Origin of the sequence: Alkalibacterium sp. AK22, assembly GCF_000585255.1 — a bacterium.
In the GTDB taxonomy this organism is placed as follows: Bacteria; Bacillota; Bacilli; order Lactobacillales; family Carnobacteriaceae_A; genus Alkalibacterium.
Map to the genome: position 1 here is coordinate 173014 of NZ_JANL01000042.1, position 57671 is coordinate 230684.

Sequence of the window (57671 nt, forward strand, 5' to 3'; positions counted from 1 at the left end):
AAGCATTATACTGAGAGAACCGGATAATAGATGTTAATTGATCTATACGGTTCTTTTAAATCATCCCTCTAATAATGCTTAAGCTAGAAGCACTGACTGGAAAAGGTTATAATAGTATAAAGAGAGAAGCGATGCTCATTTAAATTAGTGGTCGCTATGTTTTAGGTTGTTTTCCTATTTTTGATGACCTCAAACCCCGCACGCGTTTAGTTAATCTTGTTTCCCTGTCCATTATCCGCTACTAATCATCAGCAGAACAAACAATGACCGATAAAGGAGGGGGTGTCATCATGTCTAGTAAACGATACCGGGACATTAAGAGTAAAGTAGACAAGCAGGAAGAACTGTCCACTGAAGAACATCACGAGTTGTTGAAATACGAAGAACCGGAGTATTATGACAAGCTGACAAATATTTTGGACAACTGGGAAGACATGGACGAAGAAGTGTTCCAAGCTTTGTTTCGCCAGTTGAATCCCCAAGAGCAAGTATATGTCATGGACCATGTCAACACGTGGGAAGACGGGCTAGAGTAGACCACGAGAAAACAGAGAAACCCCTACAGTACACTTGATAGAGCCAGACCCCGTCAGTTCTTGAGCAGACGGGGTCTGGCTTTTTGTTTTCGGTGCGACAAAAAGTTTCTTGTAAAAAATAAAGAGAGCGCAGGGTACAAGTAAAAAAGGCCCCAAATAGCATGTAATCGTCAACTATTCCGAAAAGTAGAGTTTTTAGAATAGTTGAGAATTGGATAAATTATCTTATTTTGCGGACAAATTAAGTAAATGTGCCTCTGTTAATAAGGGGAGGTCAAATAAAAAACTTTAAAGAATAATATCAACTGCGCCTCTTTTTATGCTGCGCGAGAGGATGATTTTAAGCCTGTTTCAGGCAACTATTCCGTACAGTGGTACTTAAAACAGATTATACGATCCGTTACATTCTGTCGTGAATGGGAATGATTGCTTTTATAGCAGCGTTTAAGCGTCATTTTAGAATATTAAAACATGGCTTTTTCATGTGTGTCTATGCTTGTTCCAAAAAAAAACAGGGAAGACAGGGCTGTTTTCTTCTTCAATACACATGCTCAAGGCCTTGCGTTCCTTTTTTGAGCTTGCGGCTTTGAATGCTTTCCATTTTCAATGCTTCTGACTGCTGCATGCATCCTTGAATAAGGATACGATACACTATTCAGTCGAACGTATGTTTTATGGTATACTAAGTACCTTAAGGAGGTGTCCGCATGAGACCCGAACAGGAAAAACTGGTTCGCTTAAAACTTAGAGAGAAGCAGGCGCGCTTGCCTGAATTTACACTGGATTTCATATATGTGTCTGAAACGTCCAAGTCTTTGAGTACATGTTTTGAATATGCTAAAGACCTGACATTGTTTTATGATTATTTAGTTGCTGAGCGTATTATAAAAGTGGAACAGACACAGGACATCACCACCAAACACTTGAATGGCCTCTCTGAGCGAAATATAGTCGATTTTTTAAATTACCTGACGCATTATACCAAGACCTACAAGACGGCTACAGGCAAGGAAATCGATCAGGTCTTCACCAACCAGTCGGAAGGGAAGAACCGCAAATTGGCTACCTTACGCGTATTCTTCGATTATCTCTTTACCCGCAGCCTGATCGCGAGAGATGTGACTAAGCGAGTAGAGATGAAAATGAAAAAACGGGTTCGAATCAAGAATCGTCTAACAGATGACGAGGTCCAGCGCTTTTTCAGGACGATCAAAGAAGATATGAACGTACAAAGCGATCATGCCGGTAATTATCATCTAAAAACAAAATATAGAGATTATGTGATCGCTGTACTGTTCGCCTACTGCGGCCTGCGAGTCAGTGAAGTGTCGACGCTGGACATTCAGGATGTTTTTACTGAAGAGCATGCCCTGGTTGTCTTGCGCAAAGGCGGAAACGAGCAGATCATCCCGATTCCAGACGCCATTTATGATGTGATCATGGAGTATCTTGATCAGCGTAAGGCGATGACGCACGCTTTAAGAGAACATGAGGACGCCCTGTTTTTATCCATGCAGGGCAAGCGGATCCATCCCCGTTCTATTCGCAATATGCTGGAAAAATACCGCCAGCGGGCCGAGTTGTCCATGAAAATCACTCCCCACGTGTTTAGACGGACTTTCGGCACCAATCACTATAATACCTTTAAGGATATGTACTTAACGGCGCTTATTCTAGGGCATTCCAGTGCGGAAACGACCCGTAAATATTATGCGGATCCCAATGAAGAACGGGTCCGAAGCAGTATGGCCGGCTTCAGTTACGACTCTAAGTAGCACGCTAAAATCCGTCAGTTTTTTAGCATTTTTTTAACTTGCAGTCACTAACTGGATACTTAAGTGTACTGCTAATTATATGTGCAAAAATTAGTCTGATTCTTACTCAAAACAAAAAACAGCACCTCTTTAGTCAAGGTAGTACGGACTAAAGAGGTGCTGTTTGCATAGGCGTTACCTGTGTTCATACATAAAACGTTCCATATAGTAGACCAACATCTGACTGTAATAGCCGGGGAAGTAAAGGTCACTGACATGCTCGCCGTATGGGGCCTGGATCAGGGCAAAGTCAGTGTTTCCATTGTTTAGATAAGTTTGTTCAAACTTTCTGGACACATCCAGGCTGACAATCCGGTCGGTATCTCCGTGGTAGACTAGGGCTGGTGGGCTGTTTTCGTCAACCAGCAGGGCGGGATCGACCAATTCTTCTTCTCCCGTGATCTCCTGAAAGCCAGCCAGTCCATTGGCCGGATAGAGCGGAATAATACCGCTGATGTTTATTCTTTCATCCAGCACGTCCGTGTACGCTCCACTTGTCAAACCGAGGGCAACCGCGTTCGCCAGATGCCCGCCGGCTGATCCGCCTGAGAGGAAAACAGAATCAATATCTGCCCCATAGACGTCTTGGCTGTCTGCTAGGTGCGTCAGGAAAATACCTAGATGCCGGACCATGTCATCGATCGAAAATTCTCCAGATACTTCTTCCGCTACAGGAGAGAGATCGGATAGGCGGTTCTTATTGTTGAGCCCATACTCAACGTCAAAGACTATATAACCCTGGGAAGCGAAGTACTTATTGAACTGGGCGACGTTTTGAAAGCCACGCCCGCCGGTATTCCAGCCTCCACCATGTATACGGATCAGCACCGCCCGTTCACCCGGAAGATCCTCTGCTTCTTCAAGCGGGGTGTAGACATCATAGCGCAGTTCCAGTCCCTCGTCTACGCCCTCAGTGCCGGCATAGTAGAGCACATCCTCGTCAAGTTCATACTCTTCTGTCCGGACGCCGAAAAAGTAATCCGGCAAAGACAGCGGCTGCTGACGAAAAGCGGTCAAATCATCAAAATCTGAGCCGATATCTCCAAAAGCTGCAGTATAACTTTGTTCTGCCCCGGCCAGCATGGAAGGAATCAGAACGGTCGGAACCGCAAAGGCAACATAGAGCGCGGCTCCTAGAATAAGTACACCGTTGCGCAGAACGGACCCGCTTTTGAAGCCGGATATTTTAATGAAGAGGACCGCAGTGCTGGAGAAGATCAGCAGGTAAAACAGGCTGTACTGGGATAAAATGACTTCGGCTACTCCGATGCTTACGGGTACCAGCATGAAAAAAGCCATAATCAGACCAATCAGCAGTCCGGCTGCCAGCAGCACTGAAATAGTACGCCTGAACAGTCTGCTGATTTTCGATTTTTTCGTTTGAAAGTAGGTTCCACCACGCATCGAAAAACGCCTAGTATAAGGCGGTAAGGCCGAACGCGCAAGCAGAGCTCCCGTCAGTGTGAGCGCCAAGATAAAGAGTCCGGAGACTATACTGATAGACGTTGTATGGGTCGGAATGGAAGACGCTAGGGTGTTCAAAAGCATGACAGCAAACAGGCCTAAGCTGGACAAGGAGAGGTAGACGATATCCAGCCTTCTTTTATGGCCCTCCGGCAGACTGGCCAGGATGTTCCCGGTCAAAGTTAAAATCAGGAAAATCCCGAAGACGTTCCAGTAAAGAGTCTGTCCGGGCACAAAAGCATACACTAGGCTTAAGATAAAAGACAAAATATTGGCAGCTAGCAGGGTCTTGAGGGCAGTTTTCATAGTCTCACTCCAGTTGAGTTGATTTGGTTTACGCACGTTCTTCTCTTGATTGTACTGGATTCGAGATACAGGCGCAAAATATCCGCCGTAAGATCTGTTAAACTTGTAGGTTTCTGCTGCTAGTTCCTGCCCCTAAGAGTATATGAGTGCAGTTCCTAAGGGTGACCATGTATAATGAAGACGAACAGAGTTGCTATCCGTCATGCACTGTACAAGGGAGGAAAAAGGATGAAAATAAACTACGATGATCACGTTTTGGCTGACAGTGATCGCACAGTAATTGTGGAGAATAACCACTATTTCCCTCGAGAAGATGTGGATATGGAGCATTTGGTGAAAAGCGATACGCAGTACACGTGTCCCTGGAAAGGAGCTGCGACTTATTATTCCGTCAAGTACGGGGATAAAATTATGAAAGATGCGGCCTGGTCTTATGAGGAACCAAAAGAAAAAGCCAAACATATAGCTGGCCATTTAGCTTTCGATAGAAAGCTAATTTAGATAGAACAGCCCGCACATATAGTCACCCTGAAAACAGTCTTTATATCTGTTTTCAGGGTGACCTTTTTGGGTAAACCTTTAATCAGGCAGCTGATAGATCTGCGGCGGCTATCTGATTAAAGGTTTTAAACGTATCCGCTCACGTTCAGTCTATGGAATAAAGGCGGATAAAGGGCTGCCTGACTGCTCAAATCCGGGCGGGATGTGTTTTCTCCGGTTTATTTTACCCTAAAAATCAAGTATACTTAAGGGGTATAGGCTAAGTGAGGTGAAGATTATATGAAAAAATTATTTCAGCATGTGAAAGATACGTTTGGTGTGACGTTCACTGATGAGTCCGTACTTATCGAGGCGTTTACCCATTCATCCTATGCGAATGATCATCGTGATAAAGAGATCAGAAATTTGGAGCGACTGGAGTTTCTTGGAGATGCTGTACTGGAAGTGACGGTATCTGAATACTTGTACCATAAGTACCCTAACCACCCGGAAGGTCAACTGACCCGTATGCGGGCGTCGATCGTGCGGGCGGAAAGTCTGGCGATGCTAGCGAAAGAGTACGAGCTGAATTACTATTTGCGGCTCGGCAAGGGGGAAGAGCAGATGAACGGCCGGACACGTCCGTCACTTTTGTGTGACGTGTTTGAGGCTTTTATCGGGGCAGTATTTGTCGATCAGGGAATGGATGTCGTCAAGGAGATTTTAAAAGAGATCCTCTTTCCTAAAATTGATTCCGGTGCTTTCTCTCATGGGATGGATCACAAAACAGCGTTGCAGGAACTGCTGCAGCGTAATGGTGTGGTGACGATTGAATACAAGGTGATGGATAAAAGAGGTCCAGATCATCAGAAAGAATTTGTTGTGGAAGTTTATGTGGAAGGCGATTCTCTGGGTATGGGAATTGGCCGGTCTAAAAAGGCCGCAGAGCAGTCTGCGGCAAAAGTTGCATTGGAAAAACTGGAAGAATCGAACGAATCGTAGTGTTCGCTTGCAGCCTGAATGCTATGAAGGAGAGATAGACACGTGCAGTTAAAACGATTAGAAATCAAGGGTTTTAAGTCTTTTGCCGACAAGACGGTACTGGACTTTACAGACGGCATTACTGCAGTCGTCGGCCCGAACGGAAGCGGAAAATCGAACATCATCGAAGCGATCCGCTGGGTCATGGGTGAGCAGTCAGCCAAGACTCTACGCGGCGGCCGAATGCATGATATCATTTTTTCCGGAACCGATACGCGCAAGCCCATAAACATTGCGGAAGTCACCCTGGTTCTGGAGAATCAGGATGGCTTTCTTCCTGTGGAATTCGAAGAAGTCAGTGTGACTCGTCGCATCAACCGTAATGGTGACAGCGACTATCTGATCAACAAAGACGCCTGCCGGCTGAAAGATATCGTGGATCTGTTCATGGACTCGGGACTGGGGAAGGAATCCTTTTCCATCATCTCTCAGGGACAGGTTGAAGCGGTGTTCAACAGCAAGGCAGAAGACCGCCGGGCTATTTTTGAAGAAGCCGCTGGTGTGTTCAAGTACAAGACGCAGAAAAGCAAGGCCGAGCGTAAGTTGTTTGAAACCCAGGATAACCTGGACCGGGTACAGGATATCCTGTTTGAACTGAACGGCCAGCTGGAACCTTTGAGAGAACAGAAAGACATCGCTCAAAGTTATGTAAAGCAAAAAGAGGAACTTACTGATCTAGACGTGGCGCTCTCGGTCCAGACGATCGAAGCATATGCAAAGGAAAACAAGGCGCTGAAAGCTCAGACACAGAAGCTGTCAGAGCAGATATTGACCGTGACCACGGAGCTCGAACAGGACAGCTCGGTAGTCAAAGAAAAGAAGCAGGCTCTGCATAAGGTTGAAACCGAGCGGGACGCGATCCATGCCCGTCACATTGATTCAGTCAAGCAGATCGAACGGACCGAAGCCCGTCTGCGCCTTGTAGAGGAAAAAGAAAAGCACCAGGATGCCTTTTTAGGTGAAAAACAAGCGGGTCTAGAGAAGGAACAGGCCCAGCTGGATGCGCTCAAAGATGAACTTCAAGAAATCGAAGTGCTCTACAATGATCAGAATCAGACGGTACAAGAGCAGAAAAAAGCTTATCAGCAGAAGGAAGAGCAGCTGAACCGTCTGATGGGCAACAAGGAAGAAGCGATTGAAACACTGCGGGCACAGTATATCGAAGCCATGCAGCAAAAAACATCGCTCAACAATGAGGAAACGTATCTTTCTAGACAGTTGAGCCAGACTTCTTTGTCATCAGAAAAGCAGAAGAAACAGGTACAGGAAGTTACAGGTAAACTGGAAGAAACAAAAAGCTCTCTTAAAACCAAGAAGACGGAGCTAGATGAACTGAAAGTCGGGCTGGATCAGCTGCTGAAGCAGTTCAAGCAAACCAAAGCGGAACTCGATGCCCTCAACGGCGCCTACCAGCAAAAAGCCGACCGAATCATGCAGCTAGAGCGCCAGCTGAACCGGGCTCAGGCCAAAAGACAGAGTCTGGCTGAAATGCAGGAGAACTATGCCGGTTACTTTGCCGGCGTTAAGGCAGTTATGACTGCCAAGGATCAACTGGAAGGCATCACAGGTACTGTCGCTGACATGATGGACGTGCCCGCAGACTATACCGAAGCGATCGATGTGGTCCTGGGGGCAGCTAGCCAGTTTATAATCGTAGAAAATGAAAAAGCAGGACGCCAGGCCATCGCCTACCTGAAACAGAAAAAAGCCGGACGGGCGACCTTTCTGCCCCTGACGACTGTCAAGCCGCGCTCTTTGTCCCCGGTCAATATCGACCGGGCCAGCAGTGTTAAAGGCTATATCGGCATTGCCAGTGAACTGATTCATTATGACGATAAAGTCAAGGCGGTCATGGGCAATCTACTTGGCTCGACTATTGTCGCCCAGGATCTGCAGTCAGCCAATGCCATCGCCAAAGCCGTCAATTATTCTTCCCGCGTTGTCAGCCTTGAAGGAGACGTGATGAACGCCGGGGGATCCATGACCGGTGGAGGCGGCAAACGTTCGTCCAATGCTCATCTCTTTTCTCAGAAAAAAGAAGAAAAAGCTCTGCGCATCGAAATCGACGAACTGGAAAAAACACTTGCTCTGAGAAAAGCAGAAAGTGAGCGCGAGGACCAACGCCGAGCGGAACTAAGCACACAGCTAGAAGACTTGCGGGAGAGTGGTGAAGATCGCCGTCTGGCTGAAAAACAGCTAGAAAACGAAGTAACGCAGCTAAATGAAGCGACCGTGCGGCTTGAGCGTGAGAAAACTGGTCTGCTCTTTGAAAGTGGCGAAGCCCAGACAGAAGAAAAGAGTCTGACAACTCAACTCAAGCAAGTCCAACATGACCATCAACAGGCTGTAAGTCGCCTGGAAGAACTGAAAGCCGAAATGGATCAGCTGTCCAGTGAAAAAGAAGACAGCGAAGCTCAGAAAGACCGGCTGCAGACTGAAAAATCGGCTATCTTAGAAAAATGGAACCAGGCCCGCGAAATGCTAGCGTCCACCCGTTCCAAGAAAGATAGTGTGTCTGCACGCATAGCTCAAACTGAAGCAGCTGTCCAGTCACTCTCTGTTGAGCTGGATCAGCTCCAGCAAGGAGAAGAACTGGAGTCAAAAGAAGATTTGCAGGACCGTCTCAACCAGCTGAAACAACAGTCTGAGGCTCTAGATACAGAAGAACAGGCTTTAAAAGACCGCCATGCCCGGCTTGATGATGCTGTGTCTGAACTTGACGATACTATCAGCCTGCTCCAGGACAAGCGTTCCATGCTTTCAGAAGAAAAAAATCAGCTGGAGATTCGCCTGTCACGCTGTGATGTTTCGATCGACCACTTGCTGGAATATCTGTCGGAAGAATACTCAGTAAGCTATGAGGAAGCCCGGCTGAACCAGCCGGAAAATCTGGACAAAGAAGAAACCCAAAAGCGGGTGAAACTCCTCAAACGCGGAATAGAGGAACTGGGCCCTGTCAATCTAGCTGCAATCGAGGAATATGAGCGCGTTGCCGAGCGGCACGATTTTCTTGCCAGCCAGCAGCAGGATCTACTTGAAGCCAAGGAAAAATTATATGACACCATGGACCAGATGGATACGGAAGTCAAAAAGCGCTTCTACGAAACCTTCAGTCAGGTTAAAGAACAGTTTGCCCTGGTCTTTCCGCGGATGTTCGGGGGAGGAAAGGCGCAGCTGCGTCTGACCGATCCAGAGAACCTGCTGGAATCCGGTGTAGAGATTGAAGCTCAGCCGCCAGGAAAGAAACTGCAGTCTCTAAGCCTGCTTTCTGGGGGCGAACGAGCGCTGACTGCCCTGTCCCTGCTCTTTGCCATAATTCAAGTCCGTCCGATTCCATTCTGTATCCTGGATGAAGCCGAAGCAGCCCTGGATGAAGCCAATGTCAGGCGCTTTGGACGTTATCTGCATGAATTTGCGTCGGACACTCAGTTCATCGTTATCACGCACCGTAAAGGAACGATGGAAGAAGCGGATTCTCTGTACGGCGTGACCATGAGAGAAAAGGGTGTGTCCAATCTGGTGTCCGTACAACTGCAGGATATCGATGAAACGGTAGAACAAGCATAAAACGGAGGTCATTATGTCAATTAAATTAGTAGCCATCGATCTGGACGGCACCCTGCTGAACAGTCAGCGGCAAGTGTCGGAAGAAAACAAGCAAGCCATTCAAAAAGCTAAGGCCCAGGGAGTCAAAGTTGTCCTCGTCACCGGGCGTCCCCTTAAAGGTATGCTGTCTATTTTGGAAGACTGCGGTCTGACCGAAGAAGGTGATCTGGGCCTGACCTATAATGGCGGACTTGTGCAGTGGACTCAAACTGGCGAGACGCTCAGTCAGATCACCCACTCCAAAACCGATGTTCTGGACGTCTATAAACTGAGTCAGAAGCTGGACCTACCCTGCAATTTCATCGACTTGGATACGGTCTATGAGCCCCCCTATCCAAAAGACAAGCCGTCACAGTATTCGCGACACATGAAAGCTCTGCCTTACGAGCCAGTCGACATGACCGATCTGCCGGACCCATTTCCAATCAACAAGATCGTGATGTGCTGGGACCAGGAGGAACTGGACCAGAAAGTACAGGAGATTCCGGATACTTACCGCGAACGCTATACAATTATGAAATCCAGAGACAATCTGCTTGAGGTCCTGCCGAAAGCGGTAGACAAGGGCAAGGGCCTCAAACTGTTGAGCGAACTGCTGGATATTGCGCTTGACGAAATGATGGCCATTGGAGATCAGGAAAACGATCTCGCTATGGTCCAAGCGGCCGGCATCGGGGTGGCCATGTCCAATGCTTTGGATAGCGTCAAAGAGAATGCGCAATTTATCACCCGTTCCAATGATGAGCACGGTGTTGCTTATGCAATTGAGCGATATGTGTTAAACTGAGGGTGAAGCAGTAAAAAAAGCGAGAGAAAGAGTGAAGCCACGATGGGATTATTTGATAAAATAAAATCCGCCTTTACCGGAGCGGAGACAAAAGACCAGTCGACGGAAGAAGTTAAAGACATTAAGGCAGTCGAGGATAGTTCGGCTGTCAAGGACGTTGAGGAAGTCGTCGAGTCGCCGGTTGCCAAGGACACCACTCTTGAGCCCGAAGACACGAAAAGAGAAACAGAGCAGTACGAAAAAGGACTGAAAAAGTCACGTGTATCCTTCACACGCCGTCTGAATGAACTTTTGGCCAACTTCCGATATGAAGATGAGGAATTTTTCGAGGAACTGGAAGATTTGCTGATTGAATCCGATGTCGGCTTTGAAGCGACGATGCATATCGCCGATACGCTGCGCTATGAGTCCAAAGTCCAGAATGTCCGTTCCATGAAAGATGCTGAACGTGTCATTGTGCAGACTATGGTCGATATGTACGGAGAAAGCAATCCTGATCACCACGAATTTAACGAGAATCCAGACGGTCTGACGGTCGTTCTCTTTGTCGGGGTTAATGGTGTGGGGAAAACAACGACCATTGCCAAAATGGCTCATCAGTATATCGACAAGGGCAAGAAAGTCGTTATGGCTGCGGGAGATACTTTCCGTGCCGGAGCCATCGAACAGCTGCATGTATGGGGGGATCGTGTCGGAGCCGAAGTAGTCTCTACCAAGCAAGGCGGAGATCCGGCCGCCGTCGTTTTTGACGGCATTAAAACTGCCCGGGAATCAGGAGCGGATATCCTGCTGATCGACACCGCCGGCCGTTTACAGAATAAAAAGAATTTAATGAATGAGCTGGAGAAAATGAAACGTGTGATCTCCAGGGAGATTCCTGAAGCGCCGCATGAAACACTGCTGGTTTTAGATGCCACAACGGGGCAGAATGCTTTAAACCAGGCCAAAATCTTCCAAGAAACCACTCAAGTATCTGGAATTGTTTTAACGAAGATGGATGGAACAGCTAAAGGGGGAATCGTTTTGGCTATCGGCAAAGAACTGGGTATCCCGGTGAAATTTGTCGGCTTGGGCGAGACCATGAACGACTTGCACTCATTCGATACAGAGAAATTTGCTTATGGTCTGTTCAAGGAACTGATCGAGCAAACAGCATAATTTAGAAACCAGACAGCAAAGAAGGTGGCTTACAAGATGGAATTGGAAAAAACACTGCGTATGAACAGTCTGTTTGCCTTTTACCGGCCGCTGTTGACACCCAAGCAGCAGGAATACATGCGGCTTTATTATGGCGATGACTACTCGCTTGGGGAGATCGCAGAAGACTTTTCAGTCAGTCGCCAGGCTGTGTATGACAATATCAAACGTTCTGAAGTGATTTTGCAGAATTATGAAGACAAGCTGCACCTGGTCGAAGAATTTGACAAAAAACAAAAGCTCGTCGATAAATTGAAAGCATATGTAGAAGAAAAGTATGAAGCAGACAACGAGCTGCTGTCTTTGATCGACAGCATTAGTCTGGATTCAATGAGAGAGGATTGAAATAAGTATGGCCTTTGAAGGGTTAACAGGCCGCCTGCAGGATGCCTTTTCCGGACTGCGTAAAAAAGGAAAAGTCACTGAGGCGGATGTCAAAGATGTAATGCGTGAAGTCAGGCTTGCCTTGCTTGAAGCCGACGTCAATTATAAAGTAGTAAGAAATTTTGTTAAAACGGTTCGTGAAAAATCGCTGGGTGAGGAAGTTCTCGGCAGTTTGAACGGCGGACAACAGGTCGTCAAAATCGTTAATGATGAACTGACGGAACTAATGGGTGGCGAACAGGAAAAAATCGTTTTCGCTGAGCCCGGACAAGGACCGACCATCTACATGATGACCGGTCTCCAGGGTGCCGGTAAAACGACGACAGCCGGGAAACTAGCCAACTACTTGCGCAAGCATGAAAACAAGAAACCGATGATGGTTGCTGCCGATATTTACCGTCCAGCAGCGATTGATCAACTGCAGACGATTGGACGCGATCTGGATATCCCGGTCTTCAGCATGGGAGACCAGGTTAGTCCGGTCGAAATTGCTGAAAAAGGAATCCAGCAGGCAAAAGACGAGAATCGTGACGTTGTCATTATCGATACGGCGGGACGTCTGCATATCGACGAAAACCTGATGACTGAACTACAGGATGTCAAACAGGCAGTCGATCCGCATGAAATCTTCCTAGTCGTGGACGCCATGACTGGACAAGATGCCGTCAATGTGGCGGACTCCTTTAATGAACGTCTAAATATTAGCAGTGTGATTTTAACCAAACTGGATGGGGACACACGCGGAGGAGCCGCTCTGTCCATCCGTTCCGTGACGGAGAAGCCGATTAAGTTCACAGGTACCGGCGAGAAACTGGATGCTTTAGAGCCGTTCTATCCAGAACGTATGGCCAACCGTATCTTGGGAATGGGAGATATCCTGACCCTGATCGAGCGGGCCCAGCAGGAAGTTGATGAAGAACGGGCAGAAGAAATGGCTGCTAAGATGCGTGAAAACCGCTATGACTTCAACGACTTTATTGAACAGATGGATCAGATGACCAACATGGGACCGATGGAAGACATTTTGAAAATGATCCCGGGGATGAACAATATTCCAGGCATGGCTGATTTCCAGATGGATCCAAAAGACATTGCCCATATGAAGGCAATTGTGATGTCTATGACTCCTGAAGAGCGTGAAAATCCGGATATCTTGTCGCAAAAGCGCAGACGCAGAATCGCTAAAGGATCTGCCCGTGATATTGCTGAAGTTAACCGTATGATCAAGCAGTTCAAGCAATCCAAAGAGATGATGAGCAAGATGTCTAAAGGGAAGATGGGCAACATGCCTGGCCTCGATAAACTCATGGGCGGCGGTGTCAAAGGTAAACTAGGCAAGATGGCCATGAACGGTATGGCTAAAGCCGGTGGCGCAGGCAAAAAGAAAAAGAAGAAAAAAGTTGTCCGCAAGAAAAAATAAGGGTAACTGAGTAAGACTGCATTTGAATAAGAGAAAAGAGGAAAAGAACAGGAGGCTTCCTGTTCTTTTTTCAGTTTTTATCGCAATTTCTATAGCAACTGAGTAGTTTTTTGTCCTGAGTTGTCGCGCAAACCTCCTTTGCGAAGCAACTCAGGGATCTTTTCGATGGAGTTGTCGCGCAAACCTCTTTTACGGAGCAACTCAGGGATCTTTTCGATGGAGTTGACGCGCAAACCTCTTTTGCGGAGCGACTCAGGGATCTTTGGGATGGAGTTGACGCGCAAACCTCTTTTGCGGAGCAACTCAGGGATTTTTTCGATGGAGTTGTCGCGCAAACCTCCTTTGCGAAGCAACTCAGGGATCTTTGGGATGGAGTTGACGCGCAAACTAGCAGTCAAATAAAATAGGGAGGATCTTAATTGAGTTGCTGAAGCAGAGGATGAACCTCTACCCGAAAACTAGACACTTAAAAAAAGAGTGTTGTAGTTTTCGGAGTATTTTTTAAACAGCAAAAAACGACTGCTTCATTTATGAGCAGTCGTCCGGTCAATAATTATTTTTGTACAGATAACTAAAGTGGAGAGGACGGTTGAAAACCCTAAAGTATTCAGCAGCAGTTCAAATTCGGACCAGATAGATGTGAAGGCTGTACTGGAAATGAGGGAGACCGTTCCAAATAGAGTGACCGCAGCAGCAAAGGTCAGAAGCAGCCAGTAAATGATATATTTGATCATTGTTAACCCCTTTGATACTTATTTTTTAATTATTCATATAGAGTATAAGGGAACAGCATAAGGAAGTAAATATTCTTAGGCATATTTAAAATGGCACGCACCAGCTGTTTATGCTAAGCTGTAATTGATGATACATAATATGCAGTTAAATCACTTGACAGGAGACGATGTAAACGGTGATCTTACATACAGAGCGACTGACGCTGCTGTCTTGTACGCCTAAGGCGCTTGAAACGTATGCAGCTTCTGGATACAGCTATGGTCCGCATATCGAAAGCTTTTTAGAAGATCTGGCAATAGATCCTGAACTTCACGGCTGGGGCGTATGGCTAGTAATTCACACAGAGGAAAACAGGATGATTGGCGATATGGGCTTTAAAGACCGACCGAATACCGAAAAGGAAGTAGAAGTGGGCTACGGTATCTTTCCAGACTATCAGAACCGGGGATATGCCACGGAAGGGTTGAAAGCCCTGATTAAATGGGCCTTCCAAATTAAAGGAGTTCATGTAATCAAGGCAGACTGTCAGACTGACAATCTGCCCCCAAAGCGTGTGCTGGCGAAAGTCGGTATGCAGCTGTCTTATCAGCAAAACAGGTTAGACTACTGGATTTTAAAAAAGGACTCGTGTCAATAGTAAGTCATTTGAATATCTGTAGATAAATAAGCTTTAACAAAGGAGGAACGATCATCTTTAACAAAGTATTGCTTCGTTATGGTATACCCTATACCTTGTTAACCTTGCTGCTGCGTAATGTCTTGGATACGCGTCTGGGGCACTGGATGTATGCGCTCAGCTTCTTCGGTTTGATTGCAGGCTTGCTCAGTTTTTCCGGTATATACGTTTACTACACGATCAAGCAGCAGGTTTACAATTTTCGCTACCGCAAAAAACACCAGGAATCAGAGTAGACGGGAGTCGGCTCTGGTTCCTGATAGACGGATCTTTTACATGGACGTGCATAAAGAAAAGCCCCTGCCTGAAGTTTTAAGGGCAGGGGCTTTCTCTTCTTTTTAGCGGTCATTCGGATCGACCCAGTGCATCTTTTCGTCGACTAGTCGCATGAGCTGTTCCAGTTCCAGCTTAGTGGCCATGTCATCATGATACAGTAAGTTCTCAACCCGTTTTCTGGGCACCTCAAGTGCTTGGGCCAGCTCATCTAAGGTCAGAAGATTCCTGTCCAGGAGTTCTTCGACTCGGGCACTGTAAATCACGAACTCAATCTCCGGATCTGTCAGATTGTCGTCTGCAGAAAATTCCAGCTTCAGGAGTTCCTTCAAAGAGGAGATTTCTAGAAGCACACCGATGCCTTTGGCCATCACTTTCATCTGACGCATGATGTAGTCTCTGTCTTCAAAATCCATTCTGATCACTGCCTTCAATTTAATGGTTTAAGTATAACACAAGCCGGGAAAGACAGCTGATTGCAAGGATTTCTACTCTGTAAAGAAAAAGCACTTTACATTACCGTTTTTCCATGTTATGATTACTATCGTGAGTTTGATTGAGAAGAAAACTCAGACTTAAAGGTTCTTTATATATAAAGATTCCCTTGAAAAATTAACAGGAGGTGCAAGTCAAATGGCAGTAAAAATTCGTATGAAACGTATGGGTTCTAAAAGAAATCCTTTTTACCGTTTAGTTGTTGCTGATTCTCGTGCTCCACGTGATGGACGCATTATCGAGCAGGTTGGAACATACAACCCTGTATCAGAACCAGCTGAAGTAAAAGTTGATGAAGAGTTAGTATTGAAATGGTTGAAAGATGGCGCTAAACCGTCTGATACTGTGAAAAACTTACTATCTAAAGAAGGAATCATGAAAAAATTCCACGATGAGAAATACAGCAAGTAATTCTCTAACTGAATAAATCGTTGAAGAAGAAAAGAATGGGGCTGGTTCAGTTTGAGCGCTCCTTCTTTTCTTCCTTCTATATACTGAGACTACTTATAAAGGATGGTACGTATGACTGATACAGAAATGCGTGAATTGATTAAAACCATTGTCGAGCCATTAGTCAGTCATCCAGATGAAGTCGAGTTAGACTTGAAAGAAACAGACGACTTTCATGAGTATATGTTGTCTGTTCATCCAGATGATGTCGGACGCGTCATTGGGAAGCGCGGACGTATTGCCAAGGCGATTCGATCAATCGTTTACAGCATACAGTTCGACGGCCCGAAACGTGTACGTCTAACTATTGTTGATTAAGTCAGTACACCTGTGCGTTGCCGTTACGGTCACACATAGCAGTTAAAGATTGACGGGGTGACTCTTAGCAGTCATCCCTTTTTTCATGAATTTTTCAGGAAAGGACAAGTTTAAATGGAATTTTATGATGTAGGTAAAGTGGTGAATACCCATGGATTAAAGGGAGAAGTCCGAGTCATTTCAGTGACTACCCTCCCGGAAGCCCGCTATCAGAAAGGCGCTTCCCTGATCTGGTTCGGTAAGGACGGCAGGCAAGAAGAGCTGACTGTCCGGACGCACCGTAAGCATAAAACGTTTGACCTGCTGGCATTTGACGAGTACTTCAACATCAATCAGGTGGAACAGTTTGTCGGCGGCACGCTCAAAGTCAGTGAAGAAGATCTGCTGGAGCTGCCAGAAAATGAATTTTACGTTCACGAACTGATTGGCTTGACCGTTATCGACAACGACTCTGGAGAGACTATCGGTAAAATCAAGGAAGTCCTGTCACCGGGAGCTAATGATGTCTGGGTGGTGCAGCGTCAAGGCCAGAAGGATCTGCTGCTGCCGTATATCGAGCCGGTCATATTGGATGTCGATTTTGAAACAGGCATCGTAAAAGTACACGTAATGGAAGGGCTGGACGAATGAAGATAGATGTAGTCACACTGTTTCCAGAAATGTTTGATGGCCCGCTTGGGCATTCTATAGTAAGCCGGGCCATTGACAAAGGTCTGGTTGAAGTCAACCGGGTCAATTTCAGACAGTTCGGCAAAGGAAAGCATCAGGTCGTCGATGATACCCCTTATGGCGGGGGAGCGGGTATGCTATTGAAGCCGGATCCGCTTTTTGAAGCGATGGAATCGATCGAAACCAGAGAGCGTGAAACTAAAAAGCGGGTCATCCTCATGGACCCGGCCGGTAAGCCTTTCAATCAGGCGATGGCAGAAGACTTTTCAAAAGAAGAGCACTTGGTCTTTCTCTGCGGCCATTACGAAGGCTATGACGAGCGTATCCGAAGCCTGGTGACCGATGAAGTGTCCCTCGGTGATTATGTCCTGACCGGCGGCGAACTGGCTGCCATGGTCATGATTGATGCCTCTGTACGACTCTTGCCGAGTGCTTTGGGCAATGCTTCCTCCGCCGAGACTGATTCGCACTCAAGCGGCCTTCTGGAACATCCTCACTATACCCGTCCCGCTGAGTACAAGGGAATGAAGGTACCGGATGTGTTGATGAGCGGCAATCATGCCAAGATCGATGAGTGGCGTCATCGGGAGTCACTGAAGCGTACTTTCTTCAGACGTCCGGATATGCTCGAGAAACGCGAGCTGACCCAGCAGGAAAAGCAGTGGATCACTGAGTTTGAAACGGAAAACTCTGACGAAGAGTCTTTATTTTAAAAGAAATCAAGCAAATGACCTTTACAGTATTAAGCCAGTATGTTAAAGTTAATAATTGAGTGGGCAACCACTCTTATTACGCAATATTCCGCTGAGACAAGTACTTATGAGTGTTGCGCGAGAGGAGAAGGATAAAATGAATCCATTGATCGAGGAAATCACAAAAGAGCAACTTCGTTCTGATTTGCCAGATTTTCGTCCTGGAGATACTGTTCGTGTGCACGCGCGTATCGTCGAGGGTGAACGTGAGCGTATTCAGCTGTTTGACGGTGTAGTCATCAAGCGTCGCGGCGAAGGCATCAGCGAAATGTACACTGTTCGTAAAATTTCTAACGGTGTCGGCGTTGAGCGTACTTTCCCAGTACACTCACCACGTGTTGCTAAAATCGAAGTTCTGCGTCAAGGTCGTGTACGTCGTGCTAAATTGTACTACCTACGTAACCTGCGTGGAAAAGCTGCTCGTATTCCAGAGCGCATCCGTAAAACTAAGTAATTCAATAGTTTTTCAAAGTCATCAGGCTCATAATGAGTGTGGTGACTTTTTTTACATACAGCCGTACTGACATATATACATGCTAAAGAAACAAAAAACGGCACTTCCTCAAAGAGGAGGGACCGCCCTTATTGTTTGAACACGTCACGTCAATACCGCCTAATGAAAAGCCTGCCTTAAGCACATCGCTTTATCCAAACAGCCAAGCAAATAAATCGTCAAAGCCTGGAAGGCCCAGTTGTCGGAGTAGGGGCAGTATGATGAGAGTCACTGCTACTGCTGAAAAAAATATTAGCCAGTCTTTTTTCTTAAGTTTACGCATGGAATTCCTCCTTAAGGTATCATTTTATTCTGACTGTCGTGTACTGTTTCTCATGATAACGCAACTATTCTCATTAAACTATCACAAATCAGCCGATCACTTAAAGCTGACTCTAAATAAATGAACGTAAACAGTGTTCTAGCACCGGTTATTGTGATTATTCTAGCTGTATGGGTCGAGATAGGATGAGAAGCGTGTAATAATCTTCACCGGCCCCTGTAATTAGTAAGCGTTTTATGGTATAATCACTCTTGTGCGAAAGAGTTAGACCATACTTAATCCAATGGAGGCAATATAATGAGTACAATTACAGAAAATTTTAGCCATCTGGCACAGGAAAAAAAAATCCAGTTCAAATCCAAGGACATTGAAACCCCCGTTCGTAAAAAAGACGGCGAAGAAGTGAAGCAGAAGCAGGTCGTGTATCAGACAGCCCTGCGCGTCAACAAGGAAAAGGCTGTGGCCTGCGGTGTGATCATTCACGATGCGGATGCCGAGCGCGTCAACTATCAGATCACTTACAATAAGATCGGCTATGTCACAGACAGAAACAAGCTGCCTGAAATCGTGACCAAACTGAATGAGCTGAACGCTATGCGTACTGGCTATTACCGCTTGGTTATTTCAGGAGACGGCGAAATTATCATGCGTCACTTGGGTATTACTGGCCACGACGTGAAAGCAATGATGGATGTCTTTGTCTTTGGCGGACGTATCCTGAACGCTTTGATTCCTGAACTTGAAAAAATTGAAGGTCTGGATCTGACTCAGCGTAAAAACTAAACACGTAAAATAAAGAAGTGAGGGAAGGCATGGGAGAGCATTTATTTGAAGCAGTTATCCATAATGCTGACGGAGTTGACGGAACAGCTTATGTAGAAGGCGACGGCAAACTGTCCGTGACAGTATCCAGTCCGACGAGTGAGGAGCCAGGGACCAATCCGGAAGAACTGTTCGGACTGGCCCTGACGACTTGTTTGAATGCGACGATACAGTCTCTGCTGAAGGCTCGCAGGCTCGATAATCGCAGCAAAGTGACTACCAAAGTCAAACTGAAGCGTGAAGCAAGCGGTGTCGGTTATTTTTTTCAAGTCGATATCCTTGCGATGATCGAGGGGCTTCCCCTTGATCAGGCTGAAGCTATCGTCCGGTCGGCAGACAGGCGCTGTCCAGTAGCCAAGTTGACTCAAAACGCCCAGACAATCACCTTGACCACTGTCCCTTATACAGCCTGACTCGAGAGACACTGCAGCCTCCAACTGCGGTGTCTTTTTTGCGAGTGAAAGGCTGTACTAGGGACTGCTAGCGACTTAAAATCACCAGCGATTCAACGCCGCGATCAATCAACTTATTATGGTTGAAAATTGATTTTCACCCTTTTTTGGTTTATACTAACGTTAATGAGCTGGAGAAAGGAGATGTTTGATGGATACGCATAAGATTGCCTTAATTGCGGATATTGTGTCTTCAAAAAAACTGAATCAGCGCAGAACGACTCAGGATATCTTGAGCAGGCTGCTGACTTCAATTAATGAGCGATTCAAAAATACGATTGCTTCAAATCTGACAATCACACTGGGAGATGAATTTCAGGGAATCGTCGATTCTATGGAAACAGCCTTGCTGATTATCGACTGGCTAACACTAAAGCTGCAGCTAGAAACGAAGAAGGAAACCGGGGAAGAAGTTACCCTCCGCTGGGGGATTGGCATCGGTCGACTGAGCACACCCATTAAAAACCGGAAGATCAGCATCGGTACAGACGGACCGGCCTACTGGCATGCAAGGGAAGCGATTGATACTGTCCACCAGTACAACGATTATGGTCAGCTTAACGAACGGCTAAAGACCAGCACTCTGGAAGACGATTTTTACAACAGTGTGATCCGGCTTCAGAATGTCCTGCGCAGCGACTGGACCACCTCCCAAAAAGAGACCGCTTTTGCCATTTTAGATACTTGTGGCTATGCCGAATTTACAAACCAGACCGTCAAAGCTGCCTTGAATCAGTATTTAAATCAATCTTTTAGTGAGCAAACGGTCAGTAAGCGCATAATCTCCACGCATATCAAGCAGTATACTCAGTCTAGACGGTTGCTCGCGGAAAAGATAGAGGAGGGGAGGCGTGCTTATGATCATTGAAAGCCTGATCGCTCACATTGTCGGCTATTTCTATTTTTCAGGCTATCCACAAGAAAAGTATGACCTCGGTGCAGGGAATGAAAAGATAGATGCCCGCCGTTCTTTTTATGGATGGGGTCTATTTGCTTCAGGGATCGTCATTGCCGGTTTGAACGGAACCGGACGTTCGCTGGGCTGGCTGGCTCTCATTTTGAGCCTGGCTTTAGGGGAGAGGATTTTTTACTACTGGCTTGAACGCCCTCTCAGACACTGGCTGAAACAATTGACCCAAGACGGCCGGCCTGCTGCCCAGGTATTCCACAGACACCGTCCGGTCATTCTGCTGGCTGTTCACCAGATCCTGTTTATCTTATGGATCCTCTTATTAAATAACCTGCTGTTTAGTCATCAGACATATCTGGGTCAGGCCCTTATCCTTATGTTATCGGTACTGGCGCTTTCGGGCTTATCTATCCGGGATAACCGTTTCAATAAAGAGCAGATCAAAGAGAACCTACTGATGGCTTCAGGCTATACAGTTATAAGCGGAATCGTTCTGTTCATTAGCCTGATGCTAATTGATCATCTGCCACCCGTCCAGCTGGTCCCGGATCAGCTCCACTCCCTAAGAACAGTAGAGGCCTATGTCATCCTAATGGGGCTAGCACTGATCATCCTTATACTCATGCGGCCTGCCAACCTGCTCATACGCCTAGTCAGCACACCCTACGACCCGAAAAGAGACCGTGCCTTTTCGGAATCTGAACAGGTTCCCGTCAGTAAAGACATGACGACAGATCATCAGACCTCGGGCTTTGAAGGAGCTGGCGCGATGATTGGGAATCTGGAACGTATTCTGATCTTTCTGTCTTTTTTATATGGCAGCCTGCTATCGGTGGTCGCTATTTTGTCGATCAAGGCTTTTGCCCGCTACAAACTGATTGCGGATGATCCCTACTTCTCAGAATACTTTGTGATCGGGACCATGCTGAGTGTTCTCATCACTTTTATAACATTTGCCGGACTGACAACCGTTTAAAAATGTTTATTCTATCACAAAAATAATTCAAACCCCGATATTTCCCGCTGCTTGCGTTAAGATAATAGGAAATAAAAACAAAATACTGTACAATAAAGACGCATGAAAAAATGTGACTCAGAGGAGAATAGTATGACATTTCGTAAAATAGAAGTTCAGGATCTGCCTGACATTCAATCAAAAGGAACACTCTATGCCCATGAAGAAACAGGAGCGCAGGTTCTACACCTGTCTAATGACGATCAGAACAAGGCATTTACAATCGGTTTTAAGACGCCCCCTTATAATGACAACGGGATCGCTCATATTCTTGAGCACTCCGTCCTGAACGGCTCTAAAAAGTATCCGTCCAAGGAGCCTTTTGTTGAACTAATCAAGGGGTCACTCAACACTTTCATCAATGCGATGACCTTTTCGGACAAGACTATCTATCCCGTCGCATCAACGAACGAGAAAGACTTTATGCACCTGGTTGGGGTCTACCTTGATGCGGTCTTCAGCCCTAACCTGTATGACGACGCCCAAATACTGGAACAGGAAGGCTGGCATTATCACCTGGAAGACGAAGATGACGACCTTATTTATAAAGGGGTAGTTTACAATGAGATGAAAGGGGCTACGGCTTCGCCTGAAGGCCAGTTGTATGACCATCTGTCCAGTCAGCTCTACCCGGACACGATCTATCAGTATAATTCCGGCGGGATTCCTAAAGCCATCCCGAGTTTGACCCAGGAAGAATTTTTGAACTTCCACCAAGACTACTATCATCCAAGTAATTCCCTGACGGTCGTGTATGGGGACATCGAAGCCGAAACGGTCTTTGAGTCACTTGAGGAATACTTTACCGGCATGGGCCGCAAGCAGCCGGCCGATTTGGACCTATCTATTCCTGAGCCAAAACAGGACCGGTTTGAGGCAACGTATTCGATTACAGAAGGAGACGATCCCAAAGGGAAAGACTACCTGGCTCTGGGTTGGCATGTGCTGGAACCAAAAGATGCGCTGGATAATTACGGGATGAAAGTCCTGGACGAGATTCTCTTCGGACACAATCAGGCGCCTTTACAGAAAGCCTTGCTTGACGCTGAAATCGGTGGAGATATTGAGAGTGACGTTGCTGATATCGGTTATCCAACAGCCTTTTTGATTACAGCCAAGTATGCTGACGCTAAAAACATCGAGCGCTTCCGGGAAATCACGGAAGTTACCCTGCAAGATATCGTAAAAAATGGACTAGATCCGGCCATTGTTCAGGCTGCCTTGAACAAAATCACTTTCCAAACCAAGGAAGCAGTCATTTCAGAAGACAATCCGCGCGGAGTCATTTATGCCATCAACGCCCTGAGCACCTGGCTCTACGGGCAGACGCCTTATGACCGTCTTCAGTTCTCCACATATTTGAATGAATTGGCTAAGCGTGCAGAAGAGGGATACTTCGAAGACCTGATCGAGCGCAAGCTGCTGAATAATAAAAACCGGGTAGAGATCGTCCTGAGGGCCGAACCCGGTAAGAGCGACAAGCTGGAAGCTCAGACACTAGAGAAACTGCAGGCCTATAAGGCAGAGTTGTCTGAAGAAGAGCTGCAAGCGATTATTGAAAAGACGAAAAAACTGGTCGAGCGTCAGGAGACTCCGGATTCAGCTGAAGATCTGGCAAAAATCCCGACCCTTACCCGTGAGGACCTTACGACAGATGAGCCGGACTATCCGTTGGAAGAATCCGAACTGTTCGAGAACACGCATTTCTACTATTCCGAACAGTTTACGTCAGGGATTGATTATATCAGTCTTTATTTCGACATCAGCGACTTTGAGGCCAGGGATTATGCGGCCCTGAGTCTTCTGAGCGACTTGCTGGGTGAACTGGATACCGCCCATTACGATGCGACGTCTCTGCAAACCCAGATTGATACGCATACTGGCGGCATCAGCGGGAAAGTCACCATCTTTGAAGACCAGGACGGCAAGCTGTCTCCTTACTTTGTGCTGTCAGGGAAGGCACTAAGTGCCCAGCTGGAAGATCTCGTAGACTTGATGAAAGAAATTGTCATGACGACGACATTCAATCAACAGGGAGAAATTTTAAAACTGGTTCAGAGCTTTATTTCTGACTTTGAAAACCGCATCAACTTTAGAGCGCATGTTATTGCGGCCAACCGCGCCTTGAGTCAGGTCAAGCCGCTGTCCAAGCTAGGCGAGCACCTAAGTGGAATCGACCAGTTTAACTACCTCAAGTCTACACGGGACGAGCTGAAAGGGGAGGCACCATCGAAGCTGAGCCAGAACCTTGCAGACATGCTTGACCGCCTGCTCAACAAGACCCGTCTGCATGCTCTTTATGTCGGAGACCGACAGCAAAGTGAGAAAGTCCGTCATACTCTACAAGCGGCGTTCAGTGAACTCGAGTCTACTAGCAAAAGCGAAGATGCGGCATATGAAGCCGGCGAGAAGCAGAATGAAGCCTTTGTTACTGCACAGGATGTGAATTATGTGGCGCTGGCTTCAGATGCCCGTGAGCATCTGGACTTCAATGGCCAGTCTCAAGTACTGTCCACAGCTTTCCGCTTTGATTACCTGTGGAACAATATTCGGGTCAAAGGTGGCGCATACGGCTCGCTATACATGCACAGACGCAACGGGAACATGGCACTGGCTTCCTACCGTGACCCCAATATCAAGAAAACACTGGAAACCTATAGACAACTTCCAGCTTACGTTAAAAATGTAGAGCTGTCCGAGTCTGAACTATTGAAATACATTATTGGGACACTGAGCCCACTGGAACAGCCTAAGTCTGCTTACAATAAGGGAATGACGGCTTTCTCCCGCTTTAAGCAGGGACTGTCCAGTGATGATATCAAACAGCTTAAAAAAGAAATCTTGGCTGCTGATTCGGCTTCACTGAGCGCACTGCATACGGCGTTTGAAGAAGCAATCAGTTCCAGTACTGTTTCTGTGATCGGAAACAAAGCTCAAATCGAAAAAGAAAAAGATCTGTTTGACGCCGTTTACGATTTATACTGATAAAGAAAAAAGAAGAAAGGAGTTCTGCCTATTCAGGCAGAACTTTTTTTCATGGAGGAAAAAGTCCCGTGCGGTCACCAGACAATGACAAAGACGAACGGTTTTGGGGTCAGTCCGGTCAGTACACCGGCAGAGCATCTGTCTTTATGGATCCCGCTGGCAGGATCTGTATGCAAAATAGGGTTGTTGTGAAAGGCTGCACCTATATTCTTTTGAGAGTCACTTATTTTCTGGTAAACTTTACATATTAAAAGGATTACACGGTTCGAATCGTGCCAGGAACAGGGGGGGACGCCTCACCGTTCGGTCTTTACCGATAAAACAAATTATCCCGAGAACAGGGGGCACGCTGAGGAACCTTTTCTTCTAATCATCATAAGGGAAGAGGAGGGCAGCTGAGTGTGACTTTTGGCATGCGAACGCAGAAAGGATGGGATGATGGCTCAAATAGACGAGGTCAAAGCGCAAATCATGAAGACGGTGACAGAAGTTAAGAGGACCAATCCGATGGCGGGATCCGTGACGAATTCAGTCACGATTAATCTTGTAGCCAATACACAGATTGCCGTCGGGGGGTCGGCAGCCATGGTTTATCTCCCGGACGAAGCAGAGGCTCTCGCAAAGGCAGGAGAGGCCACCTATATCAATCTGGGAACGATGCTTCCGGTCTATGAAGAGACGCTTACAGTAGCAGTCAAGACACTACGAGAAGCCGATCGCCCCTGGGTGCTGGATCCAGTCGGAATCGGTATGGGACGCTTGAGAACCGACATGCTCGAGATGTTTAAAGACTACAAACCTGAGATCATTAAAGGGAATGCTTCAGAAATCATTGCTCTTGCGGGTCTCTGGGGTCTTGATGAAGGAAGCCAACAGGCAGGAACACGTGGCGTAGACACCACGGAATCCGTCGATGAAGCCGTGGGATCAGCTGTATCGCTGGCCAGGTGTACAGGGGGTGCGGTGATCGTTTCTGGAGAAACCGACCTGATTACGGATGGCAAGCAAGTCGCTACAAGCAGAGGGGGGTCTAAATTTTTAGGTCATATCACGGGGGGAGGCTGTGCACTAGGCGGGGCCGCAGCCGTCTACCTGACCAGAAGCTCACCCTTTATTGCCGCTTTAACTGCTGTTCAGGTCTTTAATGTGGCCGGCCGACTGGCTGAAGAACAAACAGACGCTCCGGCAAGTTTTCAGGTCGCCTTTTTGGATGAACTCTACAAGGCCTGGCCTGAAGCAGTCGCACACAATCATTTTGAAATGGAGGAGTATAGAGCATGAATACATTAGTAGCCGTATCAATCGTCCCTATCGGTGTAGGGGATGAAATCAGTGCCGAGGTCGCTGAGGTCATTAAAGTCATCCGAACATCTGGCCTGCCTAACCAGGTCACATCCATGTTCACTGAAATTGAAGGTCCCTGGGATGAGGTCATGGCCGTCATCAAGGACGCTACCCGCGTGCTAGCGGATAAAGGCATTCGAACAGAAGTCATCATCAAAGCTGACATCCGGCCCGGTTATGAAAATACAATCAAGTCCAAGACAGAAAAAATAAACTTTATCCTTGGGAATCCTGATTCCTGATTTGTCTTGTAGACGAAGCGTCCTGCTTTCCCTTGGAGGAGTGCGGGACGCTTTTTTTGTCTGCACCTGTTGATTTATGTATCATCATTCCACAGACTGATTGCAGGCAGCTGAATATAGGGTATACTGTTATAAGTGCCTGACCAGATAAGAGCGAGAACCGTTTAAGCTTTATGCTTACATAGTCCATGGTCTGATCTGAGCTGGCAACTATACTCATAAAGGAAGATTTAATGAACCCATTTAGAACACGATTGAGCGCCTACAGCTCACTCACAGTTGCTGCACTGATTCTTTACTACATAATGGTCCCGGCCATCAACCTGCATTCTCAGACTTTCCGATTCCTGCTGCTTCTCTTGTCCCTGATCATCTTGTTTGTGGAAATCAGCATCGACCAGAAAGGGGTGACCGGAAAAAAACTTAAATATGCTCTCCTGTCGCTGCCTTTAATTCTTATTGCTTTCATTTCAGTGGGGAACCTCTTTAACAGCGTACTGTTTAGGGCGACGGACCATGCTGAACTGATCCCCGTCGAAGAAAAAGACTTTGAGAGCGACTTTCCTGTTATGGATGAATCCGCTATTCCGATGATGGATCGGGATACGGCTCAGCGACTTGGTGACCGACGCATCGGTTCCATGAGTGATCTGGTCTCTCAGTTCGTACCATCGGAAACCTATACTCAAATCAATATTGATAATGCCCCTTACCGGGTGACTCCACTCCAGTATGCCAGTACTGTCCGCTGGCTCAACAACCGGCGGGAAGGGATTCCGCACTTTCTAAAAGTTGATATGGTGTCAGGAGCAGTCGTTGTCGAGGATTTAGATGACAATATCATGTACTCCGATTCAGAACTGCTGAACCGGAATGTCCACCGCCACTTGCGGTTTAGGTACCCCACTACCTTGTTCGAGGCTCCTTCTTTTGAAGTCGACGACGAGGGGCACCCCCACTATGTAGCGACAACGTACGAGAACCGCTTCTGGTTCCGGCAGCCAGAGCCCAGTGGGCTGATTGTTTTAGACGCGGTGACAGGCGAAACGGAAGCCTACGAGCTGGACGACATGCCCTCCTGGGTAGACCGGGTCTATTCTGCTCAGCTGATCATGCAGCAGCTGAATTACAGAGGACAGTATGCCGGCGGCTATTTCAACTCTATTTTCGGCAGAAGGGGCGTGACCCAGACTACAGATGGCTACAACTATATCCCAATGAATGATGATATCTATTTGTATACAGGAGTCACCTCGATTAACCGGGATGCTTCCAATATCGGTTTTTATCTGGTTAACTTAAGAACCAAGGCAGCAGAATTTTATCCGGTAACCTCTGCCGATGAGTTTTCAGCCATGCAGTCGGCTGAAGGATCCCTGCAGCAGATGCGTTTCCAGTCGACATTCCCGCTACTGATCAGTCTTAATGACCGGCCTTATTATATTTCTTCCCTGAAGGATGACTCGGGGCTTGTCCGTTCCTACGCTCTGGTCGACGCGGAAGATTACCAACGGGTTATTACCAGTGACAGCGTGGATGGCCTAATTGCTGAATTGAATGGCCGTCCAGTAAATGAAGCGACAGCTATAGGGGAGGAGACCGACCAAACAGAAGACACGGTTGATCTGGTGGATGACGAGAATCTGACAGCCGTGTCTGGTGAAGTGGAGAACATTTCCCAGGCCGTTGTCTCCGGCAATACGATTTATTATTTTATGATCGACGGCAGTATCTATAAAGCAGATATCACTTTGAGTGACACTTTACCCTTTGTTGAAGAAGGACAGGTCATCGAAGGAGAAGCTAACGAACACAATGAATTTCGTCTGATCATTCTGGATTAAGTTCAACCCCTCGCAGCCTAGTCATGGCTGCGGGGGATTTTTTTGGATATGAAACACATTGGCGGGCCTTAAAACATATGGAGAAATAAGCTCCCAACAGACTCCCTTTAATGTTAAATCCTGATAAAATATGGTAAACTGGCAGTGAAAACTCCTGTTCGATAAAGATAACTCCCCCCTCATTACACCACTCTACTAAGCTTAACTTTCCTTTACACCCTTATAACCCCCAGTCAAGTTAGACCGCGTTTGCACTGATTTTTTTTGCAGACTGGCCTTCCTAACACTATCCATTTTCAAACTGCCTATGCACGCTCAAACAGGGCCTTAACGGATGCTCTGTCTTCACCTTCAGCGAGGAGGACTTGCCATGCTGGTCGAACTGTTTATCTGGCCACTTTTTCTGCTCTTTGTCTATGTCTTTTATGTTTTTCTGTCTGCAGTCCTGCTCTACACATTTATCCGTCCAAACAAACAGCGTGATACGTATGAGACGGATCCTCAAATCTTTTATGGAAGCAGTGAAGGGGCCGACAAAGCACTGATCATTGAAAACCGTCCTTTCTCTCTTGATGCCCGCATCAATCTGATCGAGAATGCTGTATCCAGCGTCAAAGTCGCCTATTTTGCCATCACTGACGGAATCGTCAGTGATGTATTCTATGGACTGATACTGGAAGCTGCCGACAGAGGGGTCGATGTACAGATCCTATTTGACGGGATGGGCCAGAACCTTATTGGCGAAAAGGAATCGGTTTACTGGGCGCTTGTCCAGCATCCCCGTATCCGCCTCCGTTTTTATGAGAAGAACCATAAGCTCACACCGTGGCGCTGGAACAACATGATGCACGACAAGATCCTGATCGTGGATGACCGCTATGCCATGACGGGAGGGCGCAACCTCGAAGACCGTTTTCATCTGGTCGACTACGATGGAGGAACAGTGGAAGACCGGGATGTGATGATTGTCCGCAAAAAGGGAGAGCCCCTATACTGCAGCAGCATCAGTCAGTTCATTCTCTATTTCAATGTGCTATGGGACCACCCGTTCAGCAGACCCGTCAACAAGCATGTGCCGCATAAGTATAAGGCTGCTGCCCGTCAAAAACATACAGAAACAGCCGAACGCTTAAGTGAGCTGAAAGCCTCGGGTCAGTTTGGTTTTCATCAGTCAATCGACTGGGAATCCCAGGGGCATCCGGCCAATCGCATCACCCTTGTTTCCAATCCCATTACCCGGATGAAAAAATATCCATTGGTCCTGACTGTGCTGCAGAGTCTGTTTGCGCAGACGGATCAGCTGATCCTGGCCCAGAGTCCGTTCATTGTGCCAGGTAAAGAAATGCAGAAGTATTTCGATTTCAGTTCGACCAGAGCAGAAGTCCATTACCTGACAAATTCTTTGGCTACTTCGCCTAATGTCTTTGCCTTGTCCGGTCAGATGAAGTACACAGACTTTTTAAAGACCAAGGCCGATCAGATTTATGAGTATCAAGGAGAAGGATCTATTCACGGCAAAGCTTTTGTCTTTGATGACCGTCTCAGTGCCTTAGGCTCTTTCAATCTGGATCCGCGCAGCGCTTTCTTAAGTACTGAAAACTTGGTCATTATCGACAGCCTGGAACTCGCCACTGAACTCAAAGCCAATATTCAGTCGATCATCAGCGAAAGCCTGCCGACTATTCCAAACGGACCTGTCCTTGCTCCAAGTATCCTTGAGGTAAAAGATGTCCCGCTTCAAAAAAGGAGATGGACTGCTTTCACTTATGCCATGGTCTATCTATTTGAGGACATTCTATAGGAAGCTGACATTGATTTTACACACACAGATCCCGGTCGTGTACTGACCGGCTACTGGAGGTGACAGATATGCCCGATCAGCTGACACTGAGCGGTTTGTATAACTCAGCCGTCATCTACACAGCCCATGTTGATGATGCTGTCATTGCACAGGTGAAGCAGCTGCTGGATGAACCCTTTGTCCAAGACGAATATATTGCCATCATGCCTGATACCCACATCGGTAAGGGAGCCGTCATTGGTACAACCATGACCATTAAAAACAAAAAAGTCTGTCCAAATCTTGTTGGTGTAGATATTGGCTGCGGAATCATGGTCACCGAGGTGGATATTGGCCACCCGGACCGTCCTGCATTTGAAAAACTGGATCAGGTGATCCGCAAAAGCATTCCCTCCGGTTTCAGTATTCACCAGTATCCTGAAGCCTTTGCTCCCCTGAGTGATCTCACATTCACCATCGCGCACATAAATCGTATCCGACAATCGCTAGGGACTTTAGGCGGAGGGAATCATTTCATCGAACTGGGACAAAATGACCAGGGCCAGTATTTTCTAGCTGTGCACACTGGATCCAGAAACCTGGGACTCACAGTTGCCACCTACCACCAGAAAAAAGCTTTGGACCACTGCCGACCCTTCCATGGGACAGCCAAAGTAAAGACCCCGTCCTTATCCTATCTCGAGGGCGCACAGCTGAACGATTACTTGAACGATTTGGCTGTGTCCCAGCAGTATGCTCACCGGAACCGGGAGCTGATCAGTGACCGGATCCTTTCACGCATGAACTGGCAGGCAGTGGACCGTTTTGATTCGGTGCACAATTACATTGACCTGGAACAAAGAATTCTTAGAAAAGGGGCGACCGATGCCTCAAAAGGAAAAAAGCTGATCATTCCTCTGAATATGAAAGACGGTTCGCTGATGGCAACAGGTAAAGGCAATCCTGAATGGAACTATTCCGCCCCCCATGGTGCAGGACGGCTCCTGTCCCGTCGCCAGGCGAAAAAGACCTTGTCCTTTGCCCATTTCAAAGAAGTCATGCATGATGTGTATTCGACCTCAATCAGACGGGAAACACTGGATGAAGCCCCTATGGCTTATAAGAAAGCCGCTTCGATCACCGACAACATATCCGAAACCGTCACGATCACCGCGCGGGTCCGGCCCGTCTATAACTTCAAATCTAGCTGATTAAGGACACCTGTTTCATAGACGGGTGTCTTTTCTGTAAAAAAGGAGGGAAGAGCTGGTTTTCTCTCCCTGACGAGTTCTTATCGATAAAGACTTACCCTTATTCATTAAATGTTCTATTTCTGACCTTATTTTGAAAATCCAGTGAAACCTTTGGCTCCTGCTTCCTCACTTCCTGTTAAAAATGGTATAGTAGAAATGAGAGTAGCGAAGAAATAAATTATTTGCTGTTCGCATTCTGTGATATAAATGCCGGGAGGGAAGACAAGGATGAGCAAGACAGGTTTGATTCTAGAAGGTGGAGGGATGAGAGGGCTGTATACAGCCGGAGTCCTGGACCGACTGATGGAAGCTAGCATCCCCGTCGACGGCATGGTGACTGTATCGGCCGGGGCCTTATTCGGGATCAATTTTGCCTCAGCTCAGCATGGTCGGGCTCTCCGCTACAACAAGACCTACATAAAGGACAAGCGTTACATGAGTCTGCGAAGTCTGTTGACGACCGGAAATCTCATCAACAAAAATTTTGCCTACTATACCATTCCCTATAAACTGGATGCTTTTGACGAGAAAGCTTTCAAGGCTTCCAGTATTGATTTTTATGCTGCTGTCACCAACATGCACAACGGTCAGGCCGAATACAGACGGATCACTGATCCTTTTGACCAGATGGAGATCCTCAGAGCCTCCGGATCGCTGCCGATAGTTTCCAGACCGGTCGAGCTGGAGGGGAAACTCTATCTGGATGGAGGAGTAGCCGACAGCATTCCCTATAGAAAAGCAAAAGCCCTGGGTTATGCAAAGCGTATAGTCATCTTGACCCGACCTCTGACCTTTAAAAAAACCCCTTCTCCATCCTTTTTAATAGACAGGTGGTATAAAGACTATCCGCAGTTCAGACGTACGCTGAAGAATCGCTACAGAAACTACAACCAGACAGTGGAGCACATCACCGAGGATGAAGCAGAAGGAGAGGCCTTTGTTTTTCGTCCTTCCCAAGCCCTTGCCATTAAACGTCTGGAAAGGGATAAGACCAAACTTCAGTCGATGTACGACCTAGGAGTCGAAGACGCAGACCACCGGCTAGACCAGCTTAGAATGTATCTTCAAAAGACCAACTAATATACTTGAAAGGAAAAACGTAATATGTCTGACCTGAAAACACTAATCAATACAAAGCCATGGGCACGGGAGTATCTCTATTTTGACCCGGATCTGAAAGAAGATGACGTCGTTTTTGACGAAAACTTAAATAAATTCAAACTGTTTCTAGGCGCAATGGAGGATACGCGGGCAAACAGCCAGCAGATTCTTTCCCGCTATTCCTTACCAGACCATAAAGAAATCATTGAACTGCTAGCCGTTTTTCGAGTCATGACGGCTACGGGAACCGCTACTGCAGAGGAACAGGATATCTTTTTCGGCGCTTTGAGCACCTTTATCCAAGATGAAAGAGCAAAAGGGCAATCAGCCGACGATCTATTTGAAGACCGTGACGCCATTGCCTTATCCCGCTTGTATCAAGTCACGGATGAAGCCTGGGCCAAAAAGTATATGACCTGGATCTTTTTTGAACTGGGAGTGATCGACAGAGACAAGGGACCTGATCTGTTCGGCGCCAATGAGGCAGCTTTTCAGACCTATGATTTCCTTAAAAACGCCTCAGACGGCAAATGGCGTCCCCAGATGCATTACTCGACCTGAAAAACTATCAGCTTTCAAAATAGATGACCAGAAAAGAGGAATCTCTATGTGGACTTACCTGTTCATGGGTGTCGTACTTTTATTGCTTGGTTTTGCCGTTCACATTCTTAAAATGGATATGCTGATTGCCGGCTATAACACCATGTCCAAAGAAAACAAAGAAAAAGTCGATACCGAAAGCCTAAGCCGCTTTCTTGGCTTTTATTGTTATATCAGTGGGACTTTTTTTCTGATACTGGGGCTTATTGCATCAATAGGCTACACTGTTCCAGAAACGCCCGTAACGGCAGCTTTTTTGATCTGGACAGTGATCATACTGATCAGTGCTCAGCGATTTGACGGTAATACGAAAAGGGGGCAGCGCTACAATGAGCGAAATCAGCGGTCTCACAAAAAAAGTAAAAAATACCGCAGCTAGGCATGGTGTGCCCTTACTTGAAGACTCTATGTCTGTAGAAAGCATGGGGCTTGATTTTGAAGTGCTTTTTGCCAAGGACACAGCTGGGGCAGAATGGGTGTGCCGGCTGCCTAAACGGGCAGACGCCCTGGAAAAGGCATCTCTGGAAAAAAGCATGCTGGATTATATTGCTGACCGTCAGTCTGTTTTTCAGGTTCCTGTCTGGAAAGTATTTTCTGATGAACTGATCCTATACAAAAAACTCAACGGCCAGCCGGCAGTCGTCACTGACCCCTTTACTCAAGAGCCACACTGGGCATTCGATCCAACTGACGTTCCGGACAATTATCTGCACAGTCTGGCTAGAGCACTGGCTGAACTGCACCGGCTGCCTTTAAAAGATGCCGAGCAGGTAGGCTTCAAGATTACAGCGCCTAATGACCTTAGATTGAATATGCAAGAACGGATGAAAAAAATCAAAGAGGACTTCCCTGTCCATGAAGAGCTATGGGCGCGTTGGATGAACTGGGTCAATGATCCGAATTACTGGCCCCGACAAGTCAGCCTGGTTCACGGAGATCTCTTCCCTGGGCACACCCTGATCGATGATCATCAGCGCGTATGTGGACTGATCGACTGGACAGAGTCAGAAGGTAACGATGCTTCGGTCGATTTTACAGCCGTTTACATGTTGTTTGGTGAAGCGGCACTGGATCAGCTCCTGCTTGCTTACCAGGCTGCGGGAGGGTATGTCTGGACGAACATGAAAGCACATATTATTGAGCGCCTCAGCACCCAGGCTATAACTATAGCTGAATTTGCTGAACTATCCGGCTTAAAAGAATACCGCGAGATGGCCGCCAGAATGCTCGAAAAGCCGTCCTGAACAAATAAGCCTTGTCTGCATTATCTTTTTGTAATCTGAGTATACAAGAAGACTTCTAGCCATGACAGCTGAGGAACTGATTGACAGCATATTGTCTGCGCCTGATAGGTATATCCGGTTCAGGAAGATGGATCAGGATACTGTCATGATTTTCTGGAAGACGACAGTGTTGTGCCCAGTGTCTTCATGCATGATTCGACTTACAATACCCACTATCCTGCCCTTAACGGATAGGTGAATCCAGACATACCTGAGCGGCGCATTTCTAATTCTGGGAGCATTAAATTCTTCACTGAAGGGAAACAGTCAGTGGATTTACATACGTTAACGTTACCTTAACCTTATTTAACGATATTTCTTTTGACCTGAAGTCCATTTCTATGGTATGAAAGTTTAAATAGTTATAAAAGGAACGGTATGCGCTTATGTCCAAAAAAAGAATGTCTTATATAATTCATGTACAGCCTTGTTTCTGATCTGTTCAGTGTCACCAGGCGTCTTGCCGGTTGTTTTTGTTAGCGATACCCAAGCGATTGCCGAAAGCAGCGGACAGCTTCTGGGACAGACCCATGTTGAAATCAGTAAATCTAGCCAAAGTATCCAAAATCACTTGGGCAAGGCCAACGCGAGGAAACTAAATATCCCTGGCTCTCAGGCAGAAGTACTGGTCTACTTCACAGATACATCGGGTTCAATTCGGGTCCAGTTGAACCATCCTTCTCATACTGACCGAACAGCAGACCGTCAGTTCGACGGTCAAAGCAACTTTGATTTTTCAGGCTACGGCGAATACGGTAAAGGCATCTACCGGGTCACTGTCCATGCGGTCAAAGCAGCCGAAGCTGAAGAAAACAAAACGGAACAAGCGGCTGAAACAGAAAAAGAGCAACAGGAAGAAGGAAAGAAAGAGAAGACGCATGATGCCAATCCGGAAACTGATTCAAACCAAGAAAAAAACGAAGAGCAGTCTTCATCAGAGAGTGGTGGAGAAGAATACTTTTTCTAAAAAAACTGAGATTCCTTCAGGTCATTCTCCTCACTCCGTTTCGAATGTAAACAGCCAGCAGCAAGCTGAGACTCAGCCGCCTGTCTCTGTATCAAATGACTCAACCAATACTGTAGCGGATACGGACAGTTCCCAGTCTTCGGATGACGTTTCTCTGATGATTGAAGAAAATCTAGACTTGTCTGAAAGTGACCCCAGTCTGATGAAAGACGAAAGGGAGGAAGACCCAGAGGAGATTGAAGAGCAAGAAGAGGGCGGGGAGCTCTCTGAAGAAAAGCCAAATACGCCTCTCCATCGTTCGTATACTCAAGCTTTTGCCATGGAGCTGGACAAAGTAAGCGCACCGCCGGAAGAAGGGTCAGAGTCCGGCAAGACTAAAATGCAAATCCGATCCTAGTTTGAAAGAGCTGCTGTTCCTGTATGAGCTATCGTCCTGATGGGAACTAGCGGGGCTGCACTTGCAGCAAATTTGACACTTAAGTTGAAAAGATGATTAAACAGTTCGCTAGTCTAATGATTGAATATGAGTAAAAGCATCCTGAATTCTAATATGCTCCCTCTATAGTAGACAGAGAAATAAAAAAATTCTCTGACACTATAAAGGGAGTTTTTACCATGTCTAAAAGAACATCAGATCATACATTAACGGAGCGAATCGAAGTAGTGGAAAAGGTGCTATAAAATAAAGAGTCTATTCACAGTGTATCTTAGCTACACCTTTTAAATAGAACCACATTAAAAAAATGGATAAACAAGTATCAAAACGACGGAGTCGATGGGTTAAAAGAATCCACAGGTTGAAAACAGTATTCAGATGAATTGAATACTCAACAGTTTGAGTATTATTTAAGTAACCCATTGGGTTTAGTAGCTACTTGCGCCAAATTCAATATTTCTACCTTTTCAGTTTTTACGTAGCTGGATAAAGCTTTATGCTAGTGGAACGCGGAGAGAGAGTACAATGTGTCTTACCAACAAGTCTATCAGTGGGTACGCAAGTACGTAGAAGGTGGACCAGAAGCTCTGAAAGACCGACGTGGTCAATCATTGGAATCCAAGGAAAACCTCACAGGATAGGAAAAGCTACGGCTGGAAGTGAAGAAACTACAGCAGAGAAATCAATATTTAGAAGCGGAAAATGGCTTGATAAAAAAGATGAAAGATATCGAAAGTAGGAATCAACGCGGATAGGCTCATGTTTTTGTGAGTTCCAAGCTATTTTTGAATACCATCAAGAAACTAGCGTTTCTATTCAATCGTTATGCAGTGTATTAGATGTATCGCGTTCAGGTTACTATAAATGGCTGAACCATACACCGAGCGAACGAGAACCAGAGGCTCGACAATTAAAGAAGCCTGCAAAAGAAAGTTTCTATCATTACAAGGGACTATTTGGTTATCGTCGCATAACGATTACCTTGAACCGTGGCTCAAAGGAAAAACAACACGACAAGAAAGTGATTCGTCGTCTAATGGTTCAAATGGGGTTAAAATCCCATATCCGTCGTTCCAATGGCTACTCTACCAAAACTAGCTATGTCAATAAAGAAGAAAATGTGTTAAATCGAGAGTTCAAAGCGGACAAACTCAATCAGAAATGGGTCACAAATATCACTCATTTACGTTACAGAGATGGTCAGAAAGCCTATTTGATTGCTATTAAAGATCTTTACGATGGGTCTATTACTGCCTATAAAGTTCGGAAGTTTAATAACAACGGTCTTGTCATGGAAACCTTGAATGAAGCGATTGAAAGGAATTCAGGCGCAACTTCTCTTCTTCACAGCGACCGAGGGTCGCAATACACATCTAAACACTACCGCTAGGTCACTACGGAAGCCGGGATTACTCGTAGTATGTCACGCGTGTGTTTTACACTAAACAACGTGTAGGGAAATGCATCGAAAACGGCCCTATGGAAAGCTTTTTCGGGCACTTCAAATGTGAATCATATAAATTGAAATAGTTTTCTACCTGCGAAGAACTGGAGAAAGACATTCAACAGCATATGAATTTTTACAACTACGAACGGTTTCAGGAAACAAGAAACAAGCTGACACCAATGGAATATCGGTGTCAGCTTGCCGCATAGAATTTTTTTGTTTTTTCATTGTCTACTTGACATGGTGCATTTCATTTCTATTCTTTTTAGGTTTCAGTGAGCTTTTTTTGATAAAGAACTTTTTCAATTTATTGAGTAAATATATTACAAAAAATCAACGCGTCTACAAAATAATATATTGACAGCAATTATTAAATGAAGTATGATCATTTTAACAAATAAAAAAATCTGTTTACATTTTAACATTTGGTTATCAATCTTTATTATAAAGGCTTTTTTTTTGGTTAAAATATAATTTTGCATCCGATTATAACTTTAATTATAGATAAATACCTTCTAAAAGTAAGTAATTAGGATGGAGATAATACATAAAAAAGGAGAACTACAAATTGAATATTAAAATAGAAAAAATGTCAAAGGTAGAACGCAAGCACATGGTAAAAGGGAAGCAATGGATGATCGTATCAACTGTCGCACTCGCATTGGGAGTATCAGCATTTAGCACAACAGAAGCAAGTGCTGCAGAATACACACCAGAAACATGGGTTGCCCGTACACCAGAACAAATTGTCATCCAAGACCGCGCCAACTATCTCATTATTTGGGGCGACACACTTTGGGCAATTTCCGAAGCCAGTGGTGTATCTGTAGATGCATTGGTTTCAATCAACAACATCGCTAACCGTGACCTGATTTATGCAGGAAACACATTAGTGATTGACGGCCAAGTTGTGACGGTTACAGAACAAAATGGTCAAAAATCTTCATTCGTAGTAGAAGGCGATAACGTTACACCGACTGATAATCATGTTGAAGGCGTACAAGCCACTCAGCCTGCCCAGTCAGTTACAGCCCCTCAAGCGAGTGAAAAAGGTGGAGTAGCAAATGATGAGTTGGTTAACGGTGGCGTTAAAGAAGGTCACTCTTCTAAAGCGGATCGTGCTGACGCAACACCTGCTAAGCCGGCAACACCTTCTAAAGAGGCAGACAAGGTAGAAGATGGTGGCAATTTTGCTCCAGCTCAGCCTGAAACGCCTGCTGAAGAAGTGAACGCTAACGTTCCAGCAGACAAACCATCTGACAAAGCGGACACGGATTCTAAAGACGATGCACCAGCAGACGTTAAAGATGAAGGTTCCATTGACAAAGAAGATGGAGGAAACTTTGCTCCTGCTGTACCAGAAGACGATAAAACCGAAACACCTGTAGATCGTGTTCCTGATGAACAAGTCATGAGCAAAGAAACAGCACGTACAACGGTTAACTTCGACTTAGGCGGAGGGTACACAAGACAAAATCCTTATGCTTTCTCTATCCCAACACACTCTGCTCAATATGGTTTATACGTAGAGGGCGGCGAAGTGTTTATGTTGGTGACAGATGACGAGGGCACACACTCTCGTGGAGTAAATGTAAACGGCGAAGAATACAGATTTGCAGATGAAACAGACGCTACCGGCGAAGGCTACGTTACACTAACTATTGTAATCAGTGGTTCCTTGCCTGTGGTAGAAGATAATTCTGACGCAATCGCAGCATTCAAAGCATTTCTGAACGCAAACTTGGAAGGTGAATTTGAAGTGACGTCATCCGACGAAGCAGGATTTGACCTGTTGGTTGGTTCCGATGACGGTATTACACCTGACTGGGAAGTGTTGCAAGCCGACTTTGAGCGCGTGATGGCTGAAGCTAACGCAAGAGGATACGAAACCTTTGAACACAATGGTGGAGACTTTTGGGTAGTGAACGTTGCCATCCGATAACATCTTTAAAAGACTTCCTTAACCGGGAGTCTTTTTTTTTACGCAAAAAACCCCTCTATTTAAAGAGAGGTTTTATTCTAGTAACGTAAAGCCAGCATTATGACCATGAACATTATTAGGATAGCGAAAATAACTGATTTTAATACTTCGTGGACACTCCAAGGTGAAGACTCAACAAATGCACTAAGGGTCGCATGCAGTTCTTTGTAGAATGACAGACGGACTTTCGAGCAAGCCTCCAGTTGTTTGTAAAAGTCACGGGATACAACCTGGGGGTGCCTGCCCACAGTTTCCATGATCATCATGATTGTACACTGGCGGATTACATTCTTCATTAACCTGGTTGTTTCTGAATCATCTGCTGATGCTTCGTTGACCGTGTAGATATAAACGATCAGGCTGATGATTTCAGGATCAGCCAGTTCCTGTTTTGAAATACTGGAAAACAGGGTCTGGCATGCAATCTCTTCATCTGCTTCCTTGTCCTGCAGATCATCCAGTAGCTGTAGAAAAGCACCGTACTGATAGGCAAAGAGCATTTGTTCATAGTCCAGGTCACTCTTGATCAGAAAGGCATCAGCTAAAACAGAAGTTCCGCCTTTAAAGAAGCTGACCGACAGGCATTCTTCTTTGGAAAGAATCCGGTCACCGGTCTGCTTCAAGCTTTGAATCTGGGCTTTTTGAATAAGCTGAATACTTTCCGTCACTTGCGGGACTGTTTTCAGCGGATAGGTCTGATGAATCTGAGAAACCAGCTGAAAAATACGGCATTCTCTGGCTGTTTTACAGCGGGTTTTTCTTCCGGCCAGAGACTGACTGAGCCGGTAGTTGAACTGTTCCTTCTCCTGATAGCTTGTGGTTGGGTCATCCAGAATGTTGTCAGTATAAGGGTAGAGCATGCTGTAGGCATATATCGGATCTGTCAGTTCCAGAGGCAGATCCCACATCAGCTGAAGGCTGTTCATGATCCAGACATTTCTGAGCGCCTGAAAAAGTTCGTCCTTGTTTAAACCGCTGTCTTCCAGACGGGCACGGGAAATAAACTCTTCCGCGACGTCCAAGTATCCTTGAGCAATGAAGTAGCCAAGAAAAGACTCGTCAAACAAAAGCTTTTTATCATCGATTTCGATCAGTGTATTCGAAATCAGGTCCTTGACCTGTTGCTTTAAGTACAGATCAGACGGATCATCAGAAAGAGGAAGGGTGTCCCGTGCCTTCATCTCATTCATTAGAGGTTGCATCTCGTCCATAAGCTTAGTCAATAACTTTTTAATTTTTTTCTCGTTTCGAATTTTCTGCCACATGGCAATGGAGGGCTTATTTTTTTTAGGGAAGGGGGGCTGCCTCAGAAATTCAGTCAAGGCGTCACGCTGAAGCTTGTCGCAGGGGATAGACTCTACGGCCGGGCGCATAATTCAACCACCTTTCTACTTGGTATTAATGTGAATTATATAACAATTTCTTTGGATAAACCAGTCTAATGACATTATTTCATTATTTTCCCGGGCCTAAGCAAGACTGAGTTAATTTAACTGATAAGCATTAAAATTTATTTTAATCCGTTTATTATATATATAAAATCCCTAGAATCATCTAATTGTCATTCATAAGTGCCAACTGCATATCTATTGTTAACACTTGATCATTATGATAAAAAAGTAAAGATAGATGGTATTGCCAGAATTGTGGCCATACTTTCCAAAAGAAAAAATGAGTGCTGTTTTTGACCGATATAGCCAAAACCAATGATTTAAAGAATAGCAAGCCTGAATTATTCCTCTAAAGATACTTTTAGCACGCGTTCAATTCATCATCTATTTTCATTTTTCTCATTGTCTGCGCTTTCCCCTCTTCTGGGAGGTAGGAGGGGGGAGTAGAGAAGTCCCTCAGTCGGGCAATCAAACGACTACATCAGTTATATTTAAAGAGTTCAGGATCATTGTGCAGTGTAGCGTCAAATTATTGTTTTTTTCTGTTGAGTTCTTGTAAAGGCTTGTTTAATGGTATGAATCTTACTATACTCAAGTGAATTCATGGGTTTATTTGTGGAAATATGTGGAAATATGTGGAAATAGACCCAACTTAAAAGTTAAGGTTTGCCGCTAATGAGATTCAGCTTATTAACAGCAAGCCTTAACATATTGTTAGCAGGTATTCATTAAATCAGCCTTTACATTTAATTTTCATCTTAAAGGATGGCATTTTTAACCAGAACAGCAAAATCTAAAGTACAAAAAGACATGATATGCACGTAACGCTTTAAGCTAATTAAATTATGGAATAAGCGATATTTAAAGATTTCTGTTGTCCGATTTGCTGAATAGATACAGGGCAAATCTCCAAAAACATTCATGACCGGACCATATAATGCGGAAGCAGGTATATTGACTCAGCTGGATAGTCTGTAAAGTGCGCTGAAAGCAACACAGATAAAGCCAATCATTTATTTTACTGATAATCATAAGATTTTTTTAGGATCTATGATAATAATAGAAAATTGAGGCAATAAATAGGGGATTTTATTAATAGACGTATAGACCTTAGAGAAGACTGCTTTTTATTTATTTTAGTTTACATAATATATATTATACCAAGTAGATGATTAGTAAATTATAGCCCTCTCTTTAAAAATTGAATTGATTTCAATTCAAACAGGATGTTTTTCATATCATTACTGGTTTAACTGTCTTTATTGCCTGCATTTATCCTTTAAGTTAGATATTTTAGCAGCTCTTGCTTTATCTGTTGATTTCAATATGTTTAAGGACGATCTTTCATTTTTTCAGCTGGCTGTCAATTTCTATGTATTGTCTAACTGTGTATGAGTTGGCTCTGATCTGACTAAATCTCATATATAGCTTTCATCAGCTGATTCTACTGTCTATTGACTGATTAACTCTGACTGATCCATCTATAGGTTTTTACTTGCCCGTCAGTCCGTCATTTATCTATGCTTCATACTGTATGCCGTATTAATTCTTATGAATGTCTTGAATCGTTTTTGACTGTTCTCTGTTTCCTTTACTTGCAGCTTAATTTAAAATATTTAAGGCTCGCTTGTAGCCTTAAACAGAGAGTTGAGACATCCCTGTTCTTTAACTAGAACTGTCTCAACAGGCCTTATCAATGCTATGATCTCCATAAATCCTCAACGGATAATTACAAGTATGCATTAAACAAGCGGGTTTAGTATCGATAAGTTCAAACGTTAACCTGAACATGCGTTCTCTACTCGTGAATTTAGCACTCGCTATCATTTTGTAAGCGTAAAAATTTTAAAAAGACAGTATTTTACAAGAAAAACAGAACCCATCCTGTAACCTCGTAGTGTTCTCTTCCCTTACTTACGCAAATACAAAAGACCGACACTGTTTACTTTAGTGTCGGTCTATCTCATTCATTAATTTAATTGTTTTCTACGTTGCTCAATCAGCTTAAATCAGCAGCTTCTAAACCGCTGGCTTGCTGGTCAACAACCGGCTTCCACAATCCCATAATAACTGCGGTGATCAGGGAACCGATCAGCAGCGCCGCAACGAAGAACCATGGGTTGGTTCCAATCCCGACTACGAACAGACCGCCGTGAGGAGCAGGAATGGCTACATTCCAGAGCTGAGTCAGTCCGCCACCAATAGCTGAGCCAAGAACTGACGAACCGATGACTCTCAGTGGATCTGTTGCTGCAAATGGTATGGCTCCTTCAGTAATAAAAGAAATACCCATGGCCAGGTTGGAAATTCCTGACTGCTGCTCCAGTTTGGTGAACTTGTTTCTAAAGAGGAAAGTAGAGAATGCGATTGCCAATGGCGGGATCATTCCACCGACCATAACAGCAGCCATCAGACTTCCATCCCCCGTATCTCCGAAGATACCAATTGAGAAGGCATATGCTGCCTTGTTGACAGGTCCGCCCATGTCGACCGCCATCATGCCACCTAAGACTGCGCCTAGGATAACCGCGTTTCCTGTTCCCAGGTTTTCAAGGAAACTAATCATGCCGTTGTTGATGACAGCAAAGAAGGGACCGACCAGGAAGTACATTAGCAACCCAACAGCCAGCAGTCCCAGGAATGGATACAGAAGGATCGCCTTGAGTCCTTCCAGAGATTTCGGCATGTTTTTCAGCAGTTTCTTGATAAGGTTCATCACGTAACCGGCCACAAAACCGGCTACCAGTCCACCCAGAAAACCGGCGTCACTTTGTACAGCCAGGAATCCCCCTGCCATACCAGGCAGCAGACCTGGACGGTCAGCGATGCTGTAGGCTATATAACCAGCCAGGATCGGAATCAGGAACTGGAAAGCCGATCCGCCGATTGTGTTGAGAGAAGTAAACAAGACACTCTCTTCACCCAGCTGGGCTTCAAACAGGAAGGACAGAGCCAGCAGGATACCGCCGCCGACTACGAACGGCAGCATGTGAGATACACCATTCATCAGGTCCTTGTAGACTGACTGCCATAAGCTCTTCGGTTCGCTGTCTTCCGTTGAATCCGCTGCATGACCGTCTGCTTTAAATATAGAAGCCGAGCCTGAAGCAGCAAGGTTAATCAATTCTTCAGCTTTTTTGATTCCGTCAGCTACCGGTCTTTGCAGTACAGGTTTGCCGTCAAAGCGGTTCATGTCCACTTTCTTGTCTGCAGCAACAATGACCCCGTCAGCCCGTCTGATTTCGTCCTTGGTCAGAACATTTTTTGCTCCGTCCGTGCCGTTTGTTTCTACGCGAATGTCAACACCCATCTGAGCAGCTTTTTTCTTGAGGGAATCTTCAGCCATATACGTGTGGGCAATACCTGTCGGACATGCCGTAACGGCCACAACAAACTTCTTGTCTCCACTTGTACCTGCTGCCTCTTCCCTTACCTGAACTTCTTCCGGTTCTTCCTCTTCTTCAAAGATTGCCTGGACTTCTTTTGCAGACTGGACTTGCTTTAACCGGTCCACCAGCTCGTCATCCACCAGTTTTCTGGATAGAGAAGCCAGTACCTGCAGATGCAGATCGTTGCCTCCCTCAGGTGCTGCAATCATGAAGAACAGTTCGACCGGCTGGTCATCCAAAGCCTGGTAGTCTACGCCTTTATTCGATTTGGCAAACAGAACCGCCGGATTTTTTACTGCCTTGTTTTTGGAGTGAGGCATGGCTATGCCGTTTCCAAGTCCTGTTGATGTCTGTGCTTCCCTGTTCATGATGCCTGACTTAAAGGTATCTGCATCGCTGATTACGTCCTGGTGTGCCAGTTTCTGGATCATTTCATCGATTACAGCTTCCTTAGTGGTCGCCTGAAGATCCATGATCATCAAATCTTTTCTCAATATATCGTTGATACGCATGTTTATTCCTCCCATTGTTTGATTGTGATGGTTTGCAGTACTTTTTCAATGTCTTCTTTGACAGCCAGGTCTTCGCTGAAGGCTGTCGCTGATCCGCAGGCGAGGCTGTATCGGAAGGCTTCTTTGATGTCCTTGGTCTGTTCAAATGTACCGGTAAAGCCAGCCACCATGGAATCGCCAGCTCCTACCGAGTTGACGAGTCTGCCTGGCTTGGCACTGCCGTGGTAAATCCCCTCATGGGTAAACAGCATGGCCCCGTCCTTGCCCATGGAGACGATTACATGCCGGGCACCCTTGTTGAGTAGATCCCTGCCGTATTGGACAACTGCTTCTTTCGAGTCAATAACGGTCTCATAAAGTTCTTCCAGTTCATCCCTGTTGGGCTTAATCAAAAAAGGCTGGTGTTCTAATGACTGCATCAGCTCATCACCGGTGGTATCGATAATAAAGGAAGCTCCCTTTTCTGTGATGAGTCGGATCAGCTGCTGGTAAAAGTCCCCCGGCAGCCCGCTCGGCTTGCTGCCGGCCAGGACAACGATATCTCCCTGCTTCAGCTGCCGGAATTTGGAAACCAGCTCGGCTTGCTTCTCAGGGGTGATGTGAGGGCCGGCGCCGTTTATTTCGGTTTCTGACTCTCCTTTGATTTTGACGTTGATGCGCGTGTCTTCCTCAACTTCTACAAATGCCGTCGAAACGGCCCGGTCTTGGAGCTGCTGCTTTAGAAAATCTCCGGTAAAGCCCCCGACAAAGCCTAAAGCTGTCGATTCGATGGCCAGTTCACTTAAGATTCGGGAGACGTTGATGCCTTTTCCTCCAGGATACTTGTGATGTTTGCTGATCCGGTTAAGTTGACCTAGTTGGATCGGCTCATCTGGATAGACCACGTAGTCTATAGATGGATTGAGTGTTACGGTATATATCATGCTTGCACCTCTATCACTTTCGTTATGTCTGTTAATTTTCTGCTTGACTGCGGCAGATGGTCAGTAATGAGCACACAGTCTTCTACATCCGCTACTTTAACAAAATCTACTTCACCAAATTTCGAGCTATCCGCTAAAATATAAGGTTCATTGGCCTGTCTGATTGCTCTTTCCTTAACTGAAGCTTCTTCCACATCCGGTGTGGTCAATCCGTACTCTACGCTAATTCCATTCATGCCCATAAAAGCCTTGGTAAAGTACATCCGACTCAGAGACTGTTCTGTGAGAGGACCGATGATGGCTTTTGTCCGCTGCTTGATTTTTCCGCCCAATAAAATCGTTTCTATATGAAGATCGGCCAGCAGTGACGCATGCGGGACCCCATTGGTCACGACTGTTACCGGCCGGTCTTTCAAATAAGGGATCATAGCAAAAGTCGTGGATCCGGCATCTACATAAATGACATCATTGTCTTCCACTAAGGAAGCAGCAAATTGAGCGATTCTGTCTTTTGAATGACTGAATTTGACTGTTTTCTCTTCCATGGATGCTTCTTCACTCGGCCGTCTTCTTTTCTTGGCTCCCCCGTGGACCCGCACCAGCTTCTGCTGACTCTCCAGCTGTGTTAAATCACGTCTGACTGTGGATTCTGAATGGTTCAGCTTTTCCGTTATTTCCTGGACGCTCACCGTATCCTTCTCTTCCAGAAGATCAAGTATATAGCGATGTCTTTCCTCTGTAAGCATTTACATCACCTCTTATCTAGAATAATAACACTACGAACTCCAAAAATCAATCACTTTCATCCAAAAACATTCAAAATCAATCATAAAGAGTACCCTGAGCAGCAAAAAGCCACGGATGCAAGACGCATTCGTGGCTTTGATTGCAGACTGCTTAGTTTTTCTTTAAAAGATTAATACCCCCAGCGCCATAAGGACACATGAAACGATAAAGATGATCCCAATGAGTTTGGCGACATACTTCCACCAGGTCGTCAGTTCCACACCGGCAATAGCGAGAGCTCCCATGACTACACCGGACGTTGGAGTGATGAGGTTGACAATCCCGCTGGCTGACTGGAAGGCAGTGACCACGATATCCTGTGAGACACCGACAAATGTCCCTAGAGGACCCATGATCCCCATAGTGGCTGCTGCAAGTCCGGATGTTGAGGGAATGAGGAAGGACAGCGGAATATAAAAGATATACGTTAAAACGGAAAAGAATACCGGTGAAAAGTCGGACAGTCCTCTTTCACCGAAGTTGAGTATGGTTGCAGTGATCATGCCTTCATTCATGATGACCTGTATTCCTCGGGCAACCGCTACGATTAAGGCAACGCTGAGTAGATCCTTAGCGCCGTCAACAAAGCCGGTGACGATCTCTTTTTCGGGCAGACGGTAAAACATGCCAATGATCACGGCCATTGCAAAGAAGAGCATGGTGATCTCCACGAAATACCAGTCACCTAAAGGAACCATCTGCTGCCCTACCAGGGTGCCAATCACCGGCAGTCCCATTAACCCGTCATTGATCGTTTCAAACAAGGTCCAGTTTTCGTTCAGCATTGTCCAGGGAACCAGACCGATGACCATGAGCAGGAAGGTGATACCGAACAGGACAATCACGACTTTCTGCCTGCCATTCATTTTCGTATCGGTCGCTTTAGTCTTGAATTTGGCCTTATTGGTTTCGTAGTCTGCCGCAACGATTGAAGCCTGTGGATCATTCTGCACTTTTGTCGCATAGCGGTAGACGTAAAGTGTAGCAATCAGATACATGACTACGAAGAAGACTAGGCGCAGACCGATTCCTTCACCCGGACTGATCCCAACAGCCTGCGACGCTACGCCGGTAGCGAACGGATTGACTGTTGAAGCCAGTACGCCGACCCCCGCCCCCAGCATAATTACAGATACGGCGACCAGGGAGTCAAAACCGACGGCAATCATGACGGGGATAATTAAGGGATAAAACGCCAGTGTCTCTTCAGCCATTCCGTAAGTGGTACCTCCCAGGGCGAAAATGAACATCAGGATCGGAATCAGCATTTTTTCCCGACCCTTATTGGCATGGACTACCTGAGCAATCGCTGTATCTAGCGCTCCCGTTTTCCCTACGACACCTAAAAATCCGCCGACTACGAGAATGAACAAAGACACTTCAATTGCTCCGGGAGTCCCATCCGTTCCTAGCATCCCTTTGACCGGAGCCATAAAGATATCCCATAGGCCCTGAGGCTGCTGTTCAGCATAGGCGAAGGTGCCCGCAATAATATTTCCCGCCTCGTCGACTTCATAGCTGCCTGCTGGTATAAACCAGGTTAGAATAGCCATGATAATAATGATAATGAATAAGATTGTAAATGATGACGGCATGGATAAAAGTTTCTCTTTAAATTTGTTCTGAGCCAATTTAATCCCTCCTAATTGCTTTTTTTCTGATGAACTGCCTTCAGCTTTGAATCAGCTGCCGTTCACTGGTTATAATCGTCCCGCCGTTTTCTTTCAGAGCCGCTTCAATATTTTCCAAGGATGTGATGATCGCCTTACCCGACGGTCTCTGTTCGACAAATCGGATAGCCGCTTCGACTTTGGGAAGCATGCTGCCGGCTGCGAATTGCTCTTCTGTGATATAAGCCTTCATCTCTTCTACGGACACACCCTCTAGCTTGACTTCATCTTCCTGCTTGTAGTTAACCATCACATGGTCAACACCTGTCAGAATCACCAGCAGATCAGCCCCCAAAGAGGCAGCCAGGGTCTCGGAAGCAAAGTCTTTATCGATCACAGCTTCGACTCCAATGTAGTCCCCCTCCCTCTTGATGACCGGAATACCTCCACCCCCTACAGTAATCGGAATCATGTCATGGTCCATCATCAGTCGGATCACTTTTTCTTCGCGAATCGCAACGGGACGGGGCGAAGGGACCACTTTTCTCCAGCCGCGACCGGCGTCTTCAATGAATAGTGTCTCGGTCTCCTGCATCTGTCTGCGTGCTTCTTCTTCGCTCAAGAAAGGTCCGACAGGCTTAGTCGGCTCTTCAAAAGCCGGATCGTCTTCAGAGACGACTACCTGGGTAACAACCGAAGCAGTAGACTGATTGAGACCCTTTTCTTGCAAAGCTTTGGACAAGGCTGACTGCATCCAGTAGCCGATGCTGCCCTGGGTCATGGCAACGCAGGTATCCAGAGGCATAGCCGGGTTTTTTGAACTGTTGGCCGCTTCTTGCTGAAGCAGCAGATTGCCTACCTGTGGCCCGTTGCCGTGAGAAATGGCAATGGCGTCTCCGTTTTCAACAAAGCGCACAAGATAATCTGCCGTCTGCTGCAGGGCCTCTTGCTGGGCTTTTGCGGATGAATCCGTCGTCAAAATAGCATTACCGCCTAAAGCAATAACCACTTTACGTTTGCTCAATATGATCACTCTCTTTCCTGACTTGTATTAGGGAAAATAATTAAAGTGAATAAGAGAGGGGAAGGCTGACGGTCCAGCCATCCCTTCACCTTTCAGACACGCGGAATAAATAGATTACCTAGAGTAGCGGCCATAATGGCTTTGATTGAATGCATGCGGTTTTCAGCCTGGTCAAACTGACGGGCATGCTTGCTTCGGAACACTTCGTCTGTCACTTCCATCTCCACTTCACCAAAGTTTTCCTTCACCATTTTACCGTATTCTGTTTCGGTATCGTGAAAAGCTGGCAGGCAGTGAAGCAGGATGGTCTCGTCCTTGCCTGTAGCCTTCATCATCTTCATATTGATCTGGTAAGGTTTGAGAAGATTGACCCGCTCGGCGAACTTGTCTTCTTCACCCATGGATACCCAGACATCTGTATACAGCGCATCAGCTCCCTTGACGCCTTCATTTACATCAGCAGTAATCAGAATCTCAGCACCCGATCCGTTCCCAAACTCTCTTGCCAAGTCGATCAGTTCCTGGTCAGGGAACAGCGACTCAGGGGAGACGATACGGACATTCACTCCTAATATCGCTCCAGTAACTAAGAGGCTGTTCGCCACATTATTGCGCCCGTCACCAACATAAGCCAGTGTCAGGTTTTCGAGAGTGCCGAAATTCTCCTTCAGTGTCAGGTAGTCCGCAATCATCTGAGTTGGATGCCACTCATCCGTCAGACCATTCCATACCGGCACCCCCGAGTACTTGGCCAGCAGTTCCACATTTTCCTGCTTGAATCCGCGGAATTCAATCCCATCAAACATGCCTCCTAGCACTTTTGCAGTATCTTCCACCGATTCCTTTTTACCGATCTGGATGTCGTCCTTGCCCAGGTATTCCGGATGCGCGCCCAGATCGATGGCAGCCACAGTAAAGGCGGAACGCGTCCGTGTTGATGCTTTTTCAAAGAGGAGTGCAATATTTTTGCCTTCCAGATAACGGTGAGGAATACCTTTTTTCTTCATATCTTTCAGATGAGCGGAAAAATCGATAAAGTACATCAGTTCTTCCTTGGTAAAGTCCTTTTCTGCCAGTAGACTGCGTCCTTGAAATACATTTTGCATCTGATTTCCTCCTAATTTGTGTGTGTAAAACTTAGTAAGTGCATCTTACTCAGCTGAATCCTTTTTGACATCTTTTCTGATCAGTGGCATGCTCATGCAACGAGGGCCACCGCGTCCTCTTGAGAGTTCACTGGAAGCAATCTCAATCACTTTGACGCCCTGGTCTCTTAAGAGCTGATTGGATACATAGTTACGGTCGTAAGTCACAACGACACCCGGCGCAATTGCCAGTGTATTGGACCCGTCGTTCCACTGCTCACGTGGCGCAGCAATGGCGTCTCCACCTCCGCACTGGATCAGGTTCAAGTCACTGACATTTAAAGCCTCTTTCAGCACTTTCTGAATGTCTGTCTCGTGTCTGATGCTGATCTTTGAGTTTCCGGGTGCTTTTTCCAGGATATAAGTGTCGATAGAGCCATCGAGCTTCAAGATGCCCGGATGGATCGTAAACTTATTGTGGTCAATCATGGTAAAGACCGTATCCAAATGCATCATCGCCCGCACATTCGGTATCTTGATAGCCAGTACCGTATCAAAAGAACTGTGCTTTTCAAACAGCTGCTTCGCCAGAGCTTCAATCGCTTTAGGTTCGGTCCGCTGGGAAATACCGATCGCCAGTACCTTTTCGTTCAGAACCAGTTCATCCCCGCCTTCAATGCAGGTCGTTTCATTACGGTCGCGCCAGACATCCACACCGCTGTCCCTGAAACGGGGATGATGCCGGATGATCGTTTCAATAAAGAGAGATTCCCGCTTGCGGGCTTCGTACTTCATGTTGTTAATCGTTAAACCATTCCCCATCGCTGCTCCGGGGTCGCGCGTAAAGTACAGGTTCGGCATGGGATCCATATAAAAGGGGTACTGATTATTGTCGACGATATCAGCCAGATAGTCCGACTCGACTTCGATGTCTGTCTTTCTGACTCCAGCCATGATGGTCTCCACCATATCCAGTGTACTCATCGCTGAAAGGTAGGCCTTGAGTGCTTTATAGACCGTTTTCGACTGGATATCCGATTCTTTCAGCATCCGATTCAAAAAATCATCCCTAATATCTGATGCATCAATCGCTTCGGCGGTCAGCTGTTCCAGGTAAACGACTTCAACCCCGTTGTCTCTTAAGGCTGCTGCAAAGGCATCATGCTCTTTCTGAATGACCGGCAGATGAGGGATATCATCGAACAGCAACCGCTCCATGATCTCAGGAGTCAAATTTTCAATTTCCTTACCAGGCCGCTTGAGCAGAACCGTTTTCAGTTCGCCAATTTCAGAAAACACATGAATTGGTTTATTCTGTTCGTTTAGACGTCCTTCCTCGATCTTCAATTTTTCTACTGTAACCAGACTTTTCATACTTCTTCCTCCTTTGTGTGTTTTATTTGGCTTAATAATAGCACTTCACCATAAAAAATGTAAGCCTTTTCTATATTGCTGTTGAGCTTTTTTAACCGTATTTTTTGCATTAGAATCATCTTTTGCGCATAATCATCCTTACTTTTTGTGAAAAGTTGAATAATCAACAAATTTTAAACACTTTTTATTAATCATAAAAAAATGATGAGTACTATATGAGGTGTTCTCACATAATTAACATCGAGGCCCTTGTTTATCAAATAGAGCAGCCAGCTCTCAAGGGTGCTTTTTTACTCCCTGTGTGCATCATTACAAACTAGATTCCACTCGTCTCTGAACAGCCCCCTGTCAGCCAAGCTTTACTGACATTAAACTGAAGACAAAACGACTGTCTATCGTTCGGTAATCGCTTTAGTCGAGAACGGAGTTAGGCAGAGTAGTCACTGCTTTTGCTTTTACACTATTTGCGGTCATGTGATAGACGAAACTATTGAAACAAAGCACCGTCAAGCACAAGGAATTCCGTGCTTAACGGTGCTTTGGTATAGTTTAGTTTATTTTTCATTTTCTACTTCAAGCAGCGGGACCGCTCTTGACAAATATTTCACCCGATAGCCTGATCTTCATCAACAAGCAGCGGAGTCAGTTCACGTCATCCATGCTGTAGCTTTCTTGCAACTGCTCTACCTTATACACCAATTCGTTCCTGATATCTTTATCTGTTTCAAGAAGAGTTCTGTAGTGATCCTTATCTATAATGATGTCCTCCTCAACAAAGTAAAAGCGGATAGTTCCCTCTTGGCGTTCAAGGCTGATCCAGTTGAGTCTGCCTTTTTCTGCATTGTTTTGGATATAGCCTGTCGTAAAATGAACAGCACGCTGCATTTTTTCGAAACACTCAAGACCAGCCGCTCTCGCTTCAGCAAGCAGTCTGTATCTCAACCGACAGGCTCGCTGTTTCGTCTATCTAGACTTCAAAACTTCAGGTATGTACTTGCCGTTGCTATGCAAAATAATGCATGTCCTCGATCTGATGATTAACCCACTTGTTGCTTTTTTGCCTCCATCAGCAACCTGAATATCTCCTATTTTCAAAAAACAGCTGCTTTGACAATAAATTACTGATCCTTGCTTTACTTTTTCCTTTTTACTTGTTACTATTGAAAATGAAAAATAAATGAATAATTACTGGATGAGGCGCAAAAATCATCAGTACCTATTGCAACACGACCTGTAAGTCGGCATAGGGAAAGGGAAATTTGCCGAAATGGTTCACTTTTTACATGGGAGTGAATTGTTGGGCTGCATATGAACAATATGCAGACTGCCGTGTAGCTTTTGCTTGACGGAGTGCTTCCACTTGTTTGTGATACTTTTTAAAACAAGTCGGTGCAGCCGATTTGTTTTTTTTGTATATTCAAATAGTCGCGCACAGCCTTCTGGTAAGCTTATTGTAAAGGAGTAGCTATGAAAAGAAGTGTACTGAAATTTGGCGGTTCCAGCGTTGCTGACTTCCAGAAAATCAAAAATATTGCCCACTACCTCAAAGAACGCGTGCAAAAAAACGAACAGCTCGTCGTTGTTGTCTCTGCGATGGGAAAAACAACGGATGACCTGCTTAAGTCAGTCAATGAACTGACCAGTACACCGAATGACAAGGATTTGGCAATGCTGCTGACTACAGGAGAACAACAGACCATCTCTTTTCTGTCACTGGCTCTTAATGACTTGAAAGTCAGCGCCAAACCCCTGACCGGCTATCAGGCCGGAATTGAAACCATCGGGCGGCATTTAAAAAGCAAGATCAGCTCAATCAAGTCCGATCTGCTGCATCAGCTTTTTGAAGAGCAAGACATATTGATTGTTGCGGGATTTCAGGGATTCAACAAGGACGGAGAGCTGACTACCCTTGGACGCGGAGGATCAGATACAACAGCCGTAGCCATCGCTGCCGCCCTGGATTGTCCATGCGAAATCTATACGGATGTCACCGGAGTGTTTTCTACAGATCCTAGAGTCTATCCTGAAGCCAGACGCTGGGACACGATTTCATTTGAAGAAATGATGGAAATGTCGGCACTTGGGGCCGGGGTTCTAGAAACCCGGAGTGTCGAACTGGCAAACAATCACGGAATTCCGTTATATTTAGGTAAGACATTATCAATGGAGAAAGGAACATGGATCGTGCCAAATGATCAGATACTGGAACGCAAAGCTGTAACGGGGGTAGCTCTGGATAAGGAGATGGCCCACGTGACAATTACCTATCCACATGAAAGTTCTTCATTCTTGCATCAGCTGTTTATCAAACTGGAAGAAGCAGAAATCAATATTGACATGATTTCTCAGATACAAAATCAAGAAGGTCTGCAGCTGTCCTTTACGTTTAAAGAATCTGAGGAGCGGGAGCTAAACGACCTGTTTGCCGCTCTAAAAGCTGACTACCCCAACTTGTATGTCAAAATAAACACAACCTACTGCAAAGTGTCTGTCATCGGTGCAGGTATGCGGGACATGACCGGGATCGCATCGAAAATATTCAAGACTTTGATTGAATCAGACATCCCCTTTTATCAGGTCACGACTTCTGAAATTAGCGTGTCTTATGTCGTTGATGGGGCCAACGGCGAAAAAGCCACACGTATTCTTTGTCGGACATTCGGCTTGTAAGGCAAAGGTTCAGTCAAACAAAAGACAGTCCAAAAGCGTCTACCTCAAACAGACAACATCTAAAACAAACAGATAAAACTCTCTACCCTCAACAAGAAAGGAACGTCTACATGCTATCCATTGCTCTTGTTGGAGCTACCGGCCTCGTCGGACAGACGATGCTGCAGCTCCTTGATGAAGAAACCATACCCTTTGACTCTTTAACCCTCTACTCTTCTGCCCGTTCTGCAGGAAAAGAAGTCACTTTTCAGGGCAGTACCTATACCGTCGAAGAACTGACTGAAGAAGCGGCTTTGAGCAGCCGATTCGATTATGTCCTCATGTCTGCGGGAGGCGATATCAGTCTGACCTATGCTCCACTCTTTGAAAAAACCGGAGCCGTAGTCATCGATAATTCTAGTGCCTGGCGTATGGATCCGGCCATCGACTTGATTGTGCCGGAAGTCAACAAACCGTCTTTAAAGCGCCGCATCATCGCTAATCCGAATTGCTCAACTATTCAGTCAGTTGTACCGCTTAAGCCGCTCGCTGATCGCTTCGGTCTCAGCCGCGTAGCCTATACGACCTATCAGTCCGTGTCCGGTTCCGGCTGGAAAGGTATCGAAGACCTGGACCGCGGAGAGAAAGGCGAAGCGCCTGAAAATTATGACCAGCCGATCTACCATAATGTCATCCCTCAAATTGATGTCTTTATGGAAGACGGGTACACTAAAGAAGAACAAAAGATGATTAAGGAAACGCAGAAAATACTGAATGATCCCGAACTGGACGTGACGGCGACCTGCGTACGCGTACCGGTCCCCCATTCACATGCCGTGGCCATGAACGTCACATTAAAAACGGATGTCAGCGTGGATGCTTTAAAAGAGGCCCTGTCTGATTTTCCGTCGATCGTGCTGATGGACGATCCAGAGTCGGCTCTCTATCCGACTCCTTTGGATGCCGCGCATAAAAAAGATGTCTTTATCGGCCGCATCCGGAAGGACCCGAGTCTGCCAAAAACTTATCATATCTGGTCTGTCAGCGACAACATACTAAAAGGGGCCGCCTGGAATGCGGTGCAGATACTGATCCAACTCATTAACGGAAAGGAAGACTGACATGTCACACTTGTTTACCGGTGCAGCAGCCGCTGTCACCACTCCATTCAAAAACGGCAGTGTCGATTACGATGCACTCCGCTCTCATTTGAAATTTCTAAAAGAAAATCGTATCCAGGGTTTTGTCATTAACGGAACAACTGGAGAAGGTTCTACCCTTTCATCCGAAGAGAAAAATGGCTGCTTGCGGGTAGCTCTGGGTGTCGCTGACGGGGACATCCCGGTCATTGCCGGTACAGGGTCCAACAATACCGCCCAGGCTATCGCGGCTTCAAAAGAAGCCGAGGCGCTCGGTGTGGACGGCCTGCTTGTCATTACCCCTTACTACAATAAAACCAGTCAGAAAGGTCTGATTGCCCACTTTACAGCTATCGCGGATGCAGTCAGCATACCTGTCATGCTCTATGATGTACCTTCCCGCACAGGAATGACAATCGAGCCGGAAACTTTGAAAAAACTGGCTCAGCATGAAAATATTCAGGCTCTTAAGGATGCGACTGGTGACTTTGCCCATTTCAGCCGTCTGCAGGCGGTAGTCGATGATTCCTTCGCCTTTTACAGCGGCAATGATGACTTGGCTCTTCCTTATTTTGCCCAGGGCGGACACGGAATCATTTCAGTCCTGGCTAATGCCTTGCCTTCAGACTATCAGGAGATGTACGAAGCAGCCGGTCGTGACCCTCAAAAAGCTCAAGCTGTTCATCAGAAGCTATTTCCACTGGTCGATGCTCTAGGCGTAGACGTTAACCCGGTGCCGATCAAAGCTCTAGTCTCTCACCTGGGTTATGGCGCCTATGATCTTCGCTTGCCTCTAGTTCCGCTCGAAGCAGACTCAGTAACTCAGCTGACCGCTCTCTTCGACAGCGTCAGAAAGGACGGATAAGATGAAGTTGATCCTGACTGGCTACGGTGCCATGAACAGACGGGTAGCGGCTTTGGCGGAAGACGGAGGACATGATATTGTCGCCGTTGTTACGCCTTCCATAGATGACCGTTGTCCGTATGACCAGTATACGGTCTTTGATGACAAGCTCCCAGAGGCCGACTGCATCATTGACTTTTCCCATCCCAAGCTGACACAGGCCATGCTCGAGTCTGACGTCACCCTGCCCATGGTCATCGCGACAACTGGCGAGAAAGATCTGCTAATGGATTTAATGCACAAAAAAGCAGAACACGCCCCTGTGTTTTTCTCGGCCAACATGAGTTATGGGGTCCATATCGTCACCCAGCTCCTGGAGTATATCACTCCACTGATGGATAACTATGACATTGAAATGATCGAAAAACATCATAATCAGAAAATCGATGCCCCAAGCGGTACTCTGATCAAACTGCTCGATGCCGTCAAGTCGAGCGCCCGGCCAAATGCCAAAGAAGTTTACGACCGCAGCCAGCTTTCAGAAAAAAGAAAAGCTGAAGATATTGGCATCTCTACTATTAGAGGCGGAACTATCGTTGGAGAACACGAGGTGCTCTTCGCCGGAATTGATGAAGTGATTTCAGTGAAACACACCGCACAATCCAAAGATATCTTCGCTAGCGGTGCTTTGAACGTTGCCCGTAAACTGACCGATAAATCCAATGGTTTTTATACCTACAACAATTTAGGAGTGTAAATAATGAAAGAATTCAGCGCTAAAGAAATTATCCAATATATCAGTGATGCAGAAAAGACAACACCCCTTAAGATTTATGTCAATACCGACATCGACAAGGAAGATTTCCCCGACTCCTTTAAGGTCTTCGGATCTAACGGCAGCTATACCCTTTTTGCCGATCTGAACGACTGGGTGCCCTTCTTTAATGAACACAGTGATGCCTTGTCTGATTCAGTCATAGAACAGGATCGTAGAAATTCTGCTATCCCACTGCTTGACACATCCAAAGTCAATGCCCGAATCGAGCCAGGAGCATTTATTCGAGACCACGCATCCATCGGTGACCATGCCGTTATTATGATGGGTGCTGTCATCAACATTGGAGCCATTGTCGGAGAAGGAACGATGATCGACATGGGCGCTATCCTGGGCGGTCGAGCCACGACCGGTAAAAATGTACACGTTGGTGCTGGAGCTGTTCTGTCTGGTGTCATTGAACCAGCCAGTGCTAAACCAGTCGTCATCGAAGATGATGTTTTGATTGGTGCCAATGCAGTCGTTCTTGAGGGCGTCACAGTCGGCAAAGGCTCTGTTGTCGCAGCCGGTGCCATCGTAACGGAAGATGTGCCAGCCAATACGGTCGTGGCGGGAGTGCCTGCACGCAAAATCAAAAATACCGATGAAGTAGAATCTGATAAAGTAGCCATTATTAGTGCATTAAGACAACTGAACAAATAATATAGATATCTATTACTCTTTTTAACCACTTAATTTATGGAGGACATCACCTTGGACCTAATCGAAACCGCTACGAGACATCGACGGCAGCTTCACCAGATACCGGAGCTGACATTCCAGGAATTCAAGACAACGGCATACATCCGTCAGGAACTGGACAGGCTGGCGATTCCTTACCTTGCTCCTCTTGAGACAGCCACCCTTGTTTTCTTTGAGGGCAAAGACAGCTCAAAAGAGACCATTGGATTCCGTGCCGATATCGATGGCCTGCCTATTCAGGAAGAAACTGACAGTCCTCATATTTCGGTGCATCCAGGCGTCATGCATGCCTGCGGACACGACGGGCATGCCTCCATGCTTCTGACCTTTGCAGGCTGGCTCAAGGAAGAACAGTCTGCGGGGAGACTGGACAAGAATGTCTTGCTGATCTTTCAGCCTTCTGAAGAATCCAATGCCGGTGCAGATGCGCTAATCAATGCTTTCCCTTTTAAAGACTATCACTTGTCGGGTATTTATGGCCTGCACATGGGCCCGGATGTGCCTGAAGGGATACTGGCTACCCGCCCTGGCTTTATCATGGCTAGCGCAACCGAATATCGCATAAAAGTCAATGGACGCTCTGCCCATGTTGCCCAGAAAAATCAGGGCAGCAGCGCTTTGGGAGCTGTTGCACAGATGGCGACTCAGCTGTCTCAAGTCCAGCACTTTTTCCTTAATGGCCTGCACCAGAACATTCTGCATATCGGTAATATGCGGGCGGGAGAAGCCATTAATACTGTAGCTTCAGAAGGCTGTATTGAAGGGACAATCCGGACCTATGAGCCGGA

The 57671-nt window shown here is 46.1% G+C and carries 54 protein-coding genes, 1 pseudogene and 1 riboswitch (1 of these 56 running past the window's edge); of the genes and pseudogenes, 42 read left to right on the plus strand and 13 right to left on the minus strand.

Features of this window, described 5'->3' with window-relative positions:
- Positions 1-290 precede the first annotated feature (290 nt).
- Positions 291-536 (plus strand): hypothetical protein, encoded by a 246-nt coding sequence (locus ADIAL_RS10245; protein WP_034303228.1) that lies wholly within the window; start codon positions 291-293, stop codon positions 534-536.
- 707 nt (positions 537-1243) lie between these two features.
- On the plus strand, positions 1244-2311 hold the full coding sequence (locus ADIAL_RS10250; RefSeq protein ID WP_051503859.1) for a tyrosine-type recombinase/integrase: 1068 nt from the start codon (positions 1244-1246) through the stop codon (positions 2309-2311).
- A gap of 174 nt (positions 2312-2485) precedes the next feature.
- Here ADIAL_RS10250 and ADIAL_RS10255 read toward each other — a convergent pair whose 3' ends face one another.
- Positions 2486-4156: an alpha/beta hydrolase gene (locus ADIAL_RS10255; RefSeq protein ID WP_155849217.1), complete on the minus strand. Its 1671-nt coding sequence runs from the start codon at positions 4154-4156 to the stop codon at positions 2486-2488.
- A 192-nt stretch (positions 4157-4348) separates the two neighbouring features.
- On the opposite strand from ADIAL_RS10255, the gene ADIAL_RS10260 reads away from it, so the two are divergent.
- The 7 genes from ADIAL_RS10260 to ffh all read left to right on the plus strand — a co-directional run bounded on the left by ADIAL_RS10260 (position 4349) and on the right by ffh (position 13035).
- Positions 4349-4621, plus strand: a complete 273-nt coding sequence (locus ADIAL_RS10260) for a DUF427 domain-containing protein (RefSeq protein ID WP_034303232.1) — start codon at positions 4349-4351, stop codon at positions 4619-4621.
- A gap of 279 nt (positions 4622-4900) precedes the next feature.
- A complete protein-coding gene (gene rnc, locus ADIAL_RS10265) occupies positions 4901-5602 on the plus strand; it encodes a ribonuclease III (protein WP_034303234.1) in 702 nt (233 codons plus the stop codon).
- 42 nt (positions 5603-5644) lie between these two features.
- Positions 5645-9208 carry a chromosome segregation protein SMC gene (gene smc, locus ADIAL_RS10270; RefSeq protein ID WP_034303236.1) on the plus strand — a complete coding sequence of 1188 codons (3564 nt, stop codon included), beginning with the start codon at positions 5645-5647 and terminating at the stop codon, positions 9206-9208.
- 13 nt (positions 9209-9221) lie between these two features.
- Positions 9222-10034 (plus strand): Cof-type HAD-IIB family hydrolase, encoded by an 813-nt coding sequence (locus tag ADIAL_RS10275; protein ID WP_034303238.1) that lies wholly within the window; start codon positions 9222-9224, stop codon positions 10032-10034.
- 42 nt (positions 10035-10076) lie between these two features.
- Complete coding sequence (gene ftsY / locus ADIAL_RS10280; protein ID WP_034303240.1) at positions 10077-11192, plus strand: signal recognition particle-docking protein FtsY; 1116 nt, start codon at positions 10077-10079, stop codon at positions 11190-11192.
- 36 nt (positions 11193-11228) lie between these two features.
- Positions 11229-11576 carry a putative DNA-binding protein gene (locus tag ADIAL_RS10285; RefSeq protein WP_034303242.1) on the plus strand — a complete coding sequence of 116 codons (348 nt, stop codon included), beginning with the start codon at positions 11229-11231 and terminating at the stop codon, positions 11574-11576.
- A 7-nt stretch (positions 11577-11583) separates the two neighbouring features.
- A complete protein-coding gene (ffh, locus tag ADIAL_RS10290) occupies positions 11584-13035 on the plus strand; it encodes a signal recognition particle protein (RefSeq protein ID WP_034303244.1) in 1452 nt (483 codons plus the stop codon).
- Positions 13036-13559: 524 nt separating this feature from the next.
- Here the strand turns inward: ffh and ADIAL_RS10300 are convergent.
- Positions 13560-13769: a hypothetical protein gene (locus ADIAL_RS10300; RefSeq protein ID WP_034303248.1), complete on the minus strand. Its 210-nt coding sequence runs from the start codon at positions 13767-13769 to the stop codon at positions 13560-13562.
- 176 nt (positions 13770-13945) lie between these two features.
- Here ADIAL_RS10300 and ADIAL_RS10305 point away from each other — a divergent pair, with 176 nt between their 5' ends.
- Positions 13946-14407 carry a GNAT family N-acetyltransferase gene (locus tag ADIAL_RS10305; RefSeq protein ID WP_034303250.1) on the plus strand — a complete coding sequence of 154 codons (462 nt, stop codon included), beginning with the start codon at positions 13946-13948 and terminating at the stop codon, positions 14405-14407.
- Positions 14408-14502: 95 nt separating this feature from the next.
- Positions 14503-14682 (plus strand): hypothetical protein, encoded by a 180-nt coding sequence (locus ADIAL_RS10310; RefSeq protein ID WP_155849218.1) that lies wholly within the window; start codon positions 14503-14505, stop codon positions 14680-14682.
- Positions 14683-14784: 102 nt separating this feature from the next.
- Here the strand turns inward: ADIAL_RS10310 and ADIAL_RS10315 are convergent, their stop codons facing one another.
- Complete coding sequence (locus ADIAL_RS10315) at positions 14785-15135, minus strand: hypothetical protein (RefSeq protein WP_034303254.1); 351 nt, start codon at positions 15133-15135, stop codon at positions 14785-14787.
- A gap of 217 nt (positions 15136-15352) precedes the next feature.
- Between ADIAL_RS10315 and rpsP the strand changes: the two genes are divergently transcribed.
- The 5 genes from rpsP to rplS all read left to right on the plus strand — a co-directional run bounded on the left by rpsP (position 15353) and on the right by rplS (position 17857).
- Positions 15353-15625, plus strand: a complete 273-nt coding sequence (gene rpsP, locus ADIAL_RS10320; protein WP_034303256.1) for a 30S ribosomal protein S16 — start codon at positions 15353-15355, stop codon at positions 15623-15625.
- A gap of 111 nt (positions 15626-15736) precedes the next feature.
- Positions 15737-15982 carry a KH domain-containing protein gene (locus tag ADIAL_RS10325; RefSeq protein ID WP_034303260.1) on the plus strand — a complete coding sequence of 82 codons (246 nt, stop codon included), beginning with the start codon at positions 15737-15739 and terminating at the stop codon, positions 15980-15982.
- Positions 15983-16096: 114 nt separating this feature from the next.
- Positions 16097-16612 (plus strand): ribosome maturation factor RimM, encoded by a 516-nt coding sequence (gene rimM, locus ADIAL_RS10330; RefSeq protein WP_034303263.1) that lies wholly within the window; start codon positions 16097-16099, stop codon positions 16610-16612.
- Positions 16609-17364, plus strand: a complete 756-nt coding sequence (trmD, locus tag ADIAL_RS10335) for a tRNA (guanosine(37)-N1)-methyltransferase TrmD (RefSeq protein WP_034303266.1) — start codon at positions 16609-16611, stop codon at positions 17362-17364. The genes rimM and trmD overlap by 4 nt, the downstream gene beginning before the upstream one ends.
- Before the next feature lie 136 nt (positions 17365-17500).
- Positions 17501-17857 carry a 50S ribosomal protein L19 gene (rplS, locus tag ADIAL_RS10340; RefSeq protein ID WP_034303269.1) on the plus strand — a complete coding sequence of 119 codons (357 nt, stop codon included), beginning with the start codon at positions 17501-17503 and terminating at the stop codon, positions 17855-17857.
- A 190-nt stretch (positions 17858-18047) separates the two neighbouring features.
- On the opposite strand, the gene ADIAL_RS11630 is transcribed toward rplS, so the two are convergent.
- A complete protein-coding gene (locus ADIAL_RS11630; RefSeq protein WP_269317880.1) occupies positions 18048-18179 on the minus strand; it encodes a hypothetical protein in 132 nt (43 codons plus the stop codon).
- Between the two features lie 297 nt (positions 18180-18476).
- Here ADIAL_RS11630 and ADIAL_RS10345 point away from each other — a divergent pair, with 297 nt between their 5' ends.
- The 20 genes and pseudogenes from ADIAL_RS10345 to ADIAL_RS11165 all read left to right on the plus strand — a co-directional run bounded on the left by ADIAL_RS10345 (position 18477) and on the right by ADIAL_RS11165 (position 38602).
- Positions 18477-18962, plus strand: coding sequence for a hypothetical protein (locus ADIAL_RS10345; RefSeq protein WP_034303272.1), 486 nt, complete (start codon positions 18477-18479; stop codon positions 18960-18962).
- Positions 18963-18991: 29 nt separating this feature from the next.
- The gene (locus ADIAL_RS10350; RefSeq protein ID WP_034303275.1) at positions 18992-19414 is read left to right on the plus strand and encodes an OsmC family protein; all 423 of its coding nucleotides are present in this window, start codon (positions 18992-18994) and stop codon (positions 19412-19414) included.
- Between the two features lie 190 nt (positions 19415-19604).
- Positions 19605-20321 (plus strand): SatD family protein, encoded by a 717-nt coding sequence (locus ADIAL_RS10355; protein WP_034303277.1) that lies wholly within the window; start codon positions 19605-19607, stop codon positions 20319-20321.
- Positions 20311-21339: a hypothetical protein gene (locus ADIAL_RS10360; protein ID WP_034303279.1), complete on the plus strand. Its 1029-nt coding sequence runs from the start codon at positions 20311-20313 to the stop codon at positions 21337-21339. The genes ADIAL_RS10355 and ADIAL_RS10360 overlap by 11 nt, the downstream gene beginning before the upstream one ends.
- Positions 21340-21471: 132 nt before the next feature.
- Positions 21472-24363: an insulinase family protein gene (locus tag ADIAL_RS10365; RefSeq protein ID WP_034303282.1), complete on the plus strand. Its 2892-nt coding sequence runs from the start codon at positions 21472-21474 to the stop codon at positions 24361-24363.
- Between the two features lie 438 nt (positions 24364-24801).
- A complete protein-coding gene (gene thiM, locus ADIAL_RS10370) occupies positions 24802-25644 on the plus strand; it encodes a hydroxyethylthiazole kinase (protein WP_034303284.1) in 843 nt (280 codons plus the stop codon).
- A complete protein-coding gene (locus tag ADIAL_RS10375; RefSeq protein WP_034303285.1) occupies positions 25641-25949 on the plus strand; it encodes an MTH1187 family thiamine-binding protein in 309 nt (102 codons plus the stop codon). Before thiM ends, ADIAL_RS10375 begins: the two co-directional genes overlap by 4 nt.
- 233 nt (positions 25950-26182) lie before the next feature.
- On the plus strand, positions 26183-27793 hold the full coding sequence (locus tag ADIAL_RS10380; RefSeq protein ID WP_051503860.1) for a hypothetical protein: 1611 nt from the start codon (positions 26183-26185) through the stop codon (positions 27791-27793).
- 370 nt (positions 27794-28163) lie between these two features.
- Entirely contained in the window at positions 28164-29594 is a 1431-nt protein-coding gene (locus ADIAL_RS10385) for a phospholipase D-like domain-containing protein (RefSeq protein WP_034303286.1), read from the plus strand.
- A 68-nt stretch (positions 29595-29662) separates the two neighbouring features.
- Complete coding sequence (locus ADIAL_RS10390; protein ID WP_034303287.1) at positions 29663-30784, plus strand: RNA-splicing ligase RtcB; 1122 nt, start codon at positions 29663-29665, stop codon at positions 30782-30784.
- 270 nt (positions 30785-31054) lie between these two features.
- On the plus strand, positions 31055-31906 hold the full coding sequence (locus ADIAL_RS10395) for a patatin-like phospholipase family protein (protein WP_034303288.1): 852 nt from the start codon (positions 31055-31057) through the stop codon (positions 31904-31906).
- Between the two features lie 24 nt (positions 31907-31930).
- Positions 31931-32488 carry a hypothetical protein gene (locus ADIAL_RS10400; protein WP_034303290.1) on the plus strand — a complete coding sequence of 186 codons (558 nt, stop codon included), beginning with the start codon at positions 31931-31933 and terminating at the stop codon, positions 32486-32488.
- Positions 32489-32534: 46 nt separating this feature from the next.
- Positions 32535-32906 carry a DUF3784 domain-containing protein gene (locus tag ADIAL_RS10405; protein ID WP_051503861.1) on the plus strand — a complete coding sequence of 124 codons (372 nt, stop codon included), beginning with the start codon at positions 32535-32537 and terminating at the stop codon, positions 32904-32906.
- On the plus strand, positions 32857-33771 hold the full coding sequence (locus ADIAL_RS10410) for a macrolide 2'-phosphotransferase (RefSeq protein ID WP_034303292.1): 915 nt from the start codon (positions 32857-32859) through the stop codon (positions 33769-33771). Before ADIAL_RS10405 ends, ADIAL_RS10410 begins: the two co-directional genes overlap by 50 nt.
- Positions 33772-34255: 484 nt before the next feature.
- A complete protein-coding gene (locus tag ADIAL_RS10415) occupies positions 34256-34777 on the plus strand; it encodes a hypothetical protein (RefSeq protein ID WP_155849219.1) in 522 nt (173 codons plus the stop codon).
- A complete protein-coding gene (locus ADIAL_RS10420) occupies positions 34752-35174 on the plus strand; it encodes a hypothetical protein (protein WP_155849220.1) in 423 nt (140 codons plus the stop codon). Before ADIAL_RS10415 ends, ADIAL_RS10420 begins: the two co-directional genes overlap by 26 nt.
- A 566-nt stretch (positions 35175-35740) precedes the next feature.
- Positions 35741-35854, plus strand: a complete 114-nt coding sequence (locus ADIAL_RS11720) for a helix-turn-helix domain-containing protein (protein WP_442853028.1) — start codon at positions 35741-35743, stop codon at positions 35852-35854.
- Between the two features lie 140 nt (positions 35855-35994).
- Positions 35995-36603: an IS3 family transposase gene (locus tag ADIAL_RS11725; RefSeq protein WP_442853029.1), complete on the plus strand. Its 609-nt coding sequence runs from the start codon at positions 35995-35997 to the stop codon at positions 36601-36603.
- Between the two features lie 152 nt (positions 36604-36755).
- Positions 36756-36869: pseudogene (locus tag ADIAL_RS11730) on the plus strand (IS3 family transposase); the annotation flags it as partial.
- A gap of 359 nt (positions 36870-37228) precedes the next feature.
- Positions 37229-38602: a LysM peptidoglycan-binding domain-containing protein gene (locus ADIAL_RS11165; RefSeq protein ID WP_051503862.1), complete on the plus strand. Its 1374-nt coding sequence runs from the start codon at positions 37229-37231 to the stop codon at positions 38600-38602.
- Between the two features lie 77 nt (positions 38603-38679).
- Here the strand turns inward: ADIAL_RS11165 and ADIAL_RS10435 are convergent, their stop codons facing one another.
- The 9 genes from ADIAL_RS10435 to ADIAL_RS10475 form a co-directional block, all read right to left on the minus strand.
- On the minus strand, positions 38680-40014 hold the full coding sequence (locus ADIAL_RS10435; RefSeq protein WP_034303298.1) for a hypothetical protein: 1335 nt from the start codon (positions 40012-40014) through the stop codon (positions 38680-38682).
- 2017 nt (positions 40015-42031) lie between these two features.
- Positions 42032-43933, minus strand: coding sequence for a PTS fructose transporter subunit IIABC (locus tag ADIAL_RS10440; protein ID WP_034303300.1), 1902 nt, complete (start codon positions 43931-43933; stop codon positions 42032-42034).
- A 2-nt stretch (positions 43934-43935) separates the two neighbouring features.
- Positions 43936-44856, minus strand: a complete 921-nt coding sequence (gene pfkB / locus ADIAL_RS10445) for a 1-phosphofructokinase (RefSeq protein WP_034303302.1) — start codon at positions 44854-44856, stop codon at positions 43936-43938.
- Positions 44853-45602 carry a DeoR/GlpR family DNA-binding transcription regulator gene (locus ADIAL_RS10450; protein WP_034303304.1) on the minus strand — a complete coding sequence of 250 codons (750 nt, stop codon included), beginning with the start codon at positions 45600-45602 and terminating at the stop codon, positions 44853-44855. The genes pfkB and ADIAL_RS10450 overlap by 4 nt, the downstream gene beginning before the upstream one ends.
- Positions 45603-45764: 162 nt before the next feature.
- Positions 45765-47237 carry a YfcC family protein gene (locus tag ADIAL_RS10455; protein WP_034303491.1) on the minus strand — a complete coding sequence of 491 codons (1473 nt, stop codon included), beginning with the start codon at positions 47235-47237 and terminating at the stop codon, positions 45765-45767.
- Between the two features lie 76 nt (positions 47238-47313).
- A complete protein-coding gene (arcC, locus tag ADIAL_RS10460) occupies positions 47314-48276 on the minus strand; it encodes a carbamate kinase (RefSeq protein WP_034303306.1) in 963 nt (320 codons plus the stop codon).
- Between the two features lie 92 nt (positions 48277-48368).
- Positions 48369-49382, minus strand: coding sequence for an ornithine carbamoyltransferase (gene argF, locus ADIAL_RS10465; protein WP_034303308.1), 1014 nt, complete (start codon positions 49380-49382; stop codon positions 48369-48371).
- Between the two features lie 45 nt (positions 49383-49427).
- A complete protein-coding gene (gene arcA / locus ADIAL_RS10470; RefSeq protein WP_081757810.1) occupies positions 49428-50735 on the minus strand; it encodes an arginine deiminase in 1308 nt (435 codons plus the stop codon).
- A gap of 642 nt (positions 50736-51377) precedes the next feature.
- Positions 51378-51677, minus strand: a complete 300-nt coding sequence (locus ADIAL_RS10475; RefSeq protein ID WP_034303312.1) for a hypothetical protein — start codon at positions 51675-51677, stop codon at positions 51378-51380.
- A gap of 242 nt (positions 51678-51919) precedes the next feature.
- Positions 51920-52099: riboswitch (Lysine riboswitch) on the plus strand.
- 103 nt (positions 52100-52202) lie between these two features.
- On the opposite strand from ADIAL_RS10475, the gene ADIAL_RS10480 reads away from it, so the two are divergent.
- The 6 genes from ADIAL_RS10480 to ADIAL_RS10505 form a co-directional block, all read left to right on the plus strand.
- Complete coding sequence (locus ADIAL_RS10480; protein WP_034303323.1) at positions 52203-53405, plus strand: aspartate kinase; 1203 nt, start codon at positions 52203-52205, stop codon at positions 53403-53405.
- Positions 53406-53515: 110 nt separating this feature from the next.
- On the plus strand, positions 53516-54505 hold the full coding sequence (locus ADIAL_RS10485) for an aspartate-semialdehyde dehydrogenase (protein ID WP_034303325.1): 990 nt from the start codon (positions 53516-53518) through the stop codon (positions 54503-54505).
- A gap of 1 nt (position 54506) precedes the next feature.
- Entirely contained in the window at positions 54507-55388 is an 882-nt protein-coding gene (gene dapA, locus ADIAL_RS10490) for a 4-hydroxy-tetrahydrodipicolinate synthase (RefSeq protein ID WP_034303327.1), read from the plus strand.
- 1 nt (position 55389) lies between these two features.
- A complete protein-coding gene (gene dapB, locus ADIAL_RS10495) occupies positions 55390-56124 on the plus strand; it encodes a 4-hydroxy-tetrahydrodipicolinate reductase (protein WP_034303329.1) in 735 nt (244 codons plus the stop codon).
- Between the two features lie 3 nt (positions 56125-56127).
- Positions 56128-56844 carry a 2,3,4,5-tetrahydropyridine-2,6-dicarboxylate N-acetyltransferase gene (gene dapD, locus ADIAL_RS10500; protein WP_231492168.1) on the plus strand — a complete coding sequence of 239 codons (717 nt, stop codon included), beginning with the start codon at positions 56128-56130 and terminating at the stop codon, positions 56842-56844.
- Between the two features lie 51 nt (positions 56845-56895).
- On the plus strand, positions 56896-57671 hold the 5' portion of the coding sequence (locus ADIAL_RS10505) for a M20 metallopeptidase family protein (RefSeq protein WP_034303331.1). It continues 382 nt past the right edge of the window; only the first 776 of its 1158 coding nucleotides appear in the window; its start codon is at positions 56896-56898; its stop codon lies off the right edge, out of view.

Coding starts and splice junctions, on each gene's coding strand:
- ADIAL_RS10360 (WP_034303279.1), top strand. CDS start 20,311: ATGATCATTGAAAGCCTGATCGCTCACATTGTCGGCTATTTCTATTTT.
- ADIAL_RS10395 (WP_034303288.1), top strand. CDS start 31,055: ATGAGCAAGACAGGTTTGATTCTAGAAGGTGGAGGGATGAGAGGGCTG.
- ADIAL_RS10365 (WP_034303282.1), top strand. CDS start 21,472: ATGACATTTCGTAAAATAGAAGTTCAGGATCTGCCTGACATTCAATCA.
- rpsP (WP_034303256.1), top strand. CDS start 15,353: ATGGCAGTAAAAATTCGTATGAAACGTATGGGTTCTAAAAGAAATCCT.
- ADIAL_RS10300 (WP_034303248.1), bottom strand. CDS start 13,769: ATGATCAAATATATCATTTACTGGCTGCTTCTGACCTTTGCTGCTGCG.
- ADIAL_RS10355 (WP_034303277.1), top strand. CDS start 19,605: ATGGATACGCATAAGATTGCCTTAATTGCGGATATTGTGTCTTCAAAA.
- rplS (WP_034303269.1), top strand. CDS start 17,501: ATGAATCCATTGATCGAGGAAATCACAAAAGAGCAACTTCGTTCTGAT.
- ADIAL_RS10485 (WP_034303325.1), top strand. CDS start 53,516: ATGCTATCCATTGCTCTTGTTGGAGCTACCGGCCTCGTCGGACAGACG.
- dapB (WP_034303329.1), top strand. CDS start 55,390: ATGAAGTTGATCCTGACTGGCTACGGTGCCATGAACAGACGGGTAGCG.
- ADIAL_RS11630 (WP_269317880.1), bottom strand. CDS start 18,179: ATGCGTAAACTTAAGAAAAAAGACTGGCTAATATTTTTTTCAGCAGTA.
- ADIAL_RS10245 (WP_034303228.1), top strand. CDS start 291: ATGTCTAGTAAACGATACCGGGACATTAAGAGTAAAGTAGACAAGCAG.
- dapD (WP_231492168.1), top strand. CDS start 56,128: ATGAAAGAATTCAGCGCTAAAGAAATTATCCAATATATCAGTGATGCA.
- ADIAL_RS10450 (WP_034303304.1), bottom strand. CDS start 45,602: ATGCTTACAGAGGAAAGACATCGCTATATACTTGATCTTCTGGAAGAG.
- ADIAL_RS10440 (WP_034303300.1), bottom strand. CDS start 43,933: ATGCGTATCAACGATATATTGAGAAAAGATTTGATGATCATGGATCTT.
- ADIAL_RS10405 (WP_051503861.1), top strand. CDS start 32,535: ATGTGGACTTACCTGTTCATGGGTGTCGTACTTTTATTGCTTGGTTTT.
- ADIAL_RS10325 (WP_034303260.1), top strand. CDS start 15,737: ATGACTGATACAGAAATGCGTGAATTGATTAAAACCATTGTCGAGCCA.
- ADIAL_RS10480 (WP_034303323.1), top strand. CDS start 52,203: ATGAAAAGAAGTGTACTGAAATTTGGCGGTTCCAGCGTTGCTGACTTC.
- ADIAL_RS10390 (WP_034303287.1), top strand. CDS start 29,663: ATGCCCGATCAGCTGACACTGAGCGGTTTGTATAACTCAGCCGTCATC.
- ADIAL_RS10380 (WP_051503860.1), top strand. CDS start 26,183: ATGAACCCATTTAGAACACGATTGAGCGCCTACAGCTCACTCACAGTT.
- thiM (WP_034303284.1), top strand. CDS start 24,802: ATGGCTCAAATAGACGAGGTCAAAGCGCAAATCATGAAGACGGTGACA.
- ADIAL_RS10400 (WP_034303290.1), top strand. CDS start 31,931: ATGTCTGACCTGAAAACACTAATCAATACAAAGCCATGGGCACGGGAG.
- ADIAL_RS10345 (WP_034303272.1), top strand. CDS start 18,477: ATGAGTACAATTACAGAAAATTTTAGCCATCTGGCACAGGAAAAAAAA.
- ftsY (WP_034303240.1), top strand. CDS start 10,077: ATGGGATTATTTGATAAAATAAAATCCGCCTTTACCGGAGCGGAGACA.
- ADIAL_RS10350 (WP_034303275.1), top strand. CDS start 18,992: ATGGGAGAGCATTTATTTGAAGCAGTTATCCATAATGCTGACGGAGTT.
- ADIAL_RS10315 (WP_034303254.1), bottom strand. CDS start 15,135: ATGGATTTTGAAGACAGAGACTACATCATGCGTCAGATGAAAGTGATG.
- ADIAL_RS10410 (WP_034303292.1), top strand. CDS start 32,857: ATGAGCGAAATCAGCGGTCTCACAAAAAAAGTAAAAAATACCGCAGCT.
- ADIAL_RS10435 (WP_034303298.1), bottom strand. CDS start 40,014: ATGCGCCCGGCCGTAGAGTCTATCCCCTGCGACAAGCTTCAGCGTGAC.
- ADIAL_RS10455 (WP_034303491.1), bottom strand. CDS start 47,237: ATGCCGTCATCATTTACAATCTTATTCATTATCATTATTATCATGGCT.
- ADIAL_RS10285 (WP_034303242.1), top strand. CDS start 11,229: ATGGAATTGGAAAAAACACTGCGTATGAACAGTCTGTTTGCCTTTTAC.
- ADIAL_RS10385 (WP_034303286.1), top strand. CDS start 28,164: ATGCTGGTCGAACTGTTTATCTGGCCACTTTTTCTGCTCTTTGTCTAT.
- arcA (WP_081757810.1), bottom strand. CDS start 50,735: ATGAAAAGTCTGGTTACAGTAGAAAAATTGAAGATCGAGGAAGGACGT.
- rnc (WP_034303234.1), top strand. CDS start 4,901: ATGAAAAAATTATTTCAGCATGTGAAAGATACGTTTGGTGTGACGTTC.
- ADIAL_RS10260 (WP_034303232.1), top strand. CDS start 4,349: ATGAAAATAAACTACGATGATCACGTTTTGGCTGACAGTGATCGCACA.
- ADIAL_RS10375 (WP_034303285.1), top strand. CDS start 25,641: ATGAATACATTAGTAGCCGTATCAATCGTCCCTATCGGTGTAGGGGAT.
- ADIAL_RS10250 (WP_051503859.1), top strand. CDS start 1,244: ATGAGACCCGAACAGGAAAAACTGGTTCGCTTAAAACTTAGAGAGAAG.
- rimM (WP_034303263.1), top strand. CDS start 16,097: ATGGAATTTTATGATGTAGGTAAAGTGGTGAATACCCATGGATTAAAG.
- trmD (WP_034303266.1), top strand. CDS start 16,609: ATGAAGATAGATGTAGTCACACTGTTTCCAGAAATGTTTGATGGCCCG.
- ffh (WP_034303244.1), top strand. CDS start 11,584: ATGGCCTTTGAAGGGTTAACAGGCCGCCTGCAGGATGCCTTTTCCGGA.
- dapA (WP_034303327.1), top strand. CDS start 54,507: ATGTCACACTTGTTTACCGGTGCAGCAGCCGCTGTCACCACTCCATTC.
- argF (WP_034303308.1), bottom strand. CDS start 49,382: ATGCAAAATGTATTTCAAGGACGCAGTCTACTGGCAGAAAAGGACTTT.
- ADIAL_RS10275 (WP_034303238.1), top strand. CDS start 9,222: ATGTCAATTAAATTAGTAGCCATCGATCTGGACGGCACCCTGCTGAAC.
- pfkB (WP_034303302.1), bottom strand. CDS start 44,856: ATGATATATACCGTAACACTCAATCCATCTATAGACTACGTGGTCTAT.